General features: G+C 60.3%; 52 protein-coding genes, 1 tRNA gene and 1 pseudogene (1 of these 54 running past the window's edge). 20 read left to right on the top strand and 34 right to left on the bottom strand.

All coding sequences use genetic code 11. From position 1 onward, the window contains the following. The 7 genes from FKG95_RS12620 to FKG95_RS12590 all read left to right on the top strand — a co-directional run. A protein-coding gene (locus FKG95_RS12620) for a primosomal protein N' (protein WP_142896747.1) crosses the window boundary here: on the top strand, nt 1-2,187 show its 3' portion. Its footprint begins 156 nt before the window's first position; only the last 2,187 of its 2,343 coding nucleotides appear in the window; the start codon falls outside the window, past its left edge; its stop codon occupies nt 2,185-2,187. Nucleotides 2,188-2,447: 260 nt separating this feature from the next. After that, on the top strand, nt 2,448-3,008 hold the full coding sequence (locus FKG95_RS12615) for a F0F1 ATP synthase subunit delta (protein WP_142896746.1): 561 nt from the start codon (nt 2,448-2,450) through the stop codon (nt 3,006-3,008). After that, nucleotides 3,008-4,537 (top strand): F0F1 ATP synthase subunit alpha, encoded by a 1,530-nt coding sequence (gene atpA / locus FKG95_RS12610; protein ID WP_142897121.1) that lies wholly within the window; start codon nt 3,008-3,010, stop codon nt 4,535-4,537. Before FKG95_RS12615 ends, atpA begins: the two co-directional genes overlap by 1 nt. Before the next feature lie 48 nt (nt 4,538-4,585). After that, the gene (locus FKG95_RS12605) at nt 4,586-5,482 is read left to right on the top strand and encodes a F0F1 ATP synthase subunit gamma (RefSeq protein WP_142896745.1); all 897 of its coding nucleotides are present in this window, start codon (nt 4,586-4,588) and stop codon (nt 5,480-5,482) included. Nucleotides 5,483-5,537: 55 nt separating this feature from the next. After that, the gene (gene atpD / locus FKG95_RS12600) at nt 5,538-6,962 is read left to right on the top strand and encodes a F0F1 ATP synthase subunit beta (RefSeq protein ID WP_142896743.1); all 1,425 of its coding nucleotides are present in this window, start codon (nt 5,538-5,540) and stop codon (nt 6,960-6,962) included. A gap of 42 nt (nt 6,963-7,004) precedes the next feature. After that, nucleotides 7,005-7,409, top strand: coding sequence for a F0F1 ATP synthase subunit epsilon (locus tag FKG95_RS12595; protein WP_142896742.1), 405 nt, complete (start codon nt 7,005-7,007; stop codon nt 7,407-7,409). A 229-nt stretch (nt 7,410-7,638) separates the two neighbouring features. Beyond that, nucleotides 7,639-8,457 carry a ferritin-like domain-containing protein gene (locus tag FKG95_RS12590; RefSeq protein ID WP_142896741.1) on the top strand — a complete coding sequence of 273 codons (819 nt, stop codon included), beginning with the start codon at nt 7,639-7,641 and terminating at the stop codon, nt 8,455-8,457. Nucleotides 8,458-8,492: 35 nt separating this feature from the next. Here the strand turns inward: FKG95_RS12590 and FKG95_RS12585 are convergent, their stop codons facing one another. The 14 genes and pseudogenes from FKG95_RS12585 to FKG95_RS12520 form a co-directional block, all read right to left on the bottom strand. Beyond that, nucleotides 8,493-8,999 (bottom strand): RNA pyrophosphohydrolase, encoded by a 507-nt coding sequence (locus tag FKG95_RS12585; protein WP_142896740.1) that lies wholly within the window; start codon nt 8,997-8,999, stop codon nt 8,493-8,495. Nucleotides 9,000-9,205: 206 nt separating this feature from the next. After that, nucleotides 9,206-10,477 (bottom strand): divergent polysaccharide deacetylase family protein, encoded by a 1,272-nt coding sequence (locus FKG95_RS12580; protein ID WP_142896739.1) that lies wholly within the window; start codon nt 10,475-10,477, stop codon nt 9,206-9,208. Between the two features lie 645 nt (nt 10,478-11,122). Continuing rightward, a complete protein-coding gene (locus FKG95_RS12575; protein WP_142896738.1) occupies nt 11,123-12,430 on the bottom strand; it encodes a S41 family peptidase in 1,308 nt (435 codons plus the stop codon). Further along, nucleotides 12,430-13,854 carry a murein hydrolase activator EnvC family protein gene (locus FKG95_RS12570; protein ID WP_179954079.1) on the bottom strand — a complete coding sequence of 475 codons (1,425 nt, stop codon included), beginning with the start codon at nt 13,852-13,854 and terminating at the stop codon, nt 12,430-12,432. Before FKG95_RS12570 ends, FKG95_RS12575 begins: the two co-directional genes overlap by 1 nt. Before the next feature lie 41 nt (nt 13,855-13,895). Further along, nucleotides 13,896-15,470: a 2,3-bisphosphoglycerate-independent phosphoglycerate mutase gene (gene gpmI, locus FKG95_RS12565; protein ID WP_142896735.1), complete on the bottom strand. Its 1,575-nt coding sequence runs from the start codon at nt 15,468-15,470 to the stop codon at nt 13,896-13,898. Between the two features lie 122 nt (nt 15,471-15,592). Continuing rightward, on the bottom strand, nt 15,593-16,051 hold the full coding sequence (rlmH, locus tag FKG95_RS12560; RefSeq protein ID WP_142896734.1) for a 23S rRNA (pseudouridine(1915)-N(3))-methyltransferase RlmH: 459 nt from the start codon (nt 16,049-16,051) through the stop codon (nt 15,593-15,595). 212 nt (nt 16,052-16,263) lie between these two features. Continuing rightward, on the bottom strand, nt 16,264-16,605 hold the full coding sequence (gene rsfS / locus FKG95_RS12555) for a ribosome silencing factor (RefSeq protein ID WP_218940197.1): 342 nt from the start codon (nt 16,603-16,605) through the stop codon (nt 16,264-16,266). 82 nt (nt 16,606-16,687) lie between these two features. After that, nucleotides 16,688-17,392 carry a nicotinate-nucleotide adenylyltransferase gene (locus tag FKG95_RS12550; RefSeq protein ID WP_246116755.1) on the bottom strand — a complete coding sequence of 235 codons (705 nt, stop codon included), beginning with the start codon at nt 17,390-17,392 and terminating at the stop codon, nt 16,688-16,690. Between the two features lie 134 nt (nt 17,393-17,526). Then, nucleotides 17,527-18,816 carry a glutamate-5-semialdehyde dehydrogenase gene (locus FKG95_RS12545; protein WP_142896731.1) on the bottom strand — a complete coding sequence of 430 codons (1,290 nt, stop codon included), beginning with the start codon at nt 18,814-18,816 and terminating at the stop codon, nt 17,527-17,529. A gap of 49 nt (nt 18,817-18,865) precedes the next feature. After that, nucleotides 18,866-19,999 carry a glutamate 5-kinase gene (proB, locus tag FKG95_RS12540; RefSeq protein WP_142896730.1) on the bottom strand — a complete coding sequence of 378 codons (1,134 nt, stop codon included), beginning with the start codon at nt 19,997-19,999 and terminating at the stop codon, nt 18,866-18,868. After that, nucleotides 19,987-21,108, bottom strand: a complete 1,122-nt coding sequence (gene obgE, locus FKG95_RS12535) for a GTPase ObgE (RefSeq protein ID WP_142896729.1) — start codon at nt 21,106-21,108, stop codon at nt 19,987-19,989. Before obgE ends, proB begins: the two co-directional genes overlap by 13 nt. Before the next feature lie 135 nt (nt 21,109-21,243). Continuing rightward, on the bottom strand, nt 21,244-21,504 hold the full coding sequence (gene rpmA, locus FKG95_RS12530; protein WP_142896728.1) for a 50S ribosomal protein L27: 261 nt from the start codon (nt 21,502-21,504) through the stop codon (nt 21,244-21,246). A 144-nt stretch (nt 21,505-21,648) separates the two neighbouring features. Continuing rightward, a pseudogene (gene rplU / locus FKG95_RS12525) lies at nt 21,649-21,951 on the bottom strand (50S ribosomal protein L21); the annotation flags it as partial. 306 nt (nt 21,952-22,257) lie between these two features. Further along, the gene (locus FKG95_RS12520; protein WP_142896725.1) at nt 22,258-23,289 is read right to left on the bottom strand and encodes a C45 family peptidase; all 1,032 of its coding nucleotides are present in this window, start codon (nt 23,287-23,289) and stop codon (nt 22,258-22,260) included. A gap of 266 nt (nt 23,290-23,555) precedes the next feature. Here FKG95_RS12520 and FKG95_RS12515 point away from each other — a divergent pair. Both FKG95_RS12515 and FKG95_RS12510 read left to right on the top strand, forming a co-directional pair. Further along, nucleotides 23,556-23,645, top strand: a tRNA-Ser gene (locus FKG95_RS12515). A 272-nt stretch (nt 23,646-23,917) separates the two neighbouring features. Then, the gene (locus tag FKG95_RS12510) at nt 23,918-24,382 is read left to right on the top strand and encodes a c-type cytochrome (RefSeq protein WP_179954078.1); all 465 of its coding nucleotides are present in this window, start codon (nt 23,918-23,920) and stop codon (nt 24,380-24,382) included. 73 nt (nt 24,383-24,455) lie between these two features. On the opposite strand, the gene FKG95_RS12505 is transcribed toward FKG95_RS12510, so the two are convergent. From FKG95_RS12505 to FKG95_RS12410, 20 genes are all read right to left on the bottom strand, one after another. Beyond that, a complete protein-coding gene (locus FKG95_RS12505) occupies nt 24,456-25,385 on the bottom strand; it encodes a helix-turn-helix transcriptional regulator (protein WP_142896723.1) in 930 nt (309 codons plus the stop codon). A 69-nt stretch (nt 25,386-25,454) separates the two neighbouring features. Then, nucleotides 25,455-25,973 (bottom strand): acyl-CoA thioesterase, encoded by a 519-nt coding sequence (locus FKG95_RS12500; RefSeq protein ID WP_142896722.1) that lies wholly within the window; start codon nt 25,971-25,973, stop codon nt 25,455-25,457. Continuing rightward, nucleotides 25,957-27,177 carry a benzoyl-CoA 2,3-epoxidase subunit BoxA gene (boxA, locus tag FKG95_RS12495; protein ID WP_142896721.1) on the bottom strand — a complete coding sequence of 407 codons (1,221 nt, stop codon included), beginning with the start codon at nt 27,175-27,177 and terminating at the stop codon, nt 25,957-25,959. The genes FKG95_RS12500 and boxA overlap by 17 nt, the downstream gene beginning before the upstream one ends. Beyond that, on the bottom strand, nt 27,174-28,622 hold the full coding sequence (gene boxB / locus FKG95_RS12490) for a benzoyl-CoA 2,3-epoxidase subunit BoxB (RefSeq protein WP_246116754.1): 1,449 nt from the start codon (nt 28,620-28,622) through the stop codon (nt 27,174-27,176). Before boxB ends, boxA begins: the two co-directional genes overlap by 4 nt. A 33-nt stretch (nt 28,623-28,655) precedes the next feature. After that, nucleotides 28,656-30,305 (bottom strand): 2,3-epoxybenzoyl-CoA dihydrolase, encoded by a 1,650-nt coding sequence (gene boxC / locus FKG95_RS12485; protein ID WP_142896720.1) that lies wholly within the window; start codon nt 30,303-30,305, stop codon nt 28,656-28,658. Nucleotides 30,306-30,481: 176 nt separating this feature from the next. Continuing rightward, the gene (locus tag FKG95_RS12480; protein ID WP_142896719.1) at nt 30,482-30,949 is read right to left on the bottom strand and encodes a DUF309 domain-containing protein; all 468 of its coding nucleotides are present in this window, start codon (nt 30,947-30,949) and stop codon (nt 30,482-30,484) included. A gap of 4 nt (nt 30,950-30,953) precedes the next feature. Next, complete coding sequence (locus tag FKG95_RS12475) at nt 30,954-31,775, bottom strand: alpha/beta fold hydrolase (RefSeq protein ID WP_142896718.1); 822 nt, start codon at nt 31,773-31,775, stop codon at nt 30,954-30,956. Between the two features lie 6 nt (nt 31,776-31,781). Beyond that, on the bottom strand, nt 31,782-33,317 hold the full coding sequence (locus FKG95_RS12470) for a benzoate-CoA ligase family protein (RefSeq protein WP_142896717.1): 1,536 nt from the start codon (nt 33,315-33,317) through the stop codon (nt 31,782-31,784). A gap of 20 nt (nt 33,318-33,337) precedes the next feature. Then, complete coding sequence (locus FKG95_RS12465; protein ID WP_142896716.1) at nt 33,338-33,805, bottom strand: 4-hydroxylaminobenzoate lyase; 468 nt, start codon at nt 33,803-33,805, stop codon at nt 33,338-33,340. Between the two features lie 50 nt (nt 33,806-33,855). Beyond that, nucleotides 33,856-34,554 (bottom strand): ABC transporter ATP-binding protein, encoded by a 699-nt coding sequence (locus tag FKG95_RS12460; protein WP_246116753.1) that lies wholly within the window; start codon nt 34,552-34,554, stop codon nt 33,856-33,858. Then, a complete protein-coding gene (locus FKG95_RS12455) occupies nt 34,551-35,291 on the bottom strand; it encodes an ABC transporter ATP-binding protein (RefSeq protein WP_142896715.1) in 741 nt (246 codons plus the stop codon). The genes FKG95_RS12460 and FKG95_RS12455 overlap by 4 nt, the downstream gene beginning before the upstream one ends. Beyond that, entirely contained in the window at nt 35,278-36,276 is a 999-nt protein-coding gene (locus FKG95_RS12450; RefSeq protein WP_142896713.1) for a branched-chain amino acid ABC transporter permease, read from the bottom strand. The genes FKG95_RS12455 and FKG95_RS12450 overlap by 14 nt, the downstream gene beginning before the upstream one ends. A gap of 3 nt (nt 36,277-36,279) precedes the next feature. After that, nucleotides 36,280-37,152 (bottom strand): branched-chain amino acid ABC transporter permease, encoded by an 873-nt coding sequence (locus FKG95_RS12445; RefSeq protein ID WP_142896712.1) that lies wholly within the window; start codon nt 37,150-37,152, stop codon nt 36,280-36,282. A gap of 178 nt (nt 37,153-37,330) precedes the next feature. Continuing rightward, a complete protein-coding gene (locus FKG95_RS12440; RefSeq protein WP_142896711.1) occupies nt 37,331-38,500 on the bottom strand; it encodes an ABC transporter substrate-binding protein in 1,170 nt (389 codons plus the stop codon). Nucleotides 38,501-38,842: 342 nt separating this feature from the next. After that, entirely contained in the window at nt 38,843-40,231 is a 1,389-nt protein-coding gene (locus FKG95_RS12435) for an L-serine ammonia-lyase (protein WP_142896710.1), read from the bottom strand. A 152-nt stretch (nt 40,232-40,383) separates the two neighbouring features. Then, the gene (locus FKG95_RS12430; RefSeq protein ID WP_142896709.1) at nt 40,384-40,818 is read right to left on the bottom strand and encodes a PaaI family thioesterase; all 435 of its coding nucleotides are present in this window, start codon (nt 40,816-40,818) and stop codon (nt 40,384-40,386) included. Between the two features lie 10 nt (nt 40,819-40,828). Continuing rightward, nucleotides 40,829-42,142: a TRAP transporter large permease gene (locus FKG95_RS12425; protein WP_142896708.1), complete on the bottom strand. Its 1,314-nt coding sequence runs from the start codon at nt 42,140-42,142 to the stop codon at nt 40,829-40,831. Nucleotides 42,143-42,209: 67 nt separating this feature from the next. After that, complete coding sequence (locus FKG95_RS12420; protein ID WP_142896707.1) at nt 42,210-42,734, bottom strand: TRAP transporter small permease; 525 nt, start codon at nt 42,732-42,734, stop codon at nt 42,210-42,212. Between the two features lie 48 nt (nt 42,735-42,782). Next, entirely contained in the window at nt 42,783-43,805 is a 1,023-nt protein-coding gene (locus FKG95_RS12415) for a TRAP transporter substrate-binding protein (RefSeq protein WP_142896706.1), read from the bottom strand. A gap of 414 nt (nt 43,806-44,219) precedes the next feature. After that, the gene (locus FKG95_RS12410) at nt 44,220-44,759 is read right to left on the bottom strand and encodes a MarR family winged helix-turn-helix transcriptional regulator (protein ID WP_142896705.1); all 540 of its coding nucleotides are present in this window, start codon (nt 44,757-44,759) and stop codon (nt 44,220-44,222) included. 178 nt (nt 44,760-44,937) lie between these two features. Between FKG95_RS12410 and FKG95_RS12405 the strand changes: the two genes are divergently transcribed. The 11 genes from FKG95_RS12405 to FKG95_RS12355 form a co-directional block, all read left to right on the top strand. Further along, nucleotides 44,938-47,100: a ferredoxin family protein gene (locus FKG95_RS12405; RefSeq protein WP_142896704.1), complete on the top strand. Its 2,163-nt coding sequence runs from the start codon at nt 44,938-44,940 to the stop codon at nt 47,098-47,100. Continuing rightward, nucleotides 47,097-48,647 carry an indolepyruvate oxidoreductase subunit beta family protein gene (locus FKG95_RS12400; RefSeq protein ID WP_142896703.1) on the top strand — a complete coding sequence of 517 codons (1,551 nt, stop codon included), beginning with the start codon at nt 47,097-47,099 and terminating at the stop codon, nt 48,645-48,647. Before FKG95_RS12405 ends, FKG95_RS12400 begins: the two co-directional genes overlap by 4 nt. Then, nucleotides 48,648-49,613, top strand: a complete 966-nt coding sequence (locus FKG95_RS12395; protein ID WP_142896702.1) for a PDR/VanB family oxidoreductase — start codon at nt 48,648-48,650, stop codon at nt 49,611-49,613. A gap of 13 nt (nt 49,614-49,626) precedes the next feature. Next, on the top strand, nt 49,627-50,976 hold the full coding sequence (locus FKG95_RS12390; RefSeq protein ID WP_142896701.1) for an aromatic ring-hydroxylating dioxygenase subunit alpha: 1,350 nt from the start codon (nt 49,627-49,629) through the stop codon (nt 50,974-50,976). Further along, entirely contained in the window at nt 50,973-51,452 is a 480-nt protein-coding gene (locus FKG95_RS12385) for an aromatic-ring-hydroxylating dioxygenase subunit beta (protein ID WP_142896700.1), read from the top strand. The genes FKG95_RS12390 and FKG95_RS12385 overlap by 4 nt, the downstream gene beginning before the upstream one ends. Before the next feature lie 10 nt (nt 51,453-51,462). Further along, nucleotides 51,463-53,121, top strand: coding sequence for an AMP-binding protein (locus tag FKG95_RS12380; protein ID WP_142896699.1), 1,659 nt, complete (start codon nt 51,463-51,465; stop codon nt 53,119-53,121). After that, on the top strand, nt 53,121-54,308 hold the full coding sequence (locus FKG95_RS12375; protein WP_142896698.1) for a thiolase family protein: 1,188 nt from the start codon (nt 53,121-53,123) through the stop codon (nt 54,306-54,308). The genes FKG95_RS12380 and FKG95_RS12375 overlap by 1 nt, the downstream gene beginning before the upstream one ends. Then, nucleotides 54,305-55,558 carry an SDR family NAD(P)-dependent oxidoreductase gene (locus FKG95_RS12370; protein ID WP_142896697.1) on the top strand — a complete coding sequence of 418 codons (1,254 nt, stop codon included), beginning with the start codon at nt 54,305-54,307 and terminating at the stop codon, nt 55,556-55,558. Before FKG95_RS12375 ends, FKG95_RS12370 begins: the two co-directional genes overlap by 4 nt. Nucleotides 55,559-55,562: 4 nt before the next feature. Then, on the top strand, nt 55,563-56,363 hold the full coding sequence (locus tag FKG95_RS12365) for a cyclase family protein (RefSeq protein WP_142896696.1): 801 nt from the start codon (nt 55,563-55,565) through the stop codon (nt 56,361-56,363). Between the two features lie 5 nt (nt 56,364-56,368). Continuing rightward, nucleotides 56,369-57,100 (top strand): SDR family NAD(P)-dependent oxidoreductase, encoded by a 732-nt coding sequence (locus tag FKG95_RS12360; protein ID WP_142896695.1) that lies wholly within the window; start codon nt 56,369-56,371, stop codon nt 57,098-57,100. A gap of 72 nt (nt 57,101-57,172) precedes the next feature. Further along, on the top strand, nt 57,173-57,341 hold a 169-nt coding region (locus FKG95_RS12355; RefSeq protein ID WP_142896694.1), incomplete at its 3' end, for a transposase.

Raw genomic sequence — 57,341 nt, 5'->3', positions numbered from 1 at the left:
CGGCCGGGTGACATCGTTTTGGTGCCACTGGGTAAACGCGAGTTGACCGCTGTGGTCTGGGACCCGGCGGAGCGCGAGCCTGAAAACAGCACGTCCGACGTTGAAGCTGACATTGTTGAAGATCGCCTGCGGCCGATCCTGCGTCTCTGTGCCGCGCCGCCCATGACCCCGCTGCTGCGGCGCTTCGTGGAGTGGGTGGCGGATTACACCATGGCGCCGCAGGGCGCGGTGCTCAGGATGGCGTTGTCCGTGCCCGATGCACTGCAGGCGCCCAAGCCGTCTCTCGCCGTGCGGCTTCCGGCATCGAGAGAGAAAAACGGCGAAGCAGCAGACGCTGACATCAAATGGACGGCGGCACGCCGGCGCGTGTTTGAAGAGGCGAAGGACGGCGTCGCCCGTTCACCTGCGGATCTTGCATTGGCCGGCGGAGTCGGTGCTTCTGTCGTGCGCGGGATGATCAAGATTGGCTTGCTTGAGCAGGTTGAGGTTGCGTCGCCCCGGCGTTTCGAAACACCCGATCTGGATCTGCCGTCACCGGAGTTTTTCGGGGATCAGGCCGATGCTGTCCAAAGACTTCGGGCTTCGGTGCAGGACGGCGCCTTTTCGGTCAGTCTGCTGGATGGCGTGACGGGCTCCGGAAAGACGGAGGTTTACCTGGAAGCTGTTGCCGAGTGCCTCGCGGCGGGTCGGCAGGCGCTGGTTCTCTTGCCTGAAATCGCATTGTCGGGACAGTGGCTCGAACGTTTTCGGCGCCGTTTCGGGGTCGCGCCGGCCCAATGGCACTCCGATTTGACGCCGGCACAGCGCCGTGACACCTGGCGGTCGGTGGCCGAGGGAGAAGCGAGGGTTGTCGTGGGGGCCCGCTCCGCGTTGTTTCTGCCTTACGGTGAGCTTGGTCTGATCGTTGTCGATGAAGAGCATGAATCCGCGTTCAAGCAGGAGGACGTGGTCTGCTATCATGCCCGTGATATGGCCGTTGTGCGTGCGCGACTCGGCAGTTTTCCCATCGTTCTGGCGTCCGCGACACCGTCTTTGGAAACTCTGACCAACGTGAAGAGTGGCCGCTATGGCTGCCTGAAGCTGCATAAACGGCACGGCGGTGCCGAATTGCCATCAATCGAACTTCTGGATCTGCGCAAGGATAAACCGACCCGGATCGAGGGCCTGGGCCAGAGCTGGCTGGCGCCGTCGCTGCGCGCCGCCATTGCCGAGACCCTTGCGCAAGGACAGCAGGCCATGCTGTTCCTCAATCGCCGCGGTTACGCGCCCCTGACTCTATGCCGGACCTGCGGTCACCGGCTGCGCTGTCCGCACTGTACAGCCTGGCTGGTTGAGCACCGGGGCCGGAGTTTCTCAGTCGAGGGCGAGGGTCCGGCGGGCGATTTGCAGTGCCACCATTGCGGCTACCGGGCCCGGCGGCCTGAGTGCTGCCTGGAATGCGGGGATAGCGATTCCTTCGCCGCCTGCGGCCCCGGCGTGGAGCGTATCGCCGAGGAGGCCGCGGCGCTCTTTCCCGATGCGTGCCGCGCTGTGATGGCGAGTGACACTCTGACAGGACCCAATGCGGCAGCGAAAATGATTCAGGCCGTCCAGGACGGGGAAATCAACCTCTTGATCGGGACTCAGGTCGTCGCGAAGGGGCACCACTTTCCCGATCTGACCCTGGTTGGGGTGGTGGATGCGGATTTGGGATTGTTCGGTGGCGATCTCAGAGCCTCCGAGCGCAGTTATCAGCTTCTCCACCAGGTGGCCGGGCGCGCCGGACGTGCCGGTCGCCCGGGCCGGGTGGTTCTGCAGACGTCCGATCCGGATCATCCGGTCATGCAGGCCTTGCGGTCGGGAGACCGGGACAGCTTCTTCGAGATGGAATCGCAGATGCGCCAGCGCTCCTACCTGCCACCCTTCGGGCGTCTGGCGGCTTTGATCATCTCGAGCCCGGTGGAGGCCGATGCGGACGGCTTTTGCAGGAATCTCGCCAAGCGGGCACCCGGGCAGGAAGGTATCGAAATTCTCGGCCCGGCGCCCGCACCGATGGCATTGCTGCGTGGCCGCCATCGGCGCCGTTTCCTGTTGAAAACCCGCCGTGATCTCTCGCCTCAGGCCGTGATACGGGAGTGGACAGCGGGGATCAGGTTGCCGAGCCGCCTTCGCCTGCAGATCGATATCGACCCCTACAGCTTCTTTTGATCAAAAAAACGCCAATTTTTTGTGGAATTTCAGCGATTTTTCCCTCGTCCGAAGAGGGAAAACGACCCAATCAGATGCTTGAAATACAATGCCTTGCACAAGGCCTCCCGGGTTTCATCCGACTCGTCTTGCAACGCCCCGGTGACTATGATACCAAACGCGCGCTCGGGGCGGGGTAACCTGCTCTTAACGATTTTGTACGTCAGGAATGACCCAACGGGCAGGGTCAGTTTTTCCGCTTTTCTTTGGGGGCATCTGGCTTGGCTGGCGAAGACACGAGCTTGAGTGGCTTGGCAGGGCGTTACGCATTAGCGTTGCTTGAACTTGCCGACGACAAAAACGAGCTCGACACCGTTGCCGGGGATCTGCGTGGTTTGAAGCAGATTCTGGTTGAAAGCGAAGACTTGCGCCGGCTGGTTGACAGTCCGCTCTACTCGCGCGAGCAGCAGAGCAAGGCGATTTCCGCTATTCTCAAAAAAGCGTCGGTGAATGAGCTGACGCGCCGTTTCGTTCTGGTCGTTACGGAGAACCGGCGCCTGTTCGTGCTCTCCGACATGATCGACGTTTACCTGGCCGAACTTTCGCGGCGCCGGGGCGAAGTGACCGCCAAGGTGACCAGCGCACAAGATCTGTCCGATACACAACAGCAAGCTCTGACCGAGGCCTTGAAAAAGTCCATGGGCAGTAAGGTGCAGGTCGACGTCACCGTTGATCCGAGCCTGATCGGCGGCATGATCGTCAAGGTTGGCAGCCGTATGATCGACAGCTCGCTGCGCAGCAAATTACAAAGATTACAACTCGCCATGAAAGGGGTTGGATGATGGACATCCGCGCCGCTGAAATCTCCTCCATCCTGAAAGACCAGATTGAGAACTTTGGAACCGAGGCGGATGTCGCCGAAGTCGGCCAGGTACTCTCTGTGGGTGACGGTGTTGCCCGTGCTTACGGGCTCGACAATGTGCAGGCCGGTGAGCTGGTCGAGTTCCCGGGCGGTATTAAGGGAATGGTGCTGAACCTCGAAGTCGACAACGTCGGTATCGTGCTGTTCGGCGACGACCGCGGCATTAAAGAAGGCGACACGGTCAAGCGGACCGGCGCCATCGTTGACGTGCCGGTTGGTAAAGGTCTGCTGGGCCGCGTCGTGGACGCGCTGGGCAATCCCATCGACGGCAAGGGTCCTCTTCAGGACGTCGTCCGCAGCCGTGTTGAAGTGAAGGCTCCCGGCATCATCCCACGGAAATCCGTGCACGAGCCGATGCAGACCGGTCTGAAGTCCGTCGACAGCCTGATCCCGATTGGACGTGGCCAGCGTGAGCTGATCATCGGTGACCGTCAGACCGGTAAAACCGCGATCGCCCTGGACACCATCATCAATCAGAAGTCGAGCAACCAGGGCGACGACGATACGAAAAAGCTCTTCTGTATCTATGTTGCCGTCGGTCAGAAGCGCTCGAGCGTCGCGAAGTTCGTGAAGACCCTCGAAGACGCCGGTGCTCTGGAGTACTCCATCGTTGTGGCCGCGACCGCTTCGGAGCCTGCCCCGCTGCAGTTCCTGGCGCCTTACGCCGGTTGCGCCATGGGCGAGTACTTCCGGGATAACGGCATGCACGCCGTGATCACCTATGACGATCTTTCCAAGCAGGCTGTTGCCTATCGTCAGATGTCCCTGTTGCTTCGCCGTCCGCCGGGACGTGAAGCTTTCCCGGGTGACGTCTTCTATCTTCACTCACGCCTTCTCGAACGTGCCGCCAAGATGGGCGACGATGCTGGCAATGGTTCCCTGACTGCGCTCCCGGTTATTGAAACCCAGGCAGGTGACGTCTCGGCCTACATTCCCACCAACGTGATTTCGATCACCGACGGTCAGATCTTCCTTGAGACCAACCTTTTCAACAAAGGTATCCGTCCGGCTGTGAACGTCGGTCTGTCGGTGTCCCGCGTGGGCTCCTCGGCGCAGATCAAGGCCATGAAGCAGGTTGCCGGCTCGATTAAGCTTGAGCTGGCTCAGTATCGTGAGATGGAGGCCTTCTCTCAGTTCGCGTCCGACCTCGATGCCTCGACCCAGCGCCTGCTGGCCCGTGGTGCGCGTCTGACCGAACTTTTGAAGCAGCCGCAGTACAAGCCGCTGACGGTTGAAGAGCAGGTGGTCGTGATCTTCGCAGGTGTACGCGGTTACCTCGATGGCATCGAAGTCAAGCAGATCGGTGACTTTGAGCAGAAGCTGCTCTCCGAGATCCGCGGCAAAGGCGCCGATCTTCTGGAGACTATCCGGACCGAGAAAGCGTTGTCGGGTGAGACTGAAGAGAAGCTGAAAGCCTTCATGGACAGCTTCACCAAGACTTACGTCTGACGGCATTCGTAATCAGCGGACCCGCGAACCAGGAAGCGTAACGGCGATATGGCGAGTCTTAAGGACCTAAGAAACCGGATCTCGAGCGTTAAGTCGACGCAGAAGATCACTTCGGCCATGAAGATGGTGGCCGCGGCAAAACTGCGCCGGGCGCAGGAGCAGGCGGAAGCCTCGCGCCCCTATGCGGAGCGCATGGACCGGATGCTGGGCTCTCTGGCGGCTTCGGTTGCCGGCAAGGCTGGTGCACCGGCTCTGCTGGCCGGCAGCGGCAAGGACGATGTGCATCTGATCATCGTCGGCACGGCTGACCGCGGACTTTGCGGCGGCTTCAACAGCTCGATTGCACGCGAAAGCCGCAATCAGATCAACGCGCTGAAGGCAGCGGGAAAGACCGTTAAGGTCCTTTGCGTCGGCCGTAAGGGGCGTGATCAGCTGCGCCGCGAGTTTTCGGACCTGATCATCGATACCATCGAAGATATCGCCAAGCCGGCATTGAAATTCGACAGCGCACATGAGATTTCGGAACGTGTGATCGCGATGTTCGAAGCCGGTGAAATCGACGTCTGTACGATTGTCTATGCCGAGTTCAAATCGGTGATCAGCCAGATCGTGACGACCCAGCAGCTGATTCCCTTTGTCGCCTCAGCAAAAGACGAGGGCGAGGCGAAAGCGGACACGAACAACGACAAGCTGGTTTACGATTACGAGCCTGAAGAAGAGAAAATTCTTGCTGATCTCCTGCCGCGCAATCTGGCGGTGCAGATCTTCAAGGCACTTTTGGAAAACAACGCCAGTGAGCAGGGTGCGCGGATGTCCGCTATGGATAACGCCACACGGAACGCCGGCGAGATGATCGGTAACCTGAACCGGATCTACAACCGGACCCGTCAGGCGGTCATCACCAACGAACTTATTGAGATTATTTCCGCCAAGGAAGCAATGTAACGGGTCTAACCAACCGTTATCCTGGTGGTGCGAGAGGCATTGAGGAGCGATATCCATGGCACAAAACATTGTCGGCAAGGTGACCCAGGTGATGGGACCGGTCGTTGACGTTCAGTTCGACGGCGATCTGCCGCCGATCCTGAACTCGCTGGAGACCACGAACGACGACAAGCGTCTGGTTCTCGAAGTTGCGCAGCATCTGGGCGAAAACACGGTCCGGACCATCGCGATGGACGCGACCGAAGGTCTGGTCCGCGGTCAGGAGGTGACCGACACCGGCGCCCCCATTTCGGTGCCTGTCGGACCCGGCACGCTGGGCCGCATCATGAACGTCATCGGTGAGCCAATTGACGAGCGCGGCCCGCTGGATACCACCATGACCTCGCAGATCCATAAGCCTGCCCCTGACTATGTCGATCAGTCGACGGAAGCCGAAATTCTGGTCACCGGTATTAAGGTCGTCGACCTGCTGGCGCCTTACGCCAAGGGCGGTAAGATCGGTCTCTTCGGCGGCGCGGGCGTTGGTAAGACGGTTCTGATCATGGAGCTGATCAACAACATCGCGAAGACCCACGGTGGTTACTCGGTCTTCGCCGGTGTCGGTGAGCGGACCCGTGAAGGCAACGATCTCTATCACGAGATGATCGAAGGCGGCGTTATCAAGACTGACGGCGAGGGCTCTAAAGCTGCGCTGGTCTACGGTCAGATGAACGAGCCTCCCGGAGCCCGCGCCCGCGTTGCACTCTCCGGCCTGACCCAGGCCGAGTACTTCCGCGACGAAGAAGGCCAGGACGTGCTGTTCTTCGTGGATAACATCTTCCGCTTCACCCAGGCCGGTTCCGAGATTTCGGCGCTGCTGGGCCGTATTCCCTCGGCTGTGGGCTATCAGCCGACCCTGGCCACCGACATGGGCGGCATGCAGGAGCGGATTACCACGACCACCAAGGGTTCGATCACCTCGGTGCAGGCCATTTACGTGCCTGCCGATGACTTGACCGATCCGGCACCTGCCACCTCTTTCGCCCACTTGGATGCGACGACCGTGTTGTCGCGCGCGATCTCGGAGCTGGGTATCTACCCGGCCGTCGACCCGCTCGACTCCACCAGCCGTATCCTGGAGCCGTCGGTCGTTGGAGAAGAGCACTACTCGATCGCCCGTGAAGTTCAGCGCGTGCTGCAGTCCTACAAGGACCTGCAGGACATCATCGCGATCCTGGGCATGGACGAGCTGTCTGAAGAAGATAAGCTGACCGTTGCCCGCGCCCGTAAGATGCAGCGCTTCCTGTCGCAGCCCTTCGACGTTGCCGAGGTCTTCACCGGCAGCCCGGGCGTGCAGGTTCCGCTCGAAGAGACCATCCGTGGATTCAAGGGTATTCTGGCCGGTGAATACGATCACCTGCCGGAAGCGGCTTTCTATATGGTCGGTGGTATCGACGAAGCCGTCGAGAAAGCCCGCAAGATGGCTGCAGAAGCAGCCTAAGGGCGGCGGCCGCAGAAGAAATAGCGAAGTTGGAACTGGCTGATGCCTGAAGACAAGGTTGAATTTGAGCTGGTCTCGCCGGAAAAGCTCCTCGTTTCCAAGGACACTGACATGGTCGTGGTCCCAGGCGAAGAAGGTGACTTCGGCGTGCTGCCACGCCACGCGCCGATGATCTCTACGGTCCGGCCCGGCGTGATCTCGATCTACGAGGGCAAGACCGTCTCCGAGCGGATCTTCATTGCCGGTGGTGTTGCCGAGGTAACGCCCACACGCTGCACCGTTCTGGCAGAGCAGGCACAGCCGGTTTCGGAGATCGATCCGGCCGCGGCCCGTCAATCGCTCCAGGACGCGCAGGAAGATCTTGCTGCTGCAAAAACGGATGTTGAGCGCAAAGTGGCGGAGCGCCAGATCGCGGTCAGCACAGCGATGATCCGCGCGAGCGCCTGAAGCGGTCTTCCGTCGGGGTGTAAGCCATTGACGTGAATCAATGGCCTGGGATTTTCGAGTGTTATGTTGAATGGGGGCGTTTCGCCCCCATTTTTCTTATGTTACGTTCCGGTGACATCGAAACTGCTGGCCGATTCGTTAATGGAATCAATGCTACAAGCAGGATTCGGCACTTGAATTTGCGGCAGACTGAATTCGGCGCGTTCAGTCATAAGAGTGGGTAGTAAAGATGGCTTACGAGCATTGGACCCTGGATGATATTGACTGGTCCGCTTTCGACCCGGCGAAAGTCGATCCCGAAATCCTGAAGATCATCAAGGCTGCCAGCATGGTCGAGTACAACGGTGCTGACTATGCGACCTATCTCTGCAACGTCTTTCCCGATGACGCCCAGTTTCAGGAGGTCGTTAAGGTCTGGGCCGAGGAGGAAATCCAGCATGGTGCCGCCTTGGCGCGTTGGGCTGAACTGGCCGATCCTAACTTTGATTTTGAAGGCAGTTTCCAGAAATTCAAAGACGGCTACAGCCTGCCTCTGGACGCCTCGACCTCCGTACGCGGCACGCGATCGGGCGAACTGGTTGCCCGCTGTATCGTCGAAGTCGGGACCTCGTCCTACTATTCAGCCCTCGCGGATGCGACGGACGAGCCGGTTCTCGTCAAGATCTGCAAGCTGATCGCCGCCGACGAACTGCGTCACTACAAGCTTTTCTATACGCACCTGAACCGCTATCTGGCATCTGAAAAGATCGGTAAGATCCGGCGGGCGCTGATTGCCCTCAGCCGTATTACCGAGACCGAGGACGATGAGCTTGCGTATGCCTATTTCGCCGCGAATGGTGACGGGCAGGATTACGATCGCAAGCGTTGGTCTCAAGCCTACATCCAGCGTGCCGCCGGGTATTACCGGCCAAAGCATCTCGACCTGGGGGTGGCTATGACCTTCAAAGCCGCCGGCTTAAACCCTCGTGGTCGCTTGGCGGGGTGGGCGGCACGTGCCGGCTACTGGGCCGTAAAACGTAAGGCGAAGGGGCTTAAGCAGGCTGCTTGAGCGAGTTTCGCCGAGTAGCGCTGGGTTCGCGCGTCCTATCCGGCCAGATGCCGGAACTCCTCGATAATCTTGCGATAGAGGTCTCGCTTAAAGGGGACGGCCAGATCAACGACCTGACCGATATCGACCCATCTCCAGGCTGAGAACTCAGGATGCTCGGTCTCGATATTGATGGTTTCATCGCCGCCGCGCAGACGCAGGGCGAACCATTTTTGGCTTTGTCCCCGATATCGGCCTCTCCAGAGCTTGCCGATCAGCTCGCGCGGCAGGTCGTAACTGTGCCAAGCCGCACTCTCTGCCAGTATTTCCGCATCGCCGGTGCCGATCTCTTCTTCCAGTTCCCGGAGTGCCGCGTCGCGTGGCGCCTCGCCCTTGTCGACGCCTCCCTGCGGCATCTGCCAGGCCGGATTGCTCATATCATTGCGCTGCGCGACAAAAACATGACCTTGCGCGTTGAGGACCATCAGACCGACACAGGGCCGATAGGGAAGCGCGTCGATATCGGCGTCGCTGAGCGATTTTTGGATTTTTTTCCTGGACATCTGGTTCTTGGTTTTCAGAGGCTCATGACTTGCCGACAGAGGTGCGATATGTCAATCAGGTGGGTCACGTGAGAGCGTGCTGGAACGGATTCACAAGCACGATGTGTCGCCTTCGGCGATTCCATCCAAACTTGATCTGATCTAAGGGTTTACGGTCTTGGCGACTTTCGTCAAGAAAGAACTGCATGCCAATGCATGCTTTCCGGTCAGTTGCTGGGGACCTCGGAACCCGATGAGCTGTTCTTTGCTTTCGTTTTGTCTGCGTTCACGGGTGCTCTCTGGGCGAGCTCCTGCTTGCTGACAGCTTCTTCGGCCAAAACCGAAATCGGAACGAGGACGATGCCTCGTTTCTCGATTTCGGTACTCCACTCGGCCAGGCGTTCTACAGTGACCGGGAAGGGCCGGCCCATGGCAATCGCGCTGCCGAACTGCAGGGCAATGCGTTCAACCTGAGCCAGGCGGGCATCGATCGCATCCCGGCTGGCAAGAGGAACGTCTACGTAACGGTGGCTGATCAGGGTGGGTACGCTGAATTCGCCCGCCAACTCCATAGACAGGCTGTTTTCCCGTTCGGCGTTATCCAGCAGGATAATGCCCCGCTCCTCGATCGCCTTGAACAGAGGACGCATCTGACGTGGCGATCCGACGAAGCGCGACCCCATCCAGACGGCCACACCGACATATCCGGTGGTGCGTTCGAGAGACCAGGCGAGCCGTGCGAGGTTCTCCTCGGGCTCTAGTGCGGTCAGCAGTGCATTTGGACCGGGATCCCGCTGCGGAAAGTCTATCGGCTCCAGCGGAAGGTCGAGCATGACCTCGTGGCCGTTGGCGCGGGCCAGAGCACTGAGGTATTCCAGCGAGCGCGGCTTGGCATAGGGACTGAAGGAAAGTGTGATGGCAGGCGGGAGCTTCTTGATGATCTCCTCAGCCGCAATGCTGGCATGACCGAGCTCGGAGAGGACGAAAGCGATACGCGGTTTGGGATTGCCATCCGCATCTTTTAACCAGCGTTGGTCGATGTTCTGCCGGTTGCGCTGCCATAGAGGCAAACTGTTGTAGTCGGGAGCCGCGACCTTGGGCAGGGCGGCTTGCTGAACGGGCTTGGAAGAGCCGGAAGGGTTCTGCTGTTTCGTGGGATCGGCGACCTTGGCCGTTGCCGTTTGGTCGTCAGGGCGTACAGCGATGTCTGCTGCGCCGTTCTTGGTCTCTGCCGCCTCAGCGCTTTTGTTTTCTTCGGCACTGTCGGCAGTTACCTGAGTCTCAGCTGCGGCGGGCGTTTTCGCCCCGTCCTCGGCTGTAACCGGTTCGGGATCAGACTGGCCGGATGAGGCCTGATCTTCAGTCTTTGATGCGGCTTGTGCGTCGGGTGCGGTTTCCGGCCTGTCAGGTGAATTCTGAGGCTCTTCGGCTTTGCTTGCCTCGTTCTCAGCCATTTCGCCAGCAGCCGTGCCGCTCTCTGCCATCTCAGACCCGGCCATCTCAGACTCAGTTTTTCCGGTCTCTGGCTCTTGCCCGGTCTCTGGCTCCTTCGACGGGGCCGCAGGATCCTCGGCCACCTGCGCGGGCGGTTCAGAGAGGTATACGTAACCAATCCCACCGGCGACAACGCCGATCAGGCAGAACCATGCAAAGATCAGAGCCAACCTACTGCGTGACAGAGTTCTGGACCCTTTCCCGGTTACTTTTTGCCCGCCTCCGAAACACCTCGTTGCGGGACTTCGCAGAGGTAGGGGCGTCGTTGATGGTTAAAAAACGCAAAGCATAAAGCAAAACAGTTACTTAATTCTGCGCGTCTGAGAGAATTTGACGGATCCTGGTGTCAATGCCTTGCCGTTATGATGCGAACACTCTGAATCGATAGTGAATTCAATAAGTTAAATTGATGCAAGGTGCAGGACATCAAGCTTTTGCAGAAACTTCGTGTTGCTCATGGTCCGGGCAGGCACGCCTTTTTTGCGGGATCTTGCTCTGTTCGCAAACAGATTGCTTGTGAAGGACCGCAAAATCCCAGAGGACTCTGGGCCTCTATCGCCTGGAATGAGCTTCGGAGGCTGCAGCGCGTTTGCTACAGCCTCCGATGAAGCGCGCAGATGTTTACGGGTTCTCTGTGGAAACCGTAGCTCTCAATTCGTGACGCGCTCGCTGAAGAGCGAAAGGCCGCGCAACAGATCGATTGCGCGAGACAGCTGATAGTCTATCGGCTCGGCGTCTTCCTCTGCCTCTCCCTCGGGCACGGTGCTGTTGGCGGGCCGGTTGTCCTCGCCGCCGCCGTCTGTACCCGGATTTGCCAAAGCGCCGCGCAGATCGGCTTCGCTTCGCTGGGGATCGCCGCTGACTTCTTCGACGCGAGCCTGTTCAACTTCAATATCCGGGACGATACCAGTAGCCTGGATTGATCCCCCCGAAGGCGTGAAATAACGTGCCGTGGTCAGGCGCATGGCACCATGTCCTGCAAGCGGAATGATCGTCTGGACCGAACCCTTGCCGAAGGACTTTGTGCCCAGGATGATCGCCCGGCGATGATCCTGAAGGGCGCCAGCGACAATTTCCGAAGCCGAGGCGGAGCCACCATTGATCAGTACGACAATCGGAAGACCATCCACCAGATCGCCTGAACGTGCGTTGTAGCGCTGGGTGTCCTCGGACTCACGGCCTCGGGTCGAGACAATTTCACCCTGGTCGAGAAAGGCATCGGAAATCGAGATGGCTTCGGTCAAGAGGCCGCCGGGATTGTTGCGCAAATCAAGCACCAGTCCCACCAGCTTGTTGCCGAGTTCTTTCTTGATGTCCGCAATGGCGTTTTCAACGCCTGGCGTCGACTGCTCGTTGAAGGAAGTCACGCGCACATAGCCCACATTCCCTTCCAGACGGCTGCGGACCGACCGGACCTTGATGACGTCACGGGTGATGACCAGGTCAAAGGGATCAACGCCCTCGCGTCGGATCGTAACTTTCAGGTCCGTATCGACCAGTCCGCGCATGCGCTCGACGGCCTCGGCAAGCGTCAGACCCTGAACGGCCTCGCCGTCCAGGTGGGTAATGTAGTCACCGGCTTCGACTCCGGCGCGGAAGGCTGGCGTATCGTCAATCGGAGAGACGACCTTGACGTAACCGTTCTCCATGGTGACTTCGATCCCGAGACCACCGAACTCGCCGCGTGTCTGAACCCGCATGTCCTTGAAGGACTTTTCATTCAGGTAGCTGGAATGAGGGTCGAGATGCGAGAGCATACCCTGGATCGCAGACTCGATCAGCTCCTCATCCGTCGCTTCCTCAACATAATCGGTTCTGACTCTCTCGAAGACGTCGCCGAAGAGCTTGAGCTGCCGGTATGTTTCGGAGTGCTGTTCATTATCCTGCGCAACGGAGCCGCCGAGCGGGAACATAAGTACCACTGCGGCCAGGATGGCCGCCTTCTGCAATTTGTGCATTAACCTCGTACCTTATCGCCAGTTGCCGCCAACCAAGGCAGCGGATTGATCGCTTGTCCGTTTCTCCGGAGTTCCAAATAAAGTTCTGGTTTTCGAACCCCGTCGTCGGTCATTACGCCGATCGGCTCTCCCGCTAGTATCCACTGGCCGACAACCGCGTCTACGCGTTCAACGCCAGCCAGTAATGTATGATATCGTTTGCCGTGCTCTATGATCAAGATGAGGCCATAGCCGCGGAACTCCCCAGCATAGACCACTTTTCCGTCAAAGGGGGCAATTACCTGAGCCCCCTCGCGTGTTGCTATGGTTATGCCTTTTGACGCTGGACTGCCGTTTTTGCCCTGCTGCCCATAGCGTCTCAAAAGCCGGCCGTGCGCCGGCATCAAAAGTTCGTTACGCGCGACCGAGGGGAAGGCACGGATGTTGGCCGGCTTCGAAAGACTGCCGTTTATCGCTGGCCGCGTCCCCGCTGACGCAACCTGTCGCTGATCCGCGGGAGGGGGCTCTGGCGCCTGTGCGGTGACCGGCGGCTTGGTCAGCAGCCGGCTCTCGAGCTCGCCCTGACGCTGCGCGGTTTCAGCCAGACGCTGCTGTTCCCGAGCTTCGGCCTCTCTTTTGGCCTGTTCAAGTTCCAGCTGTCGCTTTTGTTCCCTTTGCAGCGCCAGCCGGCGTTCCTTGTCACGCTGTTCGGCCTCGCGCGCCAGACGCTCCTGCTCCGCCGCTTCGCGCTCGATTTTGCGCAGCAAATCGCGCAAGTTCCCGGCTTCACGGGCCAGACGGGCCATCTTACGCTCTGAAGCGGCCTGTTGTTCTGTGGTTTGAGACTGAAGGCGGCGTTTCTGATCGATCAACGCAGTCAGCGTCTTGCGTTCATTGCTGAGGAGGTCGCTGGCGGCGCTGACGTCAACGCGCTCGCGCTCGATCCTGACGCGCAGATGCTCCAGTTCGTCCAGATCTTGTTTCAACCGGTCTGCTTCCTGCTCCAAAGCCGGAACCGCAACCCTCAGCAAGGTTGCAGAGCGCACCGCATCTACAGGAGATCCCGGTGCGGCGACCAGAGCCTCAGGCGGCAGTAGGGCAATACGCTGCAGCGCGCCCAGCGTGCGGCCCAACTTTTGCCGCTGGCGCTGCAGTGCCGCCGATTTGGCGCTTTCCTCTTCAACCAGGCTGACAAGGGTCTCTTCGATCGCTGAAAGTTCGGACTCAAGATCCAGGGTTTTACGCGCGACATTGATCATGCGGCCTTTCAAGAGGCGCAGCTCAATTCGGACTTCTTCGGATTTGCGTGCCAGATCTTCTGTGTCGGCTTTGCTGCGCTCGAGGTCGCGCTGAATTTCGTTCAGGTTGGGTTTCGTCTGATCAGCGGACTGGGCCGCTGCAGGATGGTCCGATATCAGAATAGCAGCCGTCGTGGCCACGATCATTGAGATCGTTTTCGTCCGCCCGAGTGCGAACGAGACCGCCATCATTCGGCCGCCGCGTCGGACGTCGCCGTGGCCATACCGATCAGCGAGCGGCCGGTCATTTCCGCGGGAAGCGGCAGCTGCATGAGTGAAAGGACGCTTGGTGCCAGGTCTGCCAGACGGCCGTTCTTGAGGTTTTTGACCCCAGCAGGACCATTCACCAGTATCAGCGGTACCTTGTTCATGGTGTGGGCCGTGTGCGGCTGACCGGTCTCGGGATCGACCATGAGTTCCGCGTTGCCGTGGTCTGCGGTGACCAGCATCGCACCACCGGCGCGGGTGATTGTTTCTTCAAGCCTGGCCACAGAGGCATCCACGGTCTCAACAGCTTTGACCGCCGCGGCCAAATCGCCTGTATGCCCAACCATATCGCCGTTGGCGTAATTGACGACAATCAGGCCGAATTCGCCGGACTCAATCGCTGCGCATAGCTTATCGGTCACTTCGGGCGCCGACATTTCTGGCTTCAGGTCGTAAGTCGCGACGTCCGGCGAGGGAACCAGGATACGCTCTTCCCCCTCGAACACTTCTTCGCGTCCGCCGTTAAAGAAGAAGGTGACGTGGGCGTACTTTTCCGTTTCAGCAATCCGGAGCTGTTTCTGCCCGGCATTGGAGACAACTTCGCCCAGGGTGGCGGTCAATTCCTCGGAGGGAAAGACGGTCGACATGAAGGCGTTGAGCTGACTGGCGTATTCCACCATGCCGGCGGCAGCCGAGAACGCGACGCTTCGCTTCCGCTCAAACCCGTCAAATTCCGGATCCAGGAGCGCGGTGAGAATCTCTCGTGCGCGATCAGCGCGGAAATTAGCCATCAGCAGCCCATCGCCATCCGCCATGCCGGCATAGCCGCCGACAACGGTCGGCAGGACGAATTCATCGTTCTCGTCCCGGGCGTAGCCCTGTTCAACGGCGGCAAGGGCGCTATCCGCGCGCTCGCTGTCGTGATCGTTCCCGCCATCGACAATGGCGTGATAGGCTTTGGTGACGCGATTCCAGCGCTGATCCCGATCCATGGCGTAGTAGCGGCCCGACACGGTTCCTATTTCCGCGTGCGGAGCATCCGCCAGGAAGGTCTCAAGAAACCCGAGCGCTGAGCGCGGTGGTGTGTCCCGACCGTCCAGAAAGGCATGGATGACGCTTTGGACGCCCAAACCATGCAGCGTTTCAACCAACTGCACGATATGTTTCTGGTGTGAATGGACCCCGCCGGGGGAGAGCAGTCCCATGATGTGGGCTTTGCCGCCTTTGGCTTTCACGGCCCCGGCGAACTCGATCAGGCGCGGTGAGCGCGCAAAGGAACCATCCGCGATAGCACTGTCGATCCTGGGCAGGTCCTGCATCACCACCCGACCGGCGCCGATGTTCATGTGACCCACTTCCGAATTGCCCATCTGACCTTCGGGCAGGCCGACTTCCAGTTCCGACGCGTCGATCAGGGCATGGGGACAGGATTTCGTCAGGCGGTCGAGAACCGGCGTTTTGCCGATGCAGATCGCATTGTTTTCGCAGATCTCTCGGTGGCCCCAGCCATCGAGGATGCAGAGGACGACGGGGCGAGGCGGTTTCTGGCTACTCATAGAGGGAGTTATAGGCTCATTTCAGTTGGATCTACAGTGTTTTTGCACGAGTAAACTGTGTGGTCCGGCGAGTATGAACACAGGTCTTTGCAATACGGTTAACAAACCTTGCTTCGGGAAGTCTATTCCCGGTGATAAGGATGCCCAGCCAGGATTGACTGCGCCCGGTAAAGCTGTTCCGCCAGCAGAGCTCTGACCATCATATGTGGCCAGGTCATCCGCCCGAAGGAAATGCTGCGCGTTGCTGCGCTCCGCACGCGCTCCTCAAGTCCATCCGCGCCCCCGATGACAAACGCGATGTCCTGCACGGAATTGTCTCGCCACTGCCCGATCATTTGCGCGAACTCGGCGCTTGAGAGGTTTTTGCCGCGTTCGTCTAAAGCCACCAGTGCTGCACCCTTGGGTATCGCATCCAGCAGCATCTCGGCCTCCCGGCGTTTCAGTTGCGCCGGCGGCAGGGCCTTGCGTTCCTCGACCTCGCGCAGGTCAAAATGCCAGTTCAGGCGCTTGATGTAGTGCTGATAGACATCGCGTACAGGTCCGGGCTTACCTCTACCGACCGCAGCCAGGGTTATGCGCATGTTCTACTCGTGCTGCAGTTTAAATACTCGCTGCCGGTTGCCGGGCAGAGCGATGTGTCGCACTTGCTGAAGTTTACAAAGCGCCTTCTTTCGCCCGCTTTGACGGGCGAAAGGTCTTGCTTCCTGCGCTCGCGCTCTCAGAATCGTCACTGCGTCCACGGTACATTCACGCAGAGGCAGTCAGTCCCGCTCCCAAAAGCACAGTCGGCTTGTCAGGCCGTGCCGGCGTTCGCGACGTTTTCCGGCAGATCAACGCCCCACATCTTTTCAAGATTGTAGAACGCACGCACTTCCGGACGGAAGAGATGAACGATGACGTCACCGCCGTCGATCAACACCCAGTCACAACGTTCGGCACCTTCAACCTTGGCGCCAGTCACTCCAGCCGACTTCAACGCGCGGCTCAAATGATCCGCCATGGCGCCCACTTGTCGTTGTGAACGGCCACTGGCAATAACCATGTAGTCGGCGATGCTGGATTTGTCGGCGAGCTCGATAACGACAAGATCTTCCGCTTTGTCGTCTTCGAGGGAAGACTGGACCACTTGGAGCAGATGCTTGCTGGACGCCAGTGCGTCCTGCTTGCCGGCCTTGGAGGCCTTGTTTTCGCTTAGTATGGTCTTATCTCTCCGTTTCTCAGTCCTTGTCTGCATCCGGGATGCAGTCTGCACTCCGGACGCGCGTGGGTGCCCGTTCCTCAGCCGCCCGCATCGCTGTGGATGACTGGGCATTCAGCCTGTTATGGAGGAATACCCAAGCGGGTGGCGCGGAGTCCGCAAAACGCTTTAGTTCGCTCTCACGCTTGCGGAACCGGGCAAAATGCCTGGCCGCCTTGGAAGCCAGTGCCCTTAGAGAATAGGTTGGGCGATCAAAAATCGCAATGGCCATGGTGTTAAAGATTTTGTGCCAATCCTGCCAACGGTCGATCTGAATCAGGTTATCCGCCCCCATTAACCATACGAAACGAACGCGCGGAAAACGCGCCACGAGCAGCTGCAAGGTTTCTGCCGTGTAGGCGGTACCGAACTCCCGTTCCAGCATGGTCACGCGGATCTTAGGGGTTCCGACCTGGACCGCGGCGCGCTCTGCCCGCATCGCCTGGGGCGCCATTTCATCGGCGGATTTCAGCGGATTTTGCGGTGATACCAGCCACCAGATCTCATCGAGATCAAGACGGCGCAGGGCCTCCTCGCTGATGGCCAAATGACCGTCGTGGGCTGGATTGAAGGAGCCGCCGAGCAACCCGATGCGCTGCCCTGCTGCCGGTAGGTGACCGTCAAGCATACGACCGATGCGCGCCAGACCGGGGCGTCGCACCGGGTGCTTAAAAATCACGGGCATTTTTTGCTCTATTCACAACTTTTAGTATGAATTTCTACGATACACTTTTAGTTTTATCTGTTCTTCCCACCTTGATCGCGGGGTCTGGCATTGCGCTCACGACGAAGCTGTTTCGGCATGGCTGTAGGGCTCAATTACGGCCGGACCTGACCTCTTCCGCGCACCAGGTACTTGTAGCTCGTTAACTGGTCAGCACCAACGGGGCCGCGTGCATGAAGCTTTCCGGTCGAGATACCGATTTCGGCACCCATACCGAACTCGCCGCCGTCCGCGTATTGGGTCGAGGCGTTGTGCATGACGATCGCGGCATCCACGCGGTTTAGGAAGGCTTGAGCAGCTGTCTGGTCTTCGGTCACGATGGCTTCGGTGTGGTGAGAGCCATGCTGGTTGATATGCGAAACGGCATCATCGAGCCCGTCGACAACCTTCACCGAGATAATGGAGTCCAGATACTCGGTGTCCCAGTCCTGAGCAACTGCCTCCTTGACGCTCGTTCCGATCTCCATGGCTTGAACCGTCTCGTCGCCCCGGATCTCGCAGCCCGCCGATACCAGCGCTTTCAGCACGTCGGGCAGATGACTCTCGACGGCTGAACGGTCCACCAGCAGGGTCTCGGTCGCTCCGCAGATGCCGGTCCGGCGCATCTTCGCATTGACCGCAATCTCCGTCGCCATTTCCTTGTCGGCGTCGCCGTGAATGTAGGTATGGCAGAGGCCGTCCAGGTGAGCCATGACCGGGATCCGGCTCTCCTGCTGGACGCGTTCGATCAGTCCGCGGCCGCCGCGCGGCACGATCAGGTCGATGTCCTCACTCATTGTCAGCATGATTCCGACGGCTGCGCGGTCCGTCGTCGGCAGCCGCTGAAGGGCGGCCTCCGGCAGACCGGCTTTTCGCAAGCCGGCCTGCAGGCATTCCAGGATTGCGCCCGACGAATTCGCGGATTCGGAACCACCGCGCAGGATTGCCGCGTTCCCGGATTTGAGGCAGAGCCCGCCTGCGTCGGCCGTTACGTTGGGCCGGCTCTCGTAGATGATGCCGATCACACCGAGGGGCACCGCGATCTTGGCGATCTGAAGACCGTTGGGCCGGCTGCGTTCCTCGAGTACGCGGCCCAGGGGATCGGGAAAGTCCGCGATGGCTTCCAGGCCCAGGGCCATAGCCTCGACACGATCGCTATCAAGCAGGAGGCGGTCGAGCATGGCCGCCGACAGACCCTTGGCCTCCGCCGCAGACATATCCACGGCGTTGGCGGCGATGATTTTATCGGATTGATCGCGCAGGGCCTCAGCTGCAGCCTGTAGGGCGTCATTCCGCTGTTCCGGACCAGCCATGGCGAGCTCAGCCGCGGCGGCACGGGCCGCGCGTCCCAGGTCGTTCATTTCGCTGACAAGGTCGTCTCGCAATACAGCGGTTTCGGCAGTCATCTTCCGGTCCTCAGGCTTCTGGTTCGCTATTCTGACGACCCAATCGTCCTTACATCAAGACAAGATCGTCACGGTGTATCAATTCTTCCCGGCCCCGATAGCCAAGACGTGCTTCGATTTCCCCGCTCTGGTGGCCGATGATCCGGCCCGCGTCGGAGGCGGAGTAGGCGGCGAGACCGCGTGCGACTTCCTGACCGGAAGGATTCAAAAGCGTCACCGAATCCCCGCGCTGAAAGCTGCCTTCGACGGCGGTGACCCCTGCGGGGAGAAGGCTTTTCCCGCTCTTAAGTGCTCTCACCGCGCCTTCGTCGAGCAGAAGCCGGCCTTGGGGTTGGAGAGCGCCCGCAATGTAACGCTTGCGCGCGGTACGCGGTTCGACGTCCGAAAGAAACCAGGAGGCGCGCTGTCCGTTTGAGAGACCTTTCAGCGGGTTCATGGCGCGCCCGTCGGTGATCGCCATCCTGCAGCCGGCGCCGACCGCGATCTTGGCCGCCGCCAGCTTGGTGACCATGCCCCCCGAGCTGTAGCCGGGCAGGGCATCGCCGCCCATGGCTTCGATATCAGTCGTGATCGCTGAAATTTCGGGCAGGAATTCTGCGTTTGGATCGCGTTTGGGATCGGCGGTATAGAGACCGTCGATGTCGGAGAGCAGGACCAGCACGTCTGCGTTCATCATGGCGGCGACGCGGGCCGCGAGCCGGTCGTTGTCGCCGAAGCGGATTTCGCTGGTTGCGACAGTATCGTTCTCGTTGATGACCGGCACCGCCCGCAAACGTAGGAGCGTGGTGAGGGTGTTGCGCGCGTTCAAGTGCCGACGGCGTTGCTCGGTATCCCCCAAGGTTAGCAAAATCTGCGCGACCGTGACATGGTGGCGCGCGAGCGCTTCCTGATAGGCGTGGGCCAGAAGTATCTGGCCGCTTGCGGCAGAGGCTTGTTTTTCCTCGAGCTTTAAGTTTCCAGACCGGAGGCCGAGGTGCCGGCGACCCACGGCAATTGCACCGGAAGAAACCAGGATGACTTCGGTTCCATCGTTCACCAACGCCGCCACATCGTCGGTCAGCGCGTCCAGCCAGCTCCGTCGGACCTCGCCGCTATCGTCGTCAACCAGAAGGGCCGAGCCGATTTTGACGACGACACGCCTGGCACCTGCAAGGCTATGATCAGTCGTGCTCACGGTTCGGATCTCTCCGAATCGGGCTCCACTTCATGTGCGGGCACGTCGCTATGAGCCGGCGCGTCCGCAGGCTCCCATGACTGCTTCCACTCGCTGGTTTCCGGCGCACCGGCCTCGGCGCGCTCTTCCCGGTCTTGCTTAATGTGCCGGAGCAATCCCGCCAGGACCTCCTGAACGCCTTCGCCGGAGACGCCCGAGAGCATGAGGACTTCGCCGACGGCAATTTCCTTGAGCGCGGTAAGGCGTTCTTCGCGGATGTCCTCACTCAGAGCGTCAATCTTGTTGAAGCCGACAATCTCGGGCTTGTAATTCAGTTCCCGGCCATAGGCGGCAAGCTCTGAGCGAACGGTTTTGTAGGCTTCCAGAAAATCGTCCTGGCTCGCGTCCACCAGATGCAGCAGCACACCGCAGCGCTCTACGTGACCGAGAAAGCGGTCGCCCAGTCCGTGACCCTCGTGCGCGCCCTCGATCAGGCCGGGAATGTCGGCAATGACGAACTCTTCGCCATGGAGATAAACCACGCCCAGGTTGGGGTGCAGGGTGGTAAAGGGGTAATCCCCGATCTTTGGCTTGGCGCGCGAAACAGCCGAGAGAAAGGTCGACTTGCCTGCGTTGGGCAGGCCGACGAGCCCGGCGTCGGCGATCAGTTTGAGGCGCAGCCAAAACCAGTGCTCTTCGCCGGGCCAGCCCGGATCACTGCGGCGGGGCGCACGGTTGGTCGAGGTCTTGAAGCGGGCATTGCCGAATCCGCCATCACCGCCCTTTGCCATGGTGACCTGCTGGCCTTCCGTTGTCAGATCGGCGATGACCTCCGAGCGGTCCTCTGACAGGACTTCCGTGCCGACCGGGACCTTGACGACCAGATCAGGACCACCGGCGCCGGTCATGTCACGGCCCTTGCCGTTTTCCCCGCGTTTCGCCTTAAAATGCTGCCGGTAGCGGAAATCGATCAGCGTATTCAACCCGTTGACGGCTTCGAAGATCACGTCCCCACCACGGCCGCCGTCGCCGCCGTTCGGGCCTCCGAATTCGACGTATTTCTCACGCCGGAAACTGACGCAGCCATTGCCGCCGTCGCCGCTCTTGATGAAGATTTTGGCCTCGTCGAGGAACTTCATCGCTCCGTTGGACCTTTCGCCCATTTAGACCGGGTGTTGCCGGTGCATTTCATAAATCGAACACGAAAAAGGGGGAATGGCATGCCATTCCCCCTGAATTCTATCACCCTCGGATGCAGACCGAGAGGCGGGGCCTTAAGAGGCCTTCGGCTCTACCGACACATAGGTCCGGCCACCGGCTTTCTGCCGGAAGCTGACGTGGCCTTCGATCTTCGCGAAGATCGTGTGGTCTTTACCCATGCCGACGTTGTCGCCGGGGTGGTACTGCGTGCCGCGCTGACGGATGACGATATTGCCGGGGATGACCAGCTCACCGCCGTATTTTTTGACGCCGAGGCGCCGGCCGGCCGAGTCGCGGCCGTTGCGGGAGCTACCGCCTGCTTTTTTATGTGCCATGGAGTCCTACTCCTCTTCTTTGGCCTTGGGGGCCGCTTTCTTCTTGGCCGGAGCCTTTTTAGGTGCGTCGGCGTCTTCGTCTTTTGCCTTCGGAGCGGCCTTTTTCTTCGGCGCTGCCTTCGCGGCCTTCTTACCGTCGGTCAGAATGTCCGTCACCTTGAGAACCGTAAGGTCCTGGCGATGGCCGTTCTTGCGGCGGTAGTTCTGACGGCGCTGCTTTTTGAAGACAATGACCTTGTCGCCCCGGGTCTGCTCGACCACTTCGGCGGCGACAGATGCACCCTCGACGAAGGGAGCGCCTGTGGTGACGGACTTGTCGTCGCCCAGCATGAGGACCGAATCGAGGGCAACGGAGGCGCCAGCCTCACCTTCGAGCTTTTCGACGACAACAATATCGTCTTTGGCGACCTTGTATTGCTTGCCGCCTGTTTTGATGACTGCGAACATGTCGGTATTTACCGGCTTTTTTTCGTGAACAGATGGGCGGGCGCCGCAGATGCAGCCCCGCCGGACCCGCGGAATATAGCTATGGCGAACGCTCTGTCAACGCTTTTCCCGCTGGATTTTCGGAGTCCCTTCAGCGAGGTGTTGGGAATGCCCCGAACAGAGGCTTTCCCACGATCAGATCAAGTTTAGATGGAATCGCCGGAGGCGATCACCTGTGCTTGTGAATCTGATCTAACACTAAGATTTAGAACGGATTCACGCCTTTTGACGAAACCGCCTCGTGGCTTCGTCAAAAGGCGATCTGTTCTAGTGTTCGGGGCTTATGTCAGGCCCAAGATACAGTATTGCCGTTGCGGCAACAGCGACGTCACTTTCGGCATTTTTCCGCCCCGCAGCCGTGGGTTTTTCAAAGCCTTGGACGAAGAGCTCGCCGCTGGCGGCGTTCGCGGTCATAACCAACCGGGTGGTATCGTTGAGAATCGGCGGTTTGAGCCAGTTGAAGGCTGGATGGCCGGGGTTTTCGAGCCGGCTGTCGATTTGCGGCTCCAGCATGGCCGCGCTGCGTTCATGGCTCAGTTGTCCGCGCGCGCTGGCTTTGGAGGACTGGGATTGCCAGTGGTTCGCTGCCGCAGCCGGACTCTCGCGCAGGAAGGCTTCGGTCGGACTGCGTTCGATCACACAGCCTTCGTGGCTCTCAATTCCGCTGAGCAGGAAGATCGCGGGCAGGGCAAGCTCCGTTTCGCTCAGAATCCGTTTGGCGTCGGCGTAGGTCTCACAGGTCTCAAAGACCTGCCGCAGCAAATGGGCCGGCGGAATGGCCCGGCTGTTCCAGACGCGCTTGCGGTTCATCACCCAGTCCAGGGGCATGATCGGGGTTCTGCGCGGCATGGGGGCTTGATGGATCGCGGCTGAAAACCGGCCTGCCGCTATGCCCTGGATCGACCCGGTAAAGCCCGGCCAGGTCAGGTTGACCCAATGGCCGGCTGCGGACTCGCAGCGTGCCGCCACGATCTCGGCGCCCAGGCCGTCGAGCGGCCAGTCCAGCACCCGGCGCAAGAGGTTTCCGCCCTCTGCAGCCGCGCTCACGCCGGACGTGCAGCCCCACTCGTAGTTAATGTTGAGAAAGTAAACCCCGGGTGCCGCCAGCCTGTCGTTCATGGCGTCGATTTCGGCCAGATAGGGGTTGCCCGCGCGCTGCAGCCAACTGCGCGAAAGGCGGTCTACCTGTTTGACTGCGAAGCCAGGAAAGTGCCCGCTCCCGGACTCCAGCAGGGATTTCGCCCTTTCGATCTCCAGATCGAAGAGTTGTTCCGGCCATTGCGCGCCGAGCTCATGCACCGGTATCGCCGGCAGCCCATTGGGTTTGGGGTCCAAGGTTTTGGCGTTTTGTGTTTGGATTGGGGGGTCATCCGGCACTTTGGCGGTGCCTCGTTCTGCTTATCATTCAGGGCCCAGTCTTGCCTCACCATCCTCGCGTTGTCTCTATATATAGTGTCCTGGGATTCAGAATCAGCAGGTCATTTGCCCGCTTGCAGGCGCGCAGGTGTTACGCTAATGTCCCGCCGCTTCGCGGAAGGACCGTTTCGACCCAGGTTCCGCGGATCGGAGGGGTGCCGGAGTGGTCGAACGGGACGGTCTCGAAAACCGTTGTGCCTTTGCGGGTACCGTGGGTTCGAATCCCACCCCCTCCGCCACAAGCGTTTTGCCGGGCGAAACGCCATCTACGTCTGCAATAGGCGGCAGTCGTCTCGCAGAAATGACGAGAGCCCCTGTTGTATCATTCCTTTGACTGACCATTATTCATCTCAGAAGTTCCGGTGCTTCTTTGTCCTCCAGCGGCGAAGTGAAGCCTGATCTGCGTCAAGGATTTGATGATACCTGAGGCTTATTCTGAGTCTTGAAGTTCAATTCATTGCGTTGCGGCTTGCCGGGCAGGAAGGTTGAGCGGATGCGGTCAAGAGGTAACTTGGATATCTGCGCAGGGGTGATCAGACTGCTGACACTTCAGCTGTTTCTGGCGATTCTGGCCCTGATCTTCTTTGCCAGCCTGTTTCCGGCTCTCGCCCAGGACTTTGATCGTGGCGGCCAACTCTTCAATGAAAAGTGCTCCTATTGCCACAGCCTCTCGCCGCAGATGGGGCCGAAGCTGGCCGAACCTGCGAGAGGGCAGGTTTTCGAGCGCGAGGCCGCGCGCGAGCCCGATGTCGATTGGTCAGTCGAGATTGGTGAAGATAAGCGTGGTCCGCACCTGAAGGGCCTCTTCGGACGGCCGCCGGGTGCGGTGAAGGGCTTCCCCTACAGGATTACCCTGGAAACGGAGAGCCCGGTCTGGACCGATGCGGATCTGGACTACTGGATCCTAAACCATGCCCGCTTGAACGACGCTGACCGCCTAGATCTCATCACCTACCTCAAACGCGCGACCCGCTAGTCAAAAGAAATGCTTGTCAGCGGGCTCGGTGGCGAGTGCGGTTGGTGTCGTTGCGGGATCGGACAGGTCTCAATCACGAATGGCTGCCGGTCACGCGGCTGACCAGAAGGCCACTCAGTTCATCTCTGCACTGTGCCACCGTTTTCCCACTGGTGTTGAAGGTCATTTCCGCGTTGGCGTAGAGCTGCTGGCGGCTCTCCAGGATCGAGCGCAGGTCGTTCATGGCCGCCGGGTTACCCGCCATCGGCCGACGGTCGCCCTGCGCCCGCACGCGTTCCATATGTTCTTCCGGCCTAGCCTGCAGCCAAACGCTGTGGAAAGACCTCAGCAGCATCTCGTAGGTGTTGGCCTCTGCGACAATGCCGCCGGCCACGGCCAGCACGACCTCGCTATGGCGGTCGATGACCGATCGCAGGCAGCGCTGTTCCAGACGCCGGTACCCGTCCTGACCGTAGAGCGCGAAGATCTCGGCGATGGCGAGGCCGCTGTCCAGCTCGATTTCGCGGTTCAGTTCGATGAAGGGAATCTTGAGATCTTCCGCGATGAGTTTTCCCAGCGTCGACTTTCCGGCGCCGCGCAAGCCGATCAGGGCAATCCGGGACGCCTTGAGGTTGGTGCCGGACTGATCCAGCATGCCGGTAAGACTGTTGATGATGTCTTCGCGCTGTGCGGGGCTCGCACGGCGTGCCAGCTCGAGAATCGAGAGGATTTCGGGGGCGTCTTCCTGGGATTCAGACACCAGATCCCGCAGTTTCATACCTGTCGCCGCAGCAACCTGGCGCAAGAGAAGGATCGAGATGTTGCCGCTGCCGGTTTCCAGTTGCGCGAGATAGCGCTCCGAAACTCCCGACTCCCGCGCCAGCACCTTACGCGACATGCCGTGTCGTTTCCGCGCACTGCGCACCCGGTTTCCGACCTCCTGCAGGAATCCCTGATCCTGGGATCCAAGGCGGCTCGGGGGCGGATCATTTTCCGTAACCAGGCTATCGCTGTCTGACGCCATCGTGCTCTCTGGATCGTGTTTCGTTTCTTGCTGCAAACTTCAGCTGCATGCGGGAGACAGCGCCTTGTGTCAAGCTGCCGTCTCCAACGGCCGTCCCTGTTGCTCGGCATAGCGTTGGATCGAGGCCCGCATATTGGCCGGGATCGAAATGGGTTTCATCTTTGTCGCGGCGACAAACGCCGAGACGGTCTGACCGGTAAAGCACAGCTCTCCGTCTTGAAAGCACTCGACCCGATGGGCCAGGGAAGAGCGTCCTATGGAGCGGACATAGACCTTGCAGGAGAGCACGGCACGCGGTGTGACCGGCGACACCATGTCGAAATCCAGATGGACGAAGGGCGTTCCCATACCGTTGTCGATGTTGATCGCATACCAGTCGACGCCGAGGCAGGCTTCATACCAGGCCTCAATCGCCCGCAGCCCCCAGGCCGGGATGTTTGCGGTATAGGCGATCTGCGCAGGGTCGCAATCGCCCCAGCGGATGGTGATGTCATGTTCGAACGGGCCGGGCGGCAGCTCGCGCGGCGCGGCAATATCGCGGGCCTCAGGCGGTGCTTTCATGCCGCGCGGCTCAATAGGTTTCGACATGATACCGCCCTGTCGTGCGCAGTGTTGGTTTGAGGCTCGCCCAGTCGAGATTCTCGCTGCGGCAGATGTCGGCCAGGGCTTCGTCGACACCGGTCTCCATGCCTTTCAGGCCGCAGATGTAGATATGGGTGCGTTCGTCCTTCAGCAGTTCCGAAAATTCACCCGCGCAATCCCGCATGCGGTCCTGAACATACTCCTTCGGTTGGTCTGGAAGACGGGAGTAAACCAGGTGCTTGGCAAGCAGATCTTCAGGTACTTTCATGAGAGGGCCGAAGTACGGCAGCTCATCGGGTTGGCGTGCCCCAAAGAAGAGCAGCATTTTGCCAGGTGCATCCGGCATGGCACGGCGGCGGCGTTCGGTGAAAGCCCGGAACGGGGCCGAGCCGGTTCCCGTGCAGATCATGATGATGTTGGCCAGAGGATCGCCGGGCATCAGGAAGGTCGCGCCGAACGGGCCGGTGACCTGTACCTGGTCGCCCTTTTTCAGATCGCAAATATAGTTCGAACACAGACCTTCCGGTTCGCGTTTGACCGTCAGGGCGACATTGTTGGTGTTCGGTCGCTCGCCGTCACGCGGGCTGGCGATGGAGTAGAGCCGTGACTCATGCGGCTTACCGTCTTTATCACTTCCCGGCGGGGTGATGGCAATCGATTGGCCTTCGAGGACCGGAAAGACCGTATCGCCGAAATCCAGGATGATGTGACGGACATCGTTCTCAACGTTGTCCTTGGTCAGCCGGAAGTTTCCCTGCACCGTGGCGACAGCGGGATGGTCGCGGCGGAAGAGATTGACGCTGGGCTTGGATGCCGAGGCAGGCACCACGGCCTTGCCGCCGGTGCCTTCGTGCGCTTTGGCGAGCAGTGCATCGATCTCATCTTCCAAGGCTTCCAGACTCACCGACCCTTGTTCGCCGCTCTCAAGTTCTTCCTGCTCCGGCAGCTCTTCCCACTCAAACTGTTCCTCGAGAGAATAGGCCGTCATCACGAGACGCCAGTTATCGATCGAGCCGGTCGGGCAGGGCCCGATGCAGTCCATGCAGTAGTTACAAATCTCTGCATCGACAACGTAGTTGTCGTCGTTGTGGGTGATGGCATCGATCGGACAGGTCTCTTCGCAGGTTCCGCAACGAATGCAGATCTCCGGATCGATCAGATGCTGTTTGAGCGGCTGCGACCCCGCCTGTGGGTTCGGGGACGCGCTCATGCGGCGATCTGAACGTACTCGAAGTTGCCGGGCTGGTTGTCGATCCCGATCTTCGGCGGCGCGATCCAGCCGGCGTATTCGCCGATACCGGTGGCCGGAACCATCAGCGACTGGATGAAGTCGCCGTCATCGCCCGACGGCAGCCACTCGCTCTTGCGCTGGTTCCACTCACTGTCGGACAGGATGATGCCCGACGGCGTCACGGAGATGTTGGCGAACTCACCGATCTGCCGGTGGAAGGCCGCGTGCGGCAGGGTCAGGGCGAAGTCGACGCCTGTTTTTTCGATGATTTTGTTCCAGCGCTTGATGCCCTTGGCACAGTCGGTGACGTAATCGTCCCGCAGGCGCATGTTCAGGGCAGAGAGCGCGGGCTCATCGATCAGTTTGAATTCGCCGTCGACATGCTTCAGCACAGGATAGGTGTCGTTCAGCAAGCGGTGATCGTCGTCGATCTTGGTTTCGTGAAAACGCCCCTTGATGCCTGCATTGAAGGCATTGGCGGCATTGGTGGAGACCTCGGACCCGAAGAGGTCCAACGACAGTGAGTAATGCAGATTTGCTTTCTTCTGCAGGGTCGGCAGGTCGATGACACCGAGCGCGCGGATCTTGGCGATGTCGTTGGGGTCTTCAATGCCGGCCGCTTTCATCGCTTCGCAGGTCCGCTGGATCACACGGCCGATACCGGATTCTCCGACGAACATGTGGTGGGCCTCTTCGGTCAGCATGAAGCGGCATGTGCGCGAAAGCGGATCAAAACCGGATTGCGCGAGGCTCTCAAGCTGCATCTTGCCGTCCCGGTCGGTGAAGAAGGTGAACATAAAGAAGGACAGCCAGTCGCCGGTCGTCTCGTTAAAGGCCCCCAACATACGCGGTGCGTCGCCGTCGCCGGAGCGCCTGCGCAGCAATTCGTTCGCTTCCTCGCGGCCGTCCGCGCCGAAGTATTTCTGCAGCAGGTAGACCATGGCCCAGAGGTGCCGGCCTTCCTCGACGTTGACCTGGAAGAGGTTGCGCATGTCGTAGAGCGAGGGCGCGGTCTTGCCCAGATGCCGCTGTTGCTCGACCGAGGCGGGTTCGGTATCGCCCTGGATGACAACCAGCCGCCGCATGAGCGCGCGATATTCGCCCGGCACTTCCTGCCAGGCCAGTTCACCCAGGTGCTCGCCAAAGGGGATCGTGCGGCCTTCCTCCTGCGGCGCAAGCAGCACGCCCCAGCGGTATTCCGGCATTTTCACGTAGTCGAACTTTGCCCAGCCCTTGGGGTCGACGCCGACCGCCGTGCGCAGGTAGACCATGGCATCCTGAAAGCCGTCCGGGCCCATATCCTTCCACCAGTCGATGTAGCCCGGATGCCAGCGTTCCAGGGCTTTCAGCACCCGGCGGTCTTCCGACAGGCCGACGTTGTTCGGGATCATAGTGTCGTAGTTGACGGTCATTGCATCGATCATCGGTCGTTCCTTTTTTTGCGGCCTTGCGAGACCTCAAACCCGTTCCATGTTGTAGTCGGCCTTTTGACCGGAACCGTAGCGGCGCAGCGCGCCGTCATCCCCGACCGCGTTCGGCCGCTGGAAGATCCAGTTCTGCCAGGCGGTCAGGCGCCCGAAGATTCTGGTTTCCATGGTTTCAGGGCCGGCAAAGCGCAGGTTGGCTTCCATGCCGGTCATTGCATCAGGTGAGAAGCTCGTGCGTTCCTCGAGGAAGATGCGGACTTCGTCTTCCCAGTCGATGTCGTCGTAGGCGAAGGTGACGAGGCCCAGTTCTTCGGCCTCTTCCGCGGTGAGGGGTTCGCCCTTGCGCGCTTCGATTTTTGTCACACTGTCCGGCTCACCAAGGAAACGGGTCTCCAGGCGGCTGAGCCCGTTCGACATGGGGTGGCGGCCGAAGTTGGCGGCTGAGAGCATGAGGGTGGCTTCGGGGCGGTTGTCGCCTTCGAAGGCACCGACCGCCATATAGGAACGGTCGCAGGCCCAGACCAATTCCGCCAGCGTTCCGGCGAAGCAGCTGCCCGGCTCGATCAGCGCCACCAGTGAGCGTGAGGTCATATCGACCCGCTTTAAAACCCGGCGCCAGTAGAGCAGGATTTCTTTGGCCAGCCAGTTCTCCTGGTGAGCTTCCAGGAAGTCGTCGTAAGCCAGGGCCCTGGCGCTGTCGCCCAGTGTTTTGAACTGAATGACACCCAGTTCCATCTCGTTCAAGCGCAGATGAAGAATGGCGTCGTCCAGCTCGCGCGCCGCCCGGAGCGGCCAGAAAGCGTCACCCTGCGCGGACATTTCTTCCGCCGAGGCAGGGGGCATATCTTCCGGACCCTTGATGGTCACGGTGGCGAGTTTCCTCTCGCGGTCCAACTCGACCTGGACGCTGGAGTAGGTCACGCTGTTCTGGGTGAAGCTTCGCGCCAGAGGCCCGAGCGTGATCCCACTCACGCCGTCAGGGCGATCCGATTTTTTCGCAAGCTCCCCGGTCTTGGCCGCGATGGCTTCCTCGAAACGGGAGTTGGGAACGGTCTCGTCGACCAGCCGCCAGGTGACGGCTTTCTTTCCTTTGATGCCTTCTTCGATCGAGCAGAAAACGTCAGCCAGATCGCGGCGCACCTTGCGCTTGTCCGTGACCCGGGTGAGGCCCCCGGTGCCGGGCAAGACCGCGAGCAGAGGAACCTCAGGCAGCGCGACGGAGGAAGATCCGTCATCGGTCAGCAGGATGTATTCGGTCGAGAGCGCGAGTTCGTACCCGCCGCCCGCGCAGGCGCCATTCACCGCGCTGATATACTGCTGGCCGGAATGGTGGCTCGCGTCCTCCATGGAATTCCGGGTCTCGTTGGTGAACTTGCAGAAGTTCACCTTGTGCGCATGGGCAGCTCCGGCCAGCATCCGGATGTTGGCGCCCGCGCAAAAGACCTTGTCCTTGCCGGAGCGCAGGACAACCACCTTGACCTCGGGATGCTCGAAGCGCAGGCGCTGGATCGCGTCGGCGAGCTCGATATCGACACTCAGGTCGTAGGAGTTGAGCTTCAGCTCATAACCTTCGAAGAGGCCGCCTTTTTCGTCGACGTCCATGATGAGGTTCGCAACCGGGCCATCGGTTTCAATGCGCCAATGCCGGTACCGCGCGGGGTCGGTTTGAAAATCGATCATCTCTCTTTTTCGTCCCTTTATCCGGCCTGTCCACCGTTGCAGCGGTCACCGGTATCGAGTTGGCTCTGCCGAGCTCTTGATTAGAAGTCTAGTGCGGTCGGGGGTATGGTCAAGCTGTAAAATGCATAATAAGACGTTAAATTTATCAATAAACGCAATATAATGCATTTTACTTCTCAGCTCTCCCGTCGAGCGAACCTCGTCATATCGACACCCATGTAGGATGTGTTCTCGGCTCCCAATGCTGTTTTCAGTTCACTCACCAGCCCCTCGACTTCATCAAACAACCGCCGGGCCGCGTTCGTCTTGCCCATCGCGTCTTTCAGACAGGCGTTGGTCAATTGAATCGCCGCTCGCAGAAATGACTTTTCCAGGCTGTTGGGTCGGCACGCTAGCCAAACCGGCTCCCAAACCTCGTGGGCTTCCCAATAAAACCCCGCTTCGAACAGAGACCAGCCATATCGGTAGGTCCGGTTCTGGCGCCATTTCCCGGGGTCAGTTCTTTCGGGACAGGCTTGCTTGACCTCTTCCAGCAGCGCCATGTCCGCGACGCTTCCCGTCCCCGGGTGATGTGGGCGTGCGGGCAGGGCAACGACGTCTCCGGGCAGTGTCGGGAGTGGGCTCGTTGCCTGGAGGGCTGTCATCGCATCATCCTTGCTGCCGGTTGCCGACCGCGGTGCCGGCCTCGAAGAGACTCGCAACGAAGCGGCTGGTGGCCGCCAGGGTCTGCTCCGGCTGCTCGCGAAAGGGGGTGTGGGCGCAATTTGACAGGAAGAGGCTCTCGAATTCGCCGCCGCAGAGTTCTTCGATGCAGCCGATCTGGGCGGCTGTGCCGTATTGATCCTCCAAGCCCTGCAGAGCGATGACCGGTATCGTAATCTGCGGCAGATATTCCCTGAGGTCCCAGTTGCGGAACTCCGGGTCGAGCCAGGCGCGGTTCCAGCCCCAAAAGGCGCAGTCGACATTTTCGCCGTGATATTTTTTCAGTCGATCGCGCAGGTCGGTGGTCTCGAAGGTGATCTTGGTCTCCGCGATGGCGGCGATGCCCTCGTCTTCCGTGAAGAAATGCGGCGCCATCAGGACCAGGCCTTTCACGCGCGGGTCGGCAATGTCGCCGGCATGAATCGCGGCAATCGATGCACCGTCGGAATGTCCCACCAGTACACCGCTGCGAAAAGCGATGGCATCCAGCAGATCAGGCAAAACATCGATCGCTTCATGATGCATATAGGTCAGCGGGCGCGGCACCTCGCAGGACGAGGAACCGCCATATCCCTGGCGCGAATAGATGAACACACCCAGGCCGGTCGATTTCGCCAGCTGCTCCGGGAAATCACGCCACAGAGCCGCGCATCCCAGGCCTTCGTGCAGAAGTACGATGGTGGGTGCTTCCTCAGGGCGGGGACCGATCATCCGGTACTCGAGATTCGCGCCTTCGATTTCAATGTGCCCGGCATCCTCAAGCGGCATGGTGCTTCAATCCCTGAGCTTGAAACGTTGGATCTTACCGGTGGCGGTTTTCGGCAGAGAGTCCACGAAGACAATCTCGCGCGGATACTTCCATTTCCCGACACTGGTCTGGACATGATCTTTCAAGACTTCGAACATGCCATCGGATGATGCGCCCTCTTGCAGGATCACGAAGGCTTTGGGTTTGGTCAGGCCATCGGGATCTTCAAAGGGGACCACGGCGGCTTCGAGAACGCTTTCGTGAGAGATCAGGGCGGATTCCACTTCGAAGGGCGACACCCAGATACCGCTGACCTTGAACATGTCGTCCGTGCGGCCGCAGTAGTGGTATCGGCCGTCGCTGTCGCGGGTGTACTTGTCGCCGGTCCGGGTCCACTCGCCTTCGAAGGTGCGCCGGGTTTTTTCCCGCTGGTTCCAGTACCCGCTTGCCGCCGAACTGCCGCGGACCAGCAATTCGCCCACGTCATCTTCAGTGATGTCCTGGCCCTCTTCGTCGACCAGCCGCAGGTCGTAGCCCGGAACGGCGATACCTGACGTGCCGTAAACGATGTCGCCGGGACGGTTGGAGAGAAAGATGTGCAGCATCTCGGTCGAGCCCACGCCATCCAGAATGTCAACGCCCATGGTTTTCCGCCAGGACGTTCCCACATCCTCGGGCAGTGCTTCGCCGGCGGAAAGGCAAATGCGCAATCGGGCCGATGTCTTTTCACGGTTGCAGTCCGGATGTGCGAGCAGCGCGGCGTAGAGTGTCGGGACACCGCAATAGATGCTGGGCTGATGTTCTTTCAGAAGACCCAGCACGGCGTCCGGTGTCGGGCGGCCGGGAAAGAGGATCGTGGTCGCGCCGACCGACAAGGGAAAAGACATGCCGTTGCCCAGGCCGTAGGCGAAGAAGAGTTTCGCGGCCGAGTAGACCATGTCGTCTTCCTGAATGCCGAGTACGCCCTGCCCGAAAAGCCGCGCGGTCTCCATCAGGCTGCTGTGAATGTGTGGCACGCCCTTGGGCATGCCGGTCGAGCCTGAAGAGTAGAGCCAGAAAGCCGTCTCATCGGCGCAGGTCTCGACGGTTTCAAATTGGTCGGATTCCGCTGCGAGGCTTTTTGCAAAGTCGATGTGATCGCCGCTGTCGCCGCCGACCACGAAGATGTGTTTCAGGCGCGGAAGCTTTGCCAGGGCGGGTTTCAGGGTCTCCAGGAGCGCCGCCGAGATGAACAGCACTTTCGCGCGCGAGTCCTCGAGGATGTAGTGGTACTGGTCTGTCGAGAGCAGGGTGTTCAGCGCGACAGGAACAATACCGGCCTTGATCGCTCCCCAGAAGATGACCGGGAAGTCCACGGTGTCGTGCACCAGCATCGCGACCCGGTCTTCCAATCCCAAGCCGTGCGAGATCATCAAATTTGCCGCGCGGCAGCTTTCCCTGCCGAGATCCCCATAGGTCAGACTGCGGACCGGATCGATAAAGGCGGTCTTTTCGCTTAGACCCTTCGCGATGTTCCGGTCAATAAAGTCGGTGGCGGCGTTGTAGTGTCTCGGGTAATCCATTTTCGATCCTTCCGCGCGTCCTATTTTCCGGTAAATTCAATAGCGCCGTCGGGCAAGAGATAAAGGATATAGGCGTCACCCTTCGTCACTGTCGGCCAGTGGTCGCTGCCTGCCGGATAGACGTACCAGCCGCGCGGCATGTCATCGAACTCCGCGTCGCTTTCAATCGGCATGATCATGCCGATTTCACCCTGGGTATGAACGTGATGCGGTCCCTTGATGTCAGCCATGCGCACGACATCGACGGAGAAGCGCCCGGCCTGGGTGCCGGGTTTAATCACGCGTCCGAAGCGGATGCCGCCCATCTCGCGGGCGCAGAGCCAGCCCTCGGTCTCGCCCTCGCGGCACAGAGCCTCGACGGCTTGAAAGACAGCGCTGTTGACGGGATAGGTGTCGTTGAGAAAGGCCGTCAGTCCGTCGTCGAGGGTCCGTTCGCCGATTGCCGCCGCGATGTCATTCATAATCCGCTCGAAGTCTGCGCGTGCCATTGCTCTCTCCTCTCTGTCGTCGCAGTTCCCTGTCTTCTGTATCCGGGGCGTCAAACACCCAGCCAGGTTTTTTGCGTATGATCGTCAGCCAGTATTTCCCCGGCCGTGCCCGACCATTGAATCTCACCCTTGCCCAGCACGTAGACCCGGTCCGCCAAATTGGTCGCGAAGCGGAAATTCTGCTCGACAAGCAGGATGGTCATCCCCTCGCGCTTGATGGCTTCCAGACGTTCCTCGATGTCTTGCACGATGATTGGCGCCAGACCTTCGGTCGGTTCGTCGAGCAGCAGCAGATCAGGGTTGAGTAACAGGGTGCGTGCGATCGCCAGCATCTGCTGTTCGCCGCCGGAGAGCTGTGCGCCCCCGTTCGTGCGCCGGGCTTCCAGGCGCGGAAAGATCTCGAATATCCGCGCGATGGTCCAGGGACCTGGGCGCCGTCCGGCTGCAAGAGTGAGATTCTCGTAGACTGTGAGCGAGGGAAAAATACCGCGCGTCTCGGGCATATAGGATACCCCCACGCGCGCCATGGCATGAGGTTTATGCCCTGTGGTTTCCTTGCCCTTCAGATGGATCTGTCCTTGCTTTGGCGGCGTCAGTCCGATGATAGATCTGAGCGTCGTTGTCTTGCCGGCACCGTTGCGGCCCAAAAGCGCAACGACCTCGCCCTGATTCACCTCCAGGGAGACGCCGTGCAGGATATGGCTGGCCCCGTAATAGCTGTGAATGTTCTCGACGCTTAACATCTTCATTGCGCCTTTCCGCCCAGGTAGGTTTCCTGAACGATGTCCGAGCCACGCACCTCCTGGGGCGTCCCCTCCATCAGGATCTCACCATAGTTCAAAACCGTAATGCGGTCGGCATGAGAGAAGACCAGATCCATGTCGTGCTCGATCAGGAGGACCGCCAGATCGCGGGGCAGGTCGTCGATGAGCTGCAGCATGCGGCCGGTCTCTTCCGGACTCATCCCTGACGTCGGCTCATCCAGCAGCAGGACCTTGGGGTCGGGCATCAGAGCCAGGCCGACTTCCAGCTGGCGCTGCGCACCGTAGGAGAGTTCAGAGACGCCGCGATCGAGCAGTTCGGCCAGACCTACCTGTTCGGCAACAGCCGAGGTCTTCTCACGCGCGCGCCGATTGTCCGACAGACGCGTCCAGAAATGAGATCCATATCCCCGGGCGACGATGTCCGCGACCATGAGATTGTCGCGGACCGTGCCGCTCAGGAAAAGGTTGTTCTTCTGGAAACTGCGCGAAAGCCCGCGCCGCGCGCGGCGATCCGGTGCGAAAGAGGTGACGTCCTGACCGTCGATTAGAATGCGGCCCTCATCCGGCTTCAGTTCGCCCGCCAGAATGTTGAAGAGAGTTGTCTTGCCTGCTCCGTTCGGGCCGATGATTGCGTGCCTTAAGCCGGTCGGAATTTCCAGCGATACGCCTTTGGTCACCTGGAAGGCGCCGAAAGTCTTGAAGAGGTTCTCAGCCCGCAGCATCGTTCGCACTCCGGTCCGATGGTTCCGTTTTCCGGCTCCCGCGCGCGATCAGCTTCCAACCAGCCTCGAGCCACCCGACGACACCGTTCTTGCCTCCCATCACGGCGAGTATGAGAAACACGCCGAGCCAGAGACCCCAGTAGTCGGTGAGGTCGCTCAACTCATGGCGCAGCAGCGTAATCAGCACGGCGCCGATCACCGGCCCGATCAGTGTGCCCAACCCGCCGAGGATGCCCATCACCAGAACCTCGCCCGAGGTGGTCCAGTGCAGAAGTTGCGGCGAGATGAACATGGTGTGCTGCGCGCTGAGCGTTCCGGCGAAGCCCGCGATCGCGCCGGAAAACGCGAAGATACTGGTCTGGTAGCGCTGAACCGGCAGCCCCAGCGCGCGCATACGCCCTGCGTTGTCGTGCAGGCCGACAAGGACCGCGCCGTAGGGCGAGCCGAGCAGACGTTTCAGCAACAGGTAGCAGACCGCAACCAGGAGAATGAGGAAGAGCGCGAAGACATCCGGGTCGTTCAGGTTCACGCCAATGGCCGAGAGGTCCAGTCGGGGAATACCCGCCAGGCCATCATCTCCGCCGAGCGCGCGTGTTTTGAAGACCAGCTCGTAGCCCATCTCTCCAATGGCCAGGGTGATCATGATGAAGAAGATGCCCTGCACCCGGGTGACCACTGACCCGACGATCAACGCGATCAAACCCGTCAGCAGGGTCGCGGCGGCCATCGACAGTGAAGGCGGCCAGCCCCAAAAGGCGGTGAAAACAGCAAAGGCGTAGGCGCCGCAGCCGAACAAGGCGGCGTGCCCCAGACTGACGAGACCGGTGTAGCCCGCGAGCAGGTCGAGGCTCATGGCCAGGAGGGCCAGGATCGCGATCTCCGCCAGAATCTCCATGCCGAAATAACCGGCATTCAGCCAGGAAATCAGCAGGGCAGCCAGTGTGAGGGCGGCGAGCAGCGAACGGAAGTTTATCAGGTTGCGCATGGCCTAACCTCTCGCCGGGAAGAGGCCGGAAGGCCGGATCAGGAGCACCGCCACCAGCAGGGCGTACATCAGCATGCTGGCGAAGCTCGGGAAGAGAACCTGCCCAAAGGTAAGCGTTGTCCCAATGAGTAATGATCCGGCGAAGGCACCTTTCAGGCTGCCCAGGCCGCCGACCACAACGACCACCAGGGTCGGCACCAGGATCGAGACCCCCATACCTGCCTCGGCTGAGAAGGCGGGCAGGGCCACCACGCCCGCCAGGCCGGCCAGGGCGCTGCCGATCAGGAAAACGACAAAGAATGTGCGCTCGACATTGACGCCCAGGCAGCTCGCGGTCTCCGGGTCGTCGACTCCCGCGCGGACCTCGGCGCCCAAACGCGTATGTTCAAGCAACAGGTAGAGCGCTGCGAAGACCAGAAGACCAACGCAGATAATGAAGAGGCGGTAACTTGGATAGATCTCGCCGAAGAGCTCGAAGCTTCCCGCAAAAGGGATACCGCTGGTGACGCCGAGTTGATCTGTGCCCCAGAAGTAACGCTGCGCATCCAGGAACACGAAGATCAGCCCGAAGGTCACCAGGACCTGCTTCATGGGACCGGCCTTGCGCATCCGGTCGATAATGAGAACGTAAATCAGCGCGCCGACCGCCATGACGCAGATCGGGGCAATCAGGAAAGCCAGCCACATGTTCCCGGTCGCCTGCGCGACGGAGTAACCGAACAGCGCGCCCAGCGCATAGAGCGAACCATGCGCCAGGTTGACGAAGTTCATCAGGCCGAAAATCACGGTCAGACCAACCGAAAGCAGGAACAGCAACATGGAAAGCTGAAGACTGTTCAGCAACTGAACGAACCAAAATCCGCTATCTGTCAGCACGTTTTTCTCTCACACCCCGGCGGGGAATCTTGGCGAATTTCGTGTACGGGATCGGTTTTCCGCGGGCGCTGCAATTGCGGCCCGGTACCAGGTTCCCTGTGCTTTATCACAAGAGGAAGCAAAGCAGACGTTTACCCGGCCGGAGGCTGTGCCTCCGGCCGGGGCGGGAAACAGCAGCTTACATGCTGCAGCCGTTCGGGGCGTCCTGTACGTCCGGGATGGTATCCAGAATCGTCTGGACCACCTTGCCGTCCTTGAACTCGTTCTTGAAGAGATAGATGTTCTGAACGACGTTGTTGGTGGCGGGATCGATCCGCAGCGGACCGCGCGGGCCGTTGAACTGGACTTTCGAAAGGGCGGCTTTGAAGGCTTCCTCATCACCGTCTGCCTGCTTAATGGCCTGGACGATCAGATGCGCCGCGTCATAACCCGCGACGGCAAACTCGGACCCGGTCTTTCCGTGAGCCGCCTGATAGGCGTCCTGAAACTTTTTGTTCTCTGGCGTGTCGATCGCCGGCACATAGTGAAGTGCTGCCACAGTGCCGTCCGCCGCTTCACCCTGAACATGGACATAGGCAGCAGAGGTCAGGAAGCCTGCACCGTAGAGCGGGATGTCCTTTTTGACGCCGAAATCATGGTACTGCTTCACGAAAGTGATCGCTGCCCCGCCCGCGAAGAAAGTGTAGATCGCATCCGGCTGTGCCGCCTTGGCCGCTGTGATGTAGGGGCCGTAATCCTTGGTGCCCTTCAGCGGCGGGTAGGCCTCACCGACGATCTTGCCGCCTGCGGCGGTGAAGGTCGACTTGAAGGCCTCCATCATCTGGTGGCCTGCGGCGTAATCCGGCGCCATCAGGTACGCGCTCTTGACGCCCTGATTAGCAAGCCAGGTGCCGACTGGTCGGTTGATCTGACTGTTGGAGAATGAAACCCGGATGATGTTGGGGCTGCACTTCTCGCCGGTCATGTGATCATTGCCGGCGTTGGCCACGATCAGCGGCGTGCCTGAATTGTGCACAAAGTCGCGCATGCCGCCCAGGACAGCAGACGACACCACGCCCATCAGAACATCAACCTTATCCTGCAGGACCATTTTCTTGGCTTTTGCGAGACTTGCGGCCGGTTTGGCTTCTGTATCCGAACGCACTATCGTGACGCTGTTTTCGCCCAGATCTGCACCATAGTGCTCCAGGCCCAGCTTAAATCCGTTTTCGATGTGTGAACCGAGACCGGCGTAAACGCCGGAAAATGGCAGCAGTACGCCGACCTTGTATTCTTTTGCCATGGCCTGGCCGCCGGCGAGCAACAGCCCAGCAGCGACGGCGACTCCGAGTTTGACCCGAGTCCTCATTTCTTCTCTCCTCCCTATAGGATATGCGCGTTTATTTTTGTTCTTAAGCTCAAAGCGTTACATGCAATTTGATACATGTCAATTTCAATATTTCGTTTTTTATGTATTATAATGCATTTTTTAGTAAAGAGCTTTTCGCGTACGGAGGTTGGCCGGTTTGGCGATCTCTATCCGTTGTCGGGGTGCTTAAGACTTGCTGCTGCGGTTCCATTATCTCGGATCAGATCAGGTTTAGATGGAATCGCCGAAGGCGATCACTCGACCTTGTGAATCTGATCTAACTACAAGACTAAAGACGGATTCACATATTTTGACGGTCCAGTAATGCGGGGCTGTTTATCATCAGCATTCGGGCAGGTTGACCGAGAGCCCGCCTGTGCTGGTTTCCTTGTATTTGGTCGACATATCGATGCCGGTCTGGCGCATCGCCTCGATGCAGTTGTCCAGCGGCATGAAGTGTTTGCCGTCGCCCCGCAGAGCTAGAGCGGCTGCGGTGACGGCCTTCACGGCGCCCAGGCCGTTGCGCTCGATGCAAGGCACCTGAACCAGACCGTTGACCGGATCGCAGGTCATTCCAAGGTGATGTTCCATGGCAATCTCGGCGGCATTCTCGATTTGTTCGTTGGTGCCGCCGCGCACCGCGCAAAGACCCGCCGCCGCCATGGCTGCCGCCGACCCGACTTCGCCCTGGCATCCGACTTCCGCCCCGGAGATCGATGCGTTCTTCTTTATGATCCCGCCGATGCCCGACGCCGTGAGCAAAAAGGTCCGGATGTCCTCGCGGTCAACGCCCGGATAGAAGTCCAGGTAAAACCGCAGGACTGCGGGGATCACGCCTGCCGCGCCATTCGTCGGTGCCGTCACCACTTGACCGCCTGCGGCATTCTCCTCGTTCACGGCCATGGCATAGACAGCGAGCCACTCATTGGCGGACTCAAAGTGTGCCGAGTTGGACTCGCGTTCGTTCTCCAGTTGACGCCGCAGATCGGCGGCGCGCCGTTTCACCTTCAGACCGCCCGGCAGTTCGCCCTCGAACTTCAATCCGCGTTCGATGCAATCATTCATGATATCCCAGATCTGATCGAGACGGCGGTCCAGCTCGGCAGCTTCCATGTGCTGCAGTTCGTTGGCGCGCTTCATCTCGGCAAGCGAGAGTCTGCTGCGGGCGCCCATCTCCATCATTTCATTGGCCGTGGCAAAGGGATAGGGCGCGCTGCAGGGTGCTTCCGCGGACTCGTAGCCCTGGTTGATGGCCTCCAGTTCTGCCTCTTCCACGACGAAGCCGCCGCCGATCGAATAGTAGATTCGCTCCAGCAGGGTCTCGCCCTCCTTGTCCAGGGCGACGAACTTCAGGCCGTTGGCGTGGCCCTCGAGCGGCGGCCCGTAGTTGTAGATGAGATCGGTTTCAGGATCGAAGATGAAGACCGGCAGCCCGGCCGGCGCGATGCATTTGTCGCGCCGAAGATCTGCTTCGGATTGTTTCGCCAGATCGGCATCGAGCGTGTCGGGCGTAAAGCCCATCAGTCCGAGGTAGACCGCGCGGTCGGTCGCGTGACCCTTCCCGGTGAATGCAAGCGAGCCATACAGACTGGCGCGGACACGCGTCACCTTCTTTTCAGAACGCTCGCGCAGTTCATTCAGAAAGCGGCTGGCGGCGACCATCGGGCCCATGGTGTGCGAACTCGAGGGGCCGATACCGATTTTGAAAACATCGAAGACGCTGATAAACATGACGCAAACCCACACCTGAAACCGCCGTACCGCGGAATTCCCTGAAAGAAAGGTCTTACAGGTGAGGCATCGAGGCTTCTGCCGCATATGCGACATCTAGCGATCCATTCAGGGTCGTTTCAAGTCAAAGCCCTGGTGTGTGGGGCTAGTCCTTATCCGTCGAGATAAGCATAGGCGCAGGTGGCTCCGGCACAGATCTTGTCTTTTCCGGTCTGGCGGAAATCAACCCGCAGAGTGGCCATGCGCCTGCCGTTGGACAGGATGGTGACCTCTGCTTCGACCGCGCCTTTCATAAGGGGGCGCAGGAAATGGGTCGTCATGTCGACGGTCGTGACTTGCCGGAAACGACCATTGTGGGCCGAGAGACACAGCACACCAACCGTGTCCGCGACGGCAGCGACTGCCTGGCCGCAAATGATCCCGCCCTCTCGGGAGAGATCCGCATTTTCGGGTAGCTCGAAGCGGCCACCCTGTGTCGTGACCTCGATCGGCTTGATCTGGAGGAGCTGAATCCAGGGCGCGAACATCTCGGTCAGAAGCGCCTGCATCTCCGGAACGCCGAAGCTCTGTTCATCTGATTCAGTCATGACCGGAACCTCACATGCTGTTGGGCAGGACCAGGACCAGCCAGGGCACGAAGACCAGCAGCGCAAGACGCAGGATATCGACAATCCAGAAGGGCGTGACGCCGGCGAAAATCGTTGCGGTCGAGACGTCTCGCACAACGCCTTTCAGAACAAAGACGTTCAGTCCGACCGGCGGCGTGATCAGGCTGATTTCGGTGACGACCACAACCACGATACCAAACCAGATCGGATCGAAACCGAGGCTGGTGACGAGCGGAAAGAACACCGGCACCGTCAGCAACAGCATCGAGAGGCTCTCGAAGACGCAGCCGAGAATGATGTAGATTGCCAGGATCATCAGCAGGACGACCATGGGGCTGACGCCCCAGCCGGTCACCAGTTCGACCAAGGCTTGAGGCAGACCCGCAAAGTTGACAAAGTTCGAGAAGATCCAGGCACCGATGAGCACGGCAAAGAGACTTGCGGTCGTGCGGGCAGTTTCGAAAAGAACCTCCCGGATTGCCTTGAAGTTGAGGGTCTTCCTTGAGAGTGCGATGAGAAATGCGCCCGCCGCGCCCATACCGGCGGCCTCGGTCGGTGAAAAAGTGAGATGCAGGGGCCAGAAATCGAGTAATCCGTAAAGCCCCCCGATCACCAGCACGAAAAGCCCCAGCACGGCCCAGACGTCGCGCAGTGCAGCCATACGGTCTCGCCAGCTCGAACGTTCGCCGGCCGGTCCCGATTTCGGGTCGCGGAACACGGTATAGCGGACGGCGGCCAGGTAAAAGAGGATGCCGATGAAGCCTGGGATGACGCCGGCAATGAAAAGTTTACCGATACTTGTCTCGGTCAGCAGGCCATAAATCACCAGGATGACGCTGGGCGGAATCAGGATGCCCAGAGTGCCACCCGCAGCGATCGATGCCGTCGAGAGACCGTCGGAGTAACCGAACTTGCGCATCTGGGGCATGGCCACCTTGGACATGGTGGCGGCGGTCGCCAGCGAAGAACCGCAGATCGCGGAGAAGCCACCGCAGGCGACGATTGTGGCCATGGCCAGGCCGCCGCGCAGATGGCCCAGAAAGACGTAGGATACCTGGTAGAGTTCGCGCGAAAGTCCGCCCTTGTTGACGAAGAGACCCATTAGAATGAAGAGGGGGACGACCGAGAGGCCGTAGTCCTGAGAGGTATCGATGATCAGGCGGCTGCCCATGGAGATGGCCGCGCGCATGGAGGTCTCCATGGCGTAGCCGATAATGCCCACCAGTCCCATGGCAATGGCGATGGGCATGCGCAGCATGACGAGAACCAGGACGGCGGCAAAACCAAGTGATGCGGCTAGCATGAAGAGGGCCTCATGGAAACGGGCGCGGCGCCTGGTTTTTCCGCCAGGGGCTTTCTGCGGGAAGACTTCATGCGTTTTTGATCGTAGCCAGATAGTCCGGCGCCACGGCGCGGATAACCGCACGCAGCAACAGGATCAACGCTGTAACGAAGGTGCTGAAAGCAATGAAGTACGCGATGTAAAACTGCGGGATCTGGAGATATTCGGTGGTGTCGCCGTATTGCTTGGCCCGTTCGGCCAATTCGTATACGCGAATGGCCGGCCAGAAGATGACGATCCCCGCCAGAGCGTCGATCAGCACGTCACGGACTTGCGCCGCGCGGCCCCGAACGAAGGGGTCAAGTAGATCCACCACAATATGTTCACCACGCCAGCTTATGACTGGAAGCGACGAAAAGACCGTGATCGCCATGAAAAGCCGGGTGAGCTCCGTGGCCGCGGAGATCGGGCTGTTAAAGACGCTGCGCAGCACCACGTCCGCAAAGGTCATGGCCATGAGGGCGAAGAGTGCCGTCGCGGCGAGATAAGAGGGCGCATGAGCCAGTGCGTGACGGGCCCACGCGCCTTCTTGTGATCGAGAGTTTGTGTTCATAGAGAAACGAACTCGAACGGCAGTTTTCGTTTTGCGACCCGCCGCGCTCTAGTTTGCCGCCATGTCGCTGGCGATAAATTCGACCGCGGCTTTGGCATCGACGCCTTTGTCCGTTGCCGCCTTGATGGCAGCTTCGATGATTGGCGCCGCGATGGCATCATAGGCCTTCCGATCGGCTTCACTTGCCGTGTTCAGGGAATTGTCTGCCGTCGACTCGGTGGCCTCGACACCGATGGCGTCGATCTCATCCCACACCTGGCCGGCCATGCGTGAAGCGGGCTCGCCGAACACCGTCATCAGGGCGTCCTGGTCAGCTTTGGAAAGAGACTCGAACTTTTCCTGGTTCATGATCAGCGCGAAAGAGCCGCGATAAAAGCCGCCCGGCATGACATAGCTGTGCTGTGCCACTTCGGTGAGCTTAAAGCCTTTCTTGCCTTCCATGGGCATCATGACACCGTCGGCGGCGTTCGAGGCCAGCGTCTCGTATACCTTGGGGGCGGGGACCCGGATGCCGGTTGCGCCCAGGGCATCGCCGACCGCGCCCGACACGCCGCCGCCGAGGCGCAGCTTCATGCCTTTGATCTGATCCAGCTCAGTCACTTTCGTTGAGCTGTGCAGCTGTCCCGGGCCGTGTGTGTGCAGGGCCACCAGTTTCACGCCCCTGTGCTCGTTGGCTGACTTCAGGTACTTTTCGTAAGCGCGCCAATAAGCGACGGAAGCGGCTTCGGCAGACCCCTGATAACCCGGCAGTTCGATCAGCTGCGTGGCGACGAAGCGGCCAGGGTTGTATCCGTGGAAAATCCAGGTGAGATCGGCGGCACCGTCCTGAATCAGATCAAACTGCGCAGGGGGCGGCGCCAGCTTGTACTTGATTTCTGCTGTGACCCGTCCTTCAGTGGCCTCTTCGATCATCTTGGTAAGCTTCGGCCACATTTTGGCGTTCATGCCATGTGTCGGCGGCGCCCAGCTCGAAATGACCAGGGTTGTATCCGCAGCAAAGGCGGTGATCGCCGTCGATGCCGAGAGGGCCGCGCCCAGAGCAACGGCCGCAACCGGTTTGAAAAAATTCATAATGCTTCTCCCTATCGTTTGCCGTCAGCGCCCATTTTTTAAGGGCGACTTTATTCATTCGAACCCACACCGCGTTCAAACGCGGAGATCCAACTCTTTCGCCAAGGTTCAGTCATGGCGTATTGGATTAGGCTAATAAAAACCGACCAGTCGGTCAATGATTATCCCGACTTCCCGGATTCTATGTGCGGGCCTTCTTTGGACCCGTCTTGCCGTGCCGTCTTTCCGGGCCCTTCCTCACTGCTTTTTTCAGCGATCATCTGGCCCTTCAGATCGCGCTCAAAATGGTTTCATATGAAACTACTGTCAAGCAGCCACTGTATCGGACCGTCCGTCATGCAAGTGTTTCCAGGGCTTTGAGCCTGCGCCAAAGCTCTGAGACTTTCTCTGTGGGCTGAGTCTTCCAGCCTTTGTTCACGCCTCCCGTTCGCTTCGGGTTCCAATCGGCTCAAGTTGACGGCCTTCCTTCGGATCTGACCGGCGTCTCGCCTGACGCTGCTGCCGGATCAGCTTGTGAAGGATGGCCTTCAGGTTCTTTTCTTCCGCGCGGGTAAGGACTTCAGTGGCTTCGCGCTCGTGAGACTTTGCGGTGGTGATCAGGGGAGCCACCAGCTCCCGGCCGCGATCTGTGATGTATATTTTGATTTTGCGCCGGTCCGTCGTGTCGTGCTGCTTGTCGACCAGTCCAGAGATTTGGAGCTGGTCGATAATCTTGGTCAGATGCGATTGCTCCAGCAGGACGAACTGCGCCAGTTCGGTCAGCATCAGTCCGGGGCGGTCGATCAGGCAGGCAAGGACGCGCCAGGTCTGTACTTTCACGCCCTGGGCTTTGACTTCAGTGTGAAATTGACTCGAGAGTGCGTGGCTGGCCGCGGCCAGCAGGTACAGGAGATAGCTGTCCACAAAGGGAGCGGCGCTGTCTTCGGTCAACTTCAACTGCTGTAAGCTTGTCATGCATCGATGTGATCACAAGTCAGTTCCGGAATCAATAATTTCAAACATAAAAAATTGCATTTTCATATAAATCGAGTTGACAGCAGCCGGTCTCCTGCCGAATATATGAAAAAGAATATAAATGCCGGCGGTGCGGGTTGAGGTAGGCTCTGCAGGCTGGATCGATCGGAGGTGGGCGTTGGCTGAACGGTCTTTTGTTCAGGAGGTGCAGGCGCTACGGCTGGGTGCAGGAGAGACCTTTCGGGGCGAAGGTATTCTTGCGGTGACCAAGGCCTTGCTTGAGGCTGGGGTCGGGTATGTCGGCGGCTATCAGGGCGCGCCGATCTCGCACCTGATGGATGTTCTCTCCGACGCCGAAGAGATTCTGGGCGAGCTTGGCGTGCATTTCGAAGCCAGTGCCAGCGAAGCCGCCGCTGCCGCGATGCTGTCTGCTTCCATGCACTATCCGATCCGTGGCGCGGCGACCTGGAAATCGACGGTCGGTACAAACGTCGCCTCCGATGCTCTGGCAAATCTGGCTTCCGGCGGTGTGACCGGCGGTGCGCTGATCATCGTCGGCGAGGATTACGGTGAAGGCTCTTCGATCATGCAGGAGCGCTCGCACGCTTTTGCCATGAAGTCCCAGATCTGGCTGCTGGATCCCCGCCCAAATGCAGAGTCGATCGTCAAAGCCGTACGGGACGGTTTTGAGCTTTCCGAGGCGAGCAATACGCCCGTCATGCTGGAATTGCGCATCCGGGCCTGCCATGTCCATGGTTCCTTTCAGACCCGCGACAATGTCCGGCCCGCGTTCACGCTGGAGCAGGCGCGTAACCACCCCCGGCGCGAGACGGACCGGATCGTTCTTCCGCCTGCGTCCTTCGCTCATGAACAGGAGAAGGTGGCCCAACGCTGGCCGGCGGCGGTCGAGTTCATCAAGTCACGCAAACTCAACGAGTTTTTCGAAGGCGACATCGAAGACGTCGGTATCGTTCTGCAGGGCGGCCACTACAACGGTGTGATCGCCGCGTTGCGCCAGCTCGGATTGGCGGATGTCTACGGCAAGACCCGCATTCCGCTTTATGTACTCAACGTCACCTATCCGCTGATCGATGATGAAGTCGTTGATTTTTGCCGCGACAAGCGCGCGGTCCTGATGGTCGAAGAGGGGCAGCCGGATCATCTGGAGCAGGCAGTCAGCACAACTCTGCGCCGGGCGGGCGTCGCGACCGCGCTGCACGGAAAGGACGTTTTGCCGAAGGCCGGCGAATACACCAACAAGGCGCTGATCGAGGGAATCGGCGCTTTTCTTGAAACCCTGAATGACACCGCCGTTGCGCCCGCCGAGGTCTCGCTGGGGCCGTCTCTGCCCGGCGAGGTTACCGACGCCCTGAACGAGGCCGTGCCGCCGCGCCCGGCCGGCTTCTGCACAGGCTGTCCGGAGCGTCCGATTTTCTCCGCGCTGACCCTGGCGCAGCAGGAGGTTGGCGAGCGCCACATCGCCTGCGATATCGGCTGCCATCTTTTCTCTATTCTACCGCCCTTCAACTTGGGCGCCAGCACAATGGGGTACGGTCTCGGCGCGGCCTCGGCTTCCGGCCTGAATGTGGCGCAGGGCAAGCGCTCGATCTCGATCATGGGTGACGGCGGTTTCTGGCATAACGGTCTGGTCAGCGGCGTCGGCAACGCGGTCTTCAACAAGAGCGACGATGTCATTCTGATCGTTGACAACTACTACTCTGCTGCGACCGGCGGGCAGGACATCCTCTCGTCCCGCGCCGGCAACGTCAGCCGCTCGACCCGCCATCCGATCGAGGATGCAGTCAAGGGCGTTGGGGTGAAATGGGTCCGGCGGATCGATCACACCTACGATGTCGGGGCGATGCGCGATGTGATCGAGGAAGCGCTGACCACACCCGAGCGCGGGCCGAAGGTGGTGATCGCGTCCAGCGAATGTATGCTCAACCGTCAGCGCCGCGAACGCCCGATCCGGCGCAAGGCGCGTAGTGAAGGCAAGCGGGTGGTCGAGCAGAAGTTCGGTGTCGATGAAGATGTCTGCACCGGCGACCACGCCTGTATCCGGATCTCGGGCTGCCCCTCGCTGACCCTGAAGGAAACCGAGGATCCGTTGCGGGACGATCCGGTGGCCTTTGTCGACAACTCCTGCGTCGCCTGCGGCCACTGCGGTGAAGTGGCCGATGCCGCCGTGCTCTGTCCGTCCTTCTATCGTGCCGATGCGGTGCATAATCCGAGTTTCTGGGACAGCAGGCTTGCCGGCTTGCGCAACGCCGTCACGACGCGGCTTCAACAGCGGCGCGACGCCCGATACCTCCAGGAACCCGGCGGGGGAGCCCCGTCATGAGTGATGTGCTGTCCCAGGACCGGCCCCTTTGCATTGCCGTCCTTGCCATCGGCGGACAGGGCGGCGGCGTGGTTTCCAACTGGCTGGTGGCACTGGCAGAATCCTGCGGTTGGGTGGTTCAGGCAACTTCGGTTCCCGGCGTGGCCCAGCGGACCGGTGCGACCGTCTATTATCTCGAGATGATCAAGGCCGGCGCGCAGGCCCCGGTGCTGGCCCTGATGCCGACGCCGGGGGACGTGGATCTCGTCGTGGCCGCGGAATGGATGGAAGCCGGGCGGGCCATTCAGCGTGGTCTTGTTTCGCCGGACCGTACGACCCTGATCGCTTCGACCCATCGCTCGCTGGCCGTGGCGGAGAAATCCCGGCCTGGAGATGGGATCAATGACCCGCAAGCGGTCGAGGTCGCCGCAGCGCTGGCGGCCAAGCGCTTTCTGAAAGCCGACCTGGCGGCGGTCGCCTCGGCCAACGGGAGTGTCATTTCCGCCAGTCTCTTCGGCGCCATCGCCAGCTCGGGTGTTTTGCCCTTTCCGCGCGCGGCCTTCGAAGATGCGATCCGCTCCGGCGGCGTTGGTGTCGAAGCCAGCTTGCGGGCTTTTGATGCCGCGTTCACGTGCCTGACTGAGGAAGCGCAGGATGAGGTTCCATCCGGTCGTCCCGCTTTGCCAAAGCTGGAAGGAGGCTCCGCCGAAGAGCAAGAGAACTACGCGGCGCTGACCCAGCGCGCCCAGACGTCTTTCCCCGATGCTGTCGTGCCGCTTCTGACGGCGGGCCTCAATCGTGTCATCGATTTTCAGGACACTGCCTACGGCGAGGAGTACCTGGACCGGCTGGATGAAATTCTTGCTCTGGAGAAACGGCTCGATGGCGCAAAGCAAGACTATGCTTTGACTGTTACGATCGGCAAATATCTGGCAACGGCCATGAGTTATCAGGATGTTATCCGCGTGGCCGATCTGAAATCGCGCAGCCGGCGTTTCTCGCGCGTGCGCGACGACATTTCCGCCCAGGACGGACAGGTCGTCACCATCACCGAGTTCATGCATCCGCGCGTCGAGGAACTGGCCGGTTTGCTCCCGGCTTCTCTGGGCCGGAACATTGAAGGCAAGAAGCTGGTTCGCTGGGTGCTGTCTCTCTTCACGGGCAGCAAGCGGGTGCGAAGCGACAGTCTGCGCGGTTTTCTCTCGCTCTATTTTCTCTCGTCCCTGCGCCGCTGGCGCCGGAAGCTGCTGCGCCACGAAATCGAGACCGAACATACCCGGCGTTGGCTGGCAAATGTGACCCGTACAGCGAGCGACGACTACGATCTCTCGGTTGAGATCGCCCGTTGCCGCCGCCTGATCAAGGGCTACAGCGATACCCATGAACGCTCCATCAGCAAGTTCGATCAGGTCATGCAGGGGATAGAATTGGTTCGGGGCCGCAGTGACGCAGCCGATTGGGCGCGCCGTCTGCATGAGGCTGCTCTGCAGGACAGCGAAGGGACGGCGCTCGCAGGCGCTTTGAAGACCATCCGGAGTTTCACCGGATCCAAGTCGGAAGTCGCCTGAATGTCCACGCTCGAACTTAAAGTCATTGCGGTAACGGAGGAAGCGCCGATGGTGCGTTCTTTCGAACTCGCCTCAACCGCCGGAGACGACCTTCCAGGATACAGCCCGGGATCACACATCAGGGTGTCGCTTCCGAACGGCGACGACCGGCCCTATTCTCTCGTCAATCTCGATCCGGGCGTCGAGCCAACGCAGGGCGGTTCCCGATACAGGCTTGGCGTGCGGCTGGAAGAAGCGTCCCAGGGCGGTTCCTCTTTCATGCACGGATTAAAACCGGGTGACCGTCTTTCCGTGACTCTGCCCAAGAACGACTTTGCCTTGATTGACGGTCCGGCGCCGGTCGTTCTGATGGCCGGTGGCATCGGGATCACACCGATTGCCTCCATGGCCAGCGCATTGTTGCGGCAGAAGCGCGACTTCATCCTGCATTATTCCGGCCGCGCGCAGGGCAGTCTCGCCTTTATCGCGCCGCTGCGCGCGCTTCTCGGTGAGAAACTGATCGAGCATTACGACGATCTCAGCGGTGGATACCTCGACGCCGGGGTCCTCTTATCGGCTGCCGATCCCGAGAGCCACCTCTACGTCTGCGGACCGAAGCCGATGATCGAGGCGGTCCAGGCAGCGGCGCGGCAACGCGGCTGGCCGGAAGAGCGCATTCATTTCGAACTCTTCACGCCACCCGTCGCGCAAACCGGGGACAAGCCTTTCGAAGTTGAAATCGCTTCGAGCGGTGAGAGCTTCACCGTGCCTGTCGGAAAAAGCATCATCGAAGTGCTCGAGGCCGCCGGACAGGATCTGATCTACGACTGTCAGCGCGGCGATTGTGGGATCTGCCAGACCGATGTGATCTCCGGCGAGCCGGATCACCGTGACGTTGTTTTGACGGATAGCGAGAAAGCCAGCGGCAAGGTGATGCAGATCTGTGTGTCCCGCGCCCACTCTGCGAAACTGGTTCTCGATCTTTAGGGGAGCATGGCAAATGAACCTGACAAGCGGCGAACTCAAAGACAAGGTCCGGGGCCTAATCCGGGAGGGTGAGGTACACCGGGATCTCTATTGCAGTCCCGAAGTCTTCGCGCTCGAGATGGCGCATCTCTTCCGCAACGCCTGGATCTATGTCGGTCACGAAAGCCAAATCCCCAACAAAGGCGATTATGCTGCGACCGAGATCGGCACCCAGCCGATCCTGATGGTGCGGCATAGCGATGACTCGATCCGTGTTCTCTTCAACCGTTGCCCCCACAAGGGCACGCAGGTGGTCATCGACCGGCAGGGAAATACCGGTAAGTTCTTCCGCTGTCCCTACCACGCCTGGTCTTTCAAGACCGACGGCAGCCTGCTGGCGGTGCCCCTGAAAAAGGGCTACGAGGATTCAGGATTGCAGGAATCCTGTGCGGCCAAAGGCATGACACCCGTGGCGCACGCCAAAAACTACCGCGGCTTTATCTTCGCCAAGATGAACGATGCCGGCCCGGACTTCGACAGCTTTTTCGGTGAGTCGCTCTCCAGCCTGGACAACATGATTGACCGCTCACCCGAGGGGCGTCTCGAGGTCGTGGGCAGCCCGCTGCGCTACATGCATCACTGCAATTGGAAGATGCTGGTCGAGAACCAGACCGACACCTGCCACCCCATGGTCGCTCACGAGTCTTCGGCGGGTACGGTCAGGGAAATCTGGGAGCAGGAAGGCGGCGACGGGCCCAAGCCCATGGCAGTGGAGTGCATTCTGCCTTTCACGTCGCCTTACGAATTCTTCGAGAATATGGGCATCCGCACCTGGGAAAACGGTCACGGCCATACCGGTGTTCATCACTCTATCCATTCCGACTACTCGGCGATAGAGGGCTATTTCGAGAAGATGGTTGCGGCCTATGGCGAGGCGCGGGCGAGAGAGATCCTCGATGAAAATCGCCACAACACCGTTTACTTTCCCAATATGATGATAAAAGGACCGATCCAGTCCCTGCGCCTCTTCAAGCCACTCGCGGCCGACAAGACGCTGGTGGAGTCCTGGATCTTCCGCCTGGTTGGCGCGCCGGACAAACTGCTGCACCGCACTGCGATGTACAACCGGCTAATTAATGCACCGACCTCCATCGTCGGCCATGACGATCTGGAGATGTATGAGCGTGCGCAGGCCGGCCTCGCCAGTGACGGCAACCAGTGGGTCAATATGCAGCGGCTTTACGACCCGGCAGAAAGCGAGACGCCCAACGCGACATACAACGGGACCACCGAGGCGCAGATGCGCAATCAATTCCGGGCCTGGGAAAAGTTCATGACCCTCGATGCGGCTGAAGCCGCCAATGCACGAGGATCAGCGGCATGACTCCGACGGAACAGGACCTGATCGACTTCGTGATTGCCGAGGCGCGGATGATTGACGAGCGCCGCTTTCCCGAGTGGCTCGACCTCTTCACGGAAGACGGGATCTACTGGATGCCTCTGGAACCGGACCAGGAAGAGGAGCACCTGACCACGTCGCTGATGTACGAAGACAGATTGCTGCTGCGCACGCGCGTTCAACGGCTGGAAGGGCAGCGGACCTATTCGCAAAAACCGAAAAGCCGTTGTCAGCATCTGCTGCAGATGCCCGCGATCGATGAGATCAATCACGAGGAAAATCTCTATCGTACCTACACGCCTTTCCATTACGTTGAGACGCGCTTTGACGAACAGACTCTGCTGGCGGGCTGGGCGCGTCACAAGCTTGCTGTCGTCGAGGGCAAACTGATGATCAAGTGCAAGCGTGTCGATCTGGTGAACTGCGATGCGCCTCACCGCAACATCCAGCTTTTTGTGTGATGACGATCCCATGACCTTCCAAACGGAAACTTCGATCGCACTGCGGGATCCGGCGGGTTTCGCCAATGTCTATTCCTTCTTTGCGGCGACAGCGCAGGCCTTTCCGGACCGGCCCTTCTTCAATGTCCTGCCGGAGACCGCCGGTATCTACGGGATCACTTCGGGTGAACTGACCTACGGCGAAGCAACCGGGTTGATCGAAAGCCTCTTCGTCGCCTACCGCCACGCCGGTTACGGCAAGGGGCACCGGATCGGCCTGTTGCTGGAGAATCGGCCGAGCTTTCTGATCCACTGGCTGGCCTTGAACCGTCTTGGTGTATCCATTGTCCCGATCAATCCGGACCTCAGGGCTGCCGAGTTGTCCTACCTGGTCGGGCACTCTGAAATGAGTCTGGCCGTCGTTCTGGAAGCACGCCAGCGGGATGTGGCCAAAGCCAGCGCGGAATTCGGTCTGCAGGTCGTGGGGCCTGATGACAGCTTTCCCAGAGCACCGGAGCAGGCCAAGGCGATGAGCGGAGGCTTCAATGACGAGGCCGCTTTGCTCTACACCTCGGGCACGACCGGCCTGCCTAAGGGTTGCGTCCTCAACAACAGTTACTTTCTGAATTGCGGTCATTGGTACCGCTTTGTCGGTGGTCACTGCGCATTGAACCTGGCGGGCGAGCGGATGATCACGCCGCTGCCGCTGTTTCACATGAATGCCCTGGCTTGCTCGACCATGGGCATGATTGCTGTCGGCGGCTGCCTGACCGTGCTGGACCGTTTCCACCCGAGGAGCTGGTGGGACTCGGTGCGTCAATCGAAAGCGACCGTGATGCATTATCTCGGCGTCATGCCGGCCATGCTGATGTCGGCGCCGGAATCATCGGACGACAAGAATCATACTCTGCGCTTCGGTTTCGGGGCCGGGGTTGAAGAACGCCTGCATGCGCCCTTCGAGGAACGCTTCGGCGTGCCGTTGATCGAAGCCTGGGCGATGACCGAGACCGGCAATGGGGCCGTGGTGGCCGCATCTCAGGATCCTCGTCACATCGGCACGCGTTGCTTCGGCAAACCGCAGGAGGATATCGCGGTGCGGATCGAACTGGACGACGGCGGCGAAGCGGGCGTTGACGAAGCCGGCGAACTGCTGGTCCGCCGCAAGGGTGAAAAGCCTCGCTACGGCTTCTTCGACCGCTATTTGAAAGACCCTGACGCAACCAAGGAGGCCTGGAGGGGCGGCTGGTTCCATACCGGAGATATCGTAAGGCGCAACGCGGACGGCACGCTGGCCTTTGTTGACCGCAAGAAGAACGTGATTCGCCGTTCGGGTGAGAACATTGCCGCGATCGAAGTGGAGGGCGTGTTGCTGCGCCATCCGCAGGTCGCCGGCGTAGCCGTAGCGGCAACACCGGATCCTGTTCGCGGAGATGAGGTTTTTGTCTGCGTTGTCCCGTCTGAAGACTTTGAACCTGAACGGGCACGGGAAGTGGCGGAAGATATCGTGCGCTGGTGCCTCGAGCAGCTTGCCTATTACAAAGCGCCAGGTTATCTGGCTTTTGTCCAAAGCCTGCCGTTGACGTCAACGAATAAGGTGCAGCGCGGCGAGTTGAAAGCGCTGGTTGAACAGCTTCGGGCCAGGGAAGATACCCTGGACCTGCGTCCTCTGAAAAAGCGGGCGGTCGCCTGATGACCAAACGGGATGCCAGGATCCGGCAAGCCTATGACGGTGTCGTGGCCGCCGTGCCGATTACCGTTCCCTACCAGCGTTACTCTCCTGAACCGGCGCACTGGTGGATTGCCCGGGCGCTGGGTGATCTGGCGCGTGCAGCAGGAATAACGCCACAGGATATCGATGGCTTCTGCGTCTCCTCCTTCACGCTCTTTCCCGATACGGCGGTGGGCCTGACCCAGCATCTGGGTCTTACGCCGCGCTGGCTCGATCACATTCCCATGGGGGGCGCGTCCGGGGTTGTGTCTTTACGGCGTGCGGCGCGGGCGGTTCAGTGCGGCGATGCGGAAATGGTGGCCTGCGTTTCCGGCGATGCCAACCACGTGGATTCCTTCCGCCGGATGCTCTCCAGCTTCAGCCGCTTCGCCCAGGATGCTTCCTATCCCTACGGCTCGGGCGGTCCCAACGCCAGCTTCGCCCTCATGACCGATCACTACATGAAAACCACCGGCGCGACGCGGGAGGATTTCGGCAAGATCTGCATGGCCCAGCGCGAGAACGCCCTGAGCTTTCCGCACGCGCTGATGAAGAAGCCATTGAGTCTGGAACAATACGTCTCGGCCCGGCCGATCTCCGACCCCATCGCGCTCTTTGACTGCGTCATGCCCTGCGCGGGAGCCGAGGCTTTCCTGGTGATGAGCGAAGACGCCGCAAAGAACCTCGATCTTCCTGCCGTGCGGGTCCTGTCGACGATCGAGCGCCACAACGCCTTTCCCGACGATCCTATTCAGATTCGGGGCGGTTGGGAAATGGACCGGGATGAATTCTGGGCCATGGCGGGCATTGCGCCGGACGATGTGGATCTGCTGGAGACCTACGATGACTATCCGGTGATCTCCATGATGCAGTTCGAAGATCTCGGCTTCTGCAAAAAAGGGGAGGGGGCGGACTTCGTGCGCGGCCACGATCTGACCAACGGCGGCAGCTTCCCGCACAACACCTCCGGCGGTCAGCTTTCGGTCGGGCAGGCCGGTGCCGCTGGCGGCTATCTGGGACTGGTCGAGGCCCTGCGTCAGGTGACCGGAACGGCCCTGGGGCGGCAGGTCGAAGATGCCAAAACCGCCGTGGTTTCGGGCTTCGGCATGATCAATTACGACCGCGGCCTCTGTTCGGGCGCGGCGGCACTGGCGGGGCCCGGCGCATGACCGAAGCGATCAAACGCCCCAGGCGAAAAGATCCGCAAAAACGCACGGTGCTGCCGACCCTGCCGCCGACTTCACGCAGCCGCCGGGCCCTGGGCTTCACCGTCGCGGCAGCCGAAGGCCGCTTCGTTCTGCAAAAGTGCAACGATTGCGACGCGGTCACCTACCCGCCGCGGGAAGCCTGCCCCAAATGCCTGTCGATGAATCTGGCTTGGCGGGACATGCCCGAGGGTGGAGAGCTGATTGCCGAAACCACCATACAGACCAGCACCAACGTCTATTTCCGGGAGCGTACACCCTGGCGGGTCGGGACGGTGGCGCTGGAAGCCGGGATTACGGTCCTGGCGCATATTCACGGCGATGTCGCCGAGGGCGGTCGGGTGCGCATGATCGCGCGCACGGATAAATCGGGTCAGGGTGTTCTCATGGCGCTGCCGGAGGAGGAGACGGAAAATATGGCCGACGACAAGCAGTTGCGGGAATTGACCTGCGATCCGAAACATCGCCGCGTCCTGATCACCGACGGGCGCACGCAGCTCGGACAGGCCATGGCCAGGGCGCTGTCCGCCGCCGGGGCCTCGACGGTCTTTGTCGGGGTTGCCGAAACCTGGCGGCCCTTTGCAGGCGCCGACGAGCTGGCGGCCATTCCCAATGTCGAGGTCATGGGGCTGGACGTGACCGATACGGTCTCGGTCAATGAACTGGCCAGTGAGATCGGCGGCAAGGTCGATATTCTGATCAATACGGCGGAGTACGTCCGGGCAGGTGGGGCGATGGACCGGGACGGGATCGTCACGGCGCGGGACGAGATGGAAGTGAACTACTTCGGCCCGCTGCGGCTGATCCAGGCCTTCGGACCGGGGATGAGATTCAGGGGCGCCGACGGCGTAAACAGCGCCTGCGCCTGGGTCAATCTGCTCTCGGTCTACGCGCTTTCCAATTGGCCGGCCTACGGTTCGACCTCGGCCAGTCAGGCGGCAGCCTATTCCTTGAGCCAGTGCCTGCGCGGCGAGTTTCACGGTTCCGGCGTCAAGGTGCTGAATGCGCTCTTCGGCCCGCTGGAGGAGGATTGGCGGCAGCACCTGCCGCCGCCCAAGGTCACGCCCGAGGGGCTGGCCAAAGCCGTTGTCGGCGCTTTGCAGCAGGGGCTGGAAGAGCTGACCGTTGGTGCGGTCGCCGAAGACTTCCTGACGCGCTGGAAGCAGGACCCCCGTGTACTGGCGCGCGAACTGACCCAACCGGAAGGAGCTTGATGCCATGACTGCAGATTTGACCACAAATCCAGGCACGGTCCTCCCCGCGCTGGCAGAGGCCCTGGTGGCGGGCAAGATCCGCACCATTGACCTGACCCATACCCTCGACCCTGATTTTCCAGTGATCATCCTGCCGCCGGAGTTCGGCCAGTGCGCCCGCTTTCGCGTCGAGGAGGTCTCGCGCTACGACGAGCGCGGACCCGCCTGGTACTGGCGGAACTTTACCTGCAACGAGCATACCGGCACGCATTTCGACGCGCCGATCCACTGGGTCTCGGGCAAGGATCTGCCGAACGCCAGCGTGGACTCGATCCCGGTCGAGGGTTTCGTGCGCGCGGTCTGCGTGGTGGACTGCGTGAAGGAGGCGGCGGCGGACGAAGACTTCCTGATGACCAGGGATTTCCTCCTCGCCTGGGAAGCCGAACACGGAAAAATCCCGGAAGGCTGCTGGGTGCTGATGCGCACCGACTGGTCGAAGCGCAGCGCGGCGGACTACCTCAATCTGCGGGATGACGGCGCGCACTCGCCCGGCCCCGATGCCAGTGCGATCACCTTTTTGATCGAGGAGCGTAACGTGGTCGGCTTCGGCACCGAGTGTGTCGGTACCGACGCCGGACAGGGCGGACATCTCTCGCCGCCTTATCCCGCGCACTTTCTGCTGCATGGCGCCGGGCGCTATGGCCTGCAGTGTCTTGCCAATCTCGACCAGCTGCCGCCCACCGGCGCGCTGCTGATCTGCCCGCCGCTCAAGATCAAGAACGGCTCCGGAAGCCCTCTGCGGGTCCTGGCTCTGGTGGAGGAATAAGACGCGTGAGCACGGAACGTTTTACAGCCGTTGTCACCGGCGGCAGCGCCGGGATTGGCGAACGTCTTTGCCGCGATCTTCTGGATCTGGATTACGAGGTGATCTCGGTTGCCCGGCGCGCGCCGGACTGGTCGCACGAGCGGCTGAAAGTGGTGAAGGCGGATCTTACCGATGCGGCGGAGACCCAACGCGCAGCTGACGAGATCGCCGGGATGGGGAACGTCACCCACTTCATTCACAACGCGGGGATTATCCTGCCGAACCTGATCGAAGAGGCGGAACCCGACGACCTGCTCAAGCTGACTCAGCTTCACGCAGGCGCCGCGCTAACCTTCGTGAAGGCCTTTCTGCCGGCCATGAAGGCGCGAGGTTTCGGGCGGATCATCTTCAATTCCTCGCGGGCCGCCATGGGGGCCCAGACGCGCACGGCCTATTCCTACTCCAAGGCCGGTCTGCACGGCATGGCGCGCACCTGGGCGCTGGAGCTGGGGCCGCATGGGGTGACGGTGAATGTGGTCGCACCGGGACCGGTGCTGACCGACAACTTCTGGGGCATCATCGAGAAGGATAGCGAGCGGCAAGAAAAACTGGCAAAGTCCCTGCCGGTGGGCCGGATCGGCACCGTGGACGACGTGGCGCGCGCCATCCTCTTTTTCGCCGACCCGCTGAACGGCTATGTCACCGGCCAGACGCTCTATGTCTGTGGCGGCGCCAGTATCGGCGGGGTGACGCTCTAGGGTCTGTACTCAATTGGTGCTTTTCGTGACATTGGAACTGTGATTCAAGCTTTCTGATGATAGGAGGTTTGGATGGGCAGAAAGTTATTTTATCTAAGCGACGAAGAGTGGTCTCGGATCGAGCCCTATCTTCCGCGCGGTCGGCGTGGAGCTCATCGGGTTGATGACCGCCGGGTGATCTCCGGGATCGTCCATATGCTCAAGATAGGGGCGCGGTGGCGCGACTGCCCACCAGAATACG

Origin of the sequence: Denitrobaculum tricleocarpae (assembly GCF_007004665.1) — a bacterium.
GTDB lineage: Bacteria > Pseudomonadota > Alphaproteobacteria > Kiloniellales > Kiloniellaceae > Denitrobaculum > Denitrobaculum tricleocarpae.
The sequence above is the reverse complement of the archived record's forward strand: the minus strand, read 5'-3'. Positions and strand labels throughout refer to the sequence as shown.

What these genes read in the sequence shown, in the direction of transcription:
- atpA (WP_142897121.1), top strand. Translation starts at nt 3,008, where the DNA reads ATGGACATCCGCGCCGCTGAAATCTCCTCCATCCTGAAAGACCAGATT.
- FKG95_RS12605 (WP_142896745.1), top strand. Translation starts at nt 4,586, where the DNA reads ATGGCGAGTCTTAAGGACCTAAGAAACCGGATCTCGAGCGTTAAGTCG.
- atpD (WP_142896743.1), top strand. Translation starts at nt 5,538, where the DNA reads ATGGCACAAAACATTGTCGGCAAGGTGACCCAGGTGATGGGACCGGTC.
- FKG95_RS12595 (WP_142896742.1), top strand. Translation starts at nt 7,005, where the DNA reads ATGCCTGAAGACAAGGTTGAATTTGAGCTGGTCTCGCCGGAAAAGCTC.
- FKG95_RS12590 (WP_142896741.1), top strand. Translation starts at nt 7,639, where the DNA reads ATGGCTTACGAGCATTGGACCCTGGATGATATTGACTGGTCCGCTTTC.
- FKG95_RS12585 (WP_142896740.1), bottom strand. Translation starts at nt 8,999, where the DNA reads ATGTCCAGGAAAAAAATCCAAAAATCGCTCAGCGACGCCGATATCGAC.
- FKG95_RS12580 (WP_142896739.1), bottom strand. Translation starts at nt 10,477, where the DNA reads ATGGCCGGGTCTGAGATGGCAGAGAGCGGCACGGCTGCTGGCGAAATG.
- FKG95_RS12575 (WP_142896738.1), bottom strand. Translation starts at nt 12,430, where the DNA reads ATGCACAAATTGCAGAAGGCGGCCATCCTGGCCGCAGTGGTACTTATG.
- FKG95_RS12570 (WP_179954079.1), bottom strand. Translation starts at nt 13,854, where the DNA reads ATGATCGTGGCCACGACGGCTGCTATTCTGATATCGGACCATCCTGCA.
- gpmI (WP_142896735.1), bottom strand. Translation starts at nt 15,470, where the DNA reads ATGAGTAGCCAGAAACCGCCTCGCCCCGTCGTCCTCTGCATCCTCGAT.
- rlmH (WP_142896734.1), bottom strand. Translation starts at nt 16,051, where the DNA reads ATGCGCATAACCCTGGCTGCGGTCGGTAGAGGTAAGCCCGGACCTGTA.
- FKG95_RS12550 (WP_246116755.1), bottom strand. Translation starts at nt 17,392, where the DNA reads ATGCCCGTGATTTTTAAGCACCCGGTGCGACGCCCCGGTCTGGCGCGC.
- FKG95_RS12545 (WP_142896731.1), bottom strand. Translation starts at nt 18,816, where the DNA reads ATGACTGCCGAAACCGCTGTATTGCGAGACGACCTTGTCAGCGAAATG.
- obgE (WP_142896729.1), bottom strand. Translation starts at nt 21,108, where the DNA reads ATGAAGTTCCTCGACGAGGCCAAAATCTTCATCAAGAGCGGCGACGGC.
- rpmA (WP_142896728.1), bottom strand. Translation starts at nt 21,504, where the DNA reads ATGGCACATAAAAAAGCAGGCGGTAGCTCCCGCAACGGCCGCGACTCG.
- FKG95_RS12505 (WP_142896723.1), bottom strand. Translation starts at nt 25,385, where the DNA reads ATGGCGTCAGACAGCGATAGCCTGGTTACGGAAAATGATCCGCCCCCG.
- FKG95_RS12500 (WP_142896722.1), bottom strand. Translation starts at nt 25,973, where the DNA reads ATGTCGAAACCTATTGAGCCGCGCGGCATGAAAGCACCGCCTGAGGCC.
- boxA (WP_142896721.1), bottom strand. Translation starts at nt 27,177, where the DNA reads ATGAGCGCGTCCCCGAACCCACAGGCGGGGTCGCAGCCGCTCAAACAG.
- boxB (WP_246116754.1), bottom strand. Translation starts at nt 28,622, where the DNA reads ATGATCGATGCAATGACCGTCAACTACGACACTATGATCCCGAACAAC.
- boxC (WP_142896720.1), bottom strand. Translation starts at nt 30,305, where the DNA reads ATGATCGATTTTCAAACCGACCCCGCGCGGTACCGGCATTGGCGCATT.
- FKG95_RS12480 (WP_142896719.1), bottom strand. Translation starts at nt 30,949, where the DNA reads ATGACAGCCCTCCAGGCAACGAGCCCACTCCCGACACTGCCCGGAGAC.
- FKG95_RS12475 (WP_142896718.1), bottom strand. Translation starts at nt 31,775, where the DNA reads ATGCCGCTTGAGGATGCCGGGCACATTGAAATCGAAGGCGCGAATCTC.
- FKG95_RS12470 (WP_142896717.1), bottom strand. Translation starts at nt 33,317, where the DNA reads ATGGATTACCCGAGACACTACAACGCCGCCACCGACTTTATTGACCGG.
- FKG95_RS12465 (WP_142896716.1), bottom strand. Translation starts at nt 33,805, where the DNA reads ATGGCACGCGCAGACTTCGAGCGGATTATGAATGACATCGCGGCGGCA.
- FKG95_RS12460 (WP_246116753.1), bottom strand. Translation starts at nt 34,554, where the DNA reads ATGAAGATGTTAAGCGTCGAGAACATTCACAGCTATTACGGGGCCAGC.
- FKG95_RS12455 (WP_142896715.1), bottom strand. Translation starts at nt 35,291, where the DNA reads ATGCTGCGGGCTGAGAACCTCTTCAAGACTTTCGGCGCCTTCCAGGTG.
- FKG95_RS12450 (WP_142896713.1), bottom strand. Translation starts at nt 36,276, where the DNA reads ATGCGCAACCTGATAAACTTCCGTTCGCTGCTCGCCGCCCTCACACTG.
- FKG95_RS12440 (WP_142896711.1), bottom strand. Translation starts at nt 38,500, where the DNA reads ATGAGGACTCGGGTCAAACTCGGAGTCGCCGTCGCTGCTGGGCTGTTG.
- FKG95_RS12435 (WP_142896710.1), bottom strand. Translation starts at nt 40,231, where the DNA reads ATGTTTATCAGCGTCTTCGATGTTTTCAAAATCGGTATCGGCCCCTCG.
- FKG95_RS12430 (WP_142896709.1), bottom strand. Translation starts at nt 40,818, where the DNA reads ATGACTGAATCAGATGAACAGAGCTTCGGCGTTCCGGAGATGCAGGCG.
- FKG95_RS12425 (WP_142896708.1), bottom strand. Translation starts at nt 42,142, where the DNA reads ATGCTAGCCGCATCACTTGGTTTTGCCGCCGTCCTGGTTCTCGTCATG.
- FKG95_RS12420 (WP_142896707.1), bottom strand. Translation starts at nt 42,734, where the DNA reads ATGAACACAAACTCTCGATCACAAGAAGGCGCGTGGGCCCGTCACGCA.
- FKG95_RS12415 (WP_142896706.1), bottom strand. Translation starts at nt 43,805, where the DNA reads ATGAATTTTTTCAAACCGGTTGCGGCCGTTGCTCTGGGCGCGGCCCTC.
- FKG95_RS12410 (WP_142896705.1), bottom strand. Translation starts at nt 44,759, where the DNA reads ATGACAAGCTTACAGCAGTTGAAGTTGACCGAAGACAGCGCCGCTCCC.
- FKG95_RS12400 (WP_142896703.1), top strand. Translation starts at nt 47,097, where the DNA reads ATGAGTGATGTGCTGTCCCAGGACCGGCCCCTTTGCATTGCCGTCCTT.
- FKG95_RS12395 (WP_142896702.1), top strand. Translation starts at nt 48,648, where the DNA reads ATGTCCACGCTCGAACTTAAAGTCATTGCGGTAACGGAGGAAGCGCCG.
- FKG95_RS12390 (WP_142896701.1), top strand. Translation starts at nt 49,627, where the DNA reads ATGAACCTGACAAGCGGCGAACTCAAAGACAAGGTCCGGGGCCTAATC.
- FKG95_RS12385 (WP_142896700.1), top strand. Translation starts at nt 50,973, where the DNA reads ATGACTCCGACGGAACAGGACCTGATCGACTTCGTGATTGCCGAGGCG.
- FKG95_RS12380 (WP_142896699.1), top strand. Translation starts at nt 51,463, where the DNA reads ATGACCTTCCAAACGGAAACTTCGATCGCACTGCGGGATCCGGCGGGT.
- FKG95_RS12375 (WP_142896698.1), top strand. Translation starts at nt 53,121, where the DNA reads ATGACCAAACGGGATGCCAGGATCCGGCAAGCCTATGACGGTGTCGTG.
- FKG95_RS12370 (WP_142896697.1), top strand. Translation starts at nt 54,305, where the DNA reads ATGACCGAAGCGATCAAACGCCCCAGGCGAAAAGATCCGCAAAAACGC.
- FKG95_RS12365 (WP_142896696.1), top strand. Translation starts at nt 55,563, where the DNA reads ATGACTGCAGATTTGACCACAAATCCAGGCACGGTCCTCCCCGCGCTG.